Annotated in this window: 46 protein-coding genes, 1 pseudogene and 1 riboswitch (2 of these 48 only partly in view); of the genes and pseudogenes, 19 read left to right on the top strand and 28 right to left on the bottom strand. The window is 74.5% G+C overall.

Features of this window, described 5'->3' with window-relative positions; genetic code table 11:
• Positions 1 to 3266: the 5' portion of a S8 family serine peptidase gene (locus ACIPXB_RS02770; RefSeq protein ID WP_401443621.1), read on the bottom strand. 286 nt of this gene lie to the left of the window's left edge; only the first 3266 of its 3552 coding nucleotides appear in the window; its start codon is at positions 3264 to 3266; the stop codon falls past the left edge of the window.
• Positions 3267 to 3417: 151 nt separating this feature from the next.
• Here ACIPXB_RS02770 and ACIPXB_RS02765 point away from each other — a divergent pair, with 151 nt between their 5' ends.
• On the top strand, positions 3418 to 4902 hold the full coding sequence (locus ACIPXB_RS02765) for an MFS transporter (RefSeq protein WP_401443619.1): 1485 nt from the start codon (positions 3418 to 3420) through the stop codon (positions 4900 to 4902).
• Positions 4903 to 4964: 62 nt separating this feature from the next.
• The gene (locus ACIPXB_RS02760; protein WP_401443617.1) at positions 4965 to 6083 is read left to right on the top strand and encodes an agmatine/peptidylarginine deiminase; all 1119 of its coding nucleotides are present in this window, start codon (positions 4965 to 4967) and stop codon (positions 6081 to 6083) included.
• 6 nt (positions 6084 to 6089) lie between these two features.
• On the opposite strand, the gene ACIPXB_RS02755 is transcribed toward ACIPXB_RS02760, so the two are convergent.
• From ACIPXB_RS02755 to ACIPXB_RS02745, 3 genes are all read right to left on the bottom strand, one after another.
• A complete protein-coding gene (locus tag ACIPXB_RS02755) occupies positions 6090 to 6239 on the bottom strand; it encodes a DUF6126 family protein (protein WP_401443614.1) in 150 nt (49 codons plus the stop codon).
• A 44-nt stretch (positions 6240 to 6283) separates the two neighbouring features.
• Complete coding sequence (locus ACIPXB_RS02750) at positions 6284 to 6919, bottom strand: helix-turn-helix domain-containing protein (RefSeq protein WP_401443611.1); 636 nt, start codon at positions 6917 to 6919, stop codon at positions 6284 to 6286.
• Between the two features lie 78 nt (positions 6920 to 6997).
• A complete protein-coding gene (locus tag ACIPXB_RS02745) occupies positions 6998 to 8584 on the bottom strand; it encodes an ATP-dependent DNA ligase (RefSeq protein ID WP_401443608.1) in 1587 nt (528 codons plus the stop codon).
• A 209-nt stretch (positions 8585 to 8793) separates the two neighbouring features.
• On the opposite strand from ACIPXB_RS02745, the gene ACIPXB_RS02740 reads away from it, so the two are divergent.
• Together ACIPXB_RS02740 and ACIPXB_RS02735 are read left to right on the top strand one after the other, a co-directional pair.
• The gene (locus tag ACIPXB_RS02740) at positions 8794 to 11535 is read left to right on the top strand and encodes an alpha/beta fold hydrolase (protein ID WP_401443605.1); all 2742 of its coding nucleotides are present in this window, start codon (positions 8794 to 8796) and stop codon (positions 11533 to 11535) included.
• Complete coding sequence (locus ACIPXB_RS02735) at positions 11532 to 12392, top strand: ABC transporter permease (RefSeq protein WP_401443603.1); 861 nt, start codon at positions 11532 to 11534, stop codon at positions 12390 to 12392. Before ACIPXB_RS02740 ends, ACIPXB_RS02735 begins: the two co-directional genes overlap by 4 nt.
• Before the next feature lie 67 nt (positions 12393 to 12459).
• On the opposite strand, the gene ACIPXB_RS02730 is transcribed toward ACIPXB_RS02735, so the two are convergent.
• The 3 genes and pseudogenes from ACIPXB_RS02730 to ACIPXB_RS02720 all read right to left on the bottom strand — a co-directional run.
• Positions 12460 to 13425: a D-2-hydroxyacid dehydrogenase family protein gene (locus ACIPXB_RS02730; RefSeq protein WP_401444405.1), complete on the bottom strand. Its 966-nt coding sequence runs from the start codon at positions 13423 to 13425 to the stop codon at positions 12460 to 12462.
• Positions 13422 to 14393, bottom strand: coding sequence for an aldo/keto reductase (locus ACIPXB_RS02725; protein WP_401443600.1), 972 nt, complete (start codon positions 14391 to 14393; stop codon positions 13422 to 13424). Before ACIPXB_RS02725 ends, ACIPXB_RS02730 begins: the two co-directional genes overlap by 4 nt.
• A 406-nt stretch (positions 14394 to 14799) precedes the next feature.
• A pseudogene (locus ACIPXB_RS02720) lies at positions 14800 to 15348 on the bottom strand (galactokinase); the annotation flags it as partial.
• A gap of 249 nt (positions 15349 to 15597) precedes the next feature.
• On the opposite strand from ACIPXB_RS02720, the gene ACIPXB_RS02715 reads away from it, so the two are divergent.
• The gene (locus tag ACIPXB_RS02715) at positions 15598 to 15981 is read left to right on the top strand and encodes a VOC family protein (RefSeq protein ID WP_401443598.1); all 384 of its coding nucleotides are present in this window, start codon (positions 15598 to 15600) and stop codon (positions 15979 to 15981) included.
• A 17-nt stretch (positions 15982 to 15998) separates the two neighbouring features.
• Here the strand turns inward: ACIPXB_RS02715 and ACIPXB_RS02710 are convergent, their stop codons facing one another.
• The 5 genes from ACIPXB_RS02710 to ACIPXB_RS02690 all read right to left on the bottom strand — a co-directional run bounded on the left by ACIPXB_RS02710 (position 15999) and on the right by ACIPXB_RS02690 (position 21743).
• On the bottom strand, positions 15999 to 18359 hold the full coding sequence (locus ACIPXB_RS02710; protein WP_401443595.1) for a protein phosphatase 2C domain-containing protein: 2361 nt from the start codon (positions 18357 to 18359) through the stop codon (positions 15999 to 16001).
• Positions 18356 to 18820, bottom strand: a complete 465-nt coding sequence (locus tag ACIPXB_RS02705; RefSeq protein WP_401443592.1) for a hypothetical protein — start codon at positions 18818 to 18820, stop codon at positions 18356 to 18358. Before ACIPXB_RS02705 ends, ACIPXB_RS02710 begins: the two co-directional genes overlap by 4 nt.
• Positions 18821 to 18928: 108 nt before the next feature.
• Positions 18929 to 19714: an ABC transporter ATP-binding protein gene (locus ACIPXB_RS02700; RefSeq protein WP_401443590.1), complete on the bottom strand. Its 786-nt coding sequence runs from the start codon at positions 19712 to 19714 to the stop codon at positions 18929 to 18931.
• On the bottom strand, positions 19711 to 20736 hold the full coding sequence (locus tag ACIPXB_RS02695) for a FecCD family ABC transporter permease (protein WP_401443587.1): 1026 nt from the start codon (positions 20734 to 20736) through the stop codon (positions 19711 to 19713). Before ACIPXB_RS02695 ends, ACIPXB_RS02700 begins: the two co-directional genes overlap by 4 nt.
• Positions 20733 to 21743 (bottom strand): ABC transporter substrate-binding protein, encoded by a 1011-nt coding sequence (locus tag ACIPXB_RS02690; protein ID WP_401443583.1) that lies wholly within the window; start codon positions 21741 to 21743, stop codon positions 20733 to 20735. Before ACIPXB_RS02690 ends, ACIPXB_RS02695 begins: the two co-directional genes overlap by 4 nt.
• 35 nt (positions 21744 to 21778) lie before the next feature.
• Positions 21779 to 21914, bottom strand: a riboswitch (cobalamin riboswitch).
• 101 nt (positions 21915 to 22015) lie between these two features.
• On the opposite strand from ACIPXB_RS02690, the gene ACIPXB_RS02685 reads away from it, so the two are divergent.
• The gene (locus ACIPXB_RS02685; protein WP_401443581.1) at positions 22016 to 23356 is read left to right on the top strand and encodes a glycoside hydrolase family 18 protein; all 1341 of its coding nucleotides are present in this window, start codon (positions 22016 to 22018) and stop codon (positions 23354 to 23356) included.
• A 412-nt stretch (positions 23357 to 23768) separates the two neighbouring features.
• Here ACIPXB_RS02685 and ACIPXB_RS02680 read toward each other — a convergent pair whose 3' ends face one another.
• Together ACIPXB_RS02680 and ACIPXB_RS02675 are read right to left on the bottom strand one after the other, a co-directional pair.
• Positions 23769 to 24836 (bottom strand): PfkB family carbohydrate kinase, encoded by a 1068-nt coding sequence (locus ACIPXB_RS02680; RefSeq protein ID WP_401443579.1) that lies wholly within the window; start codon positions 24834 to 24836, stop codon positions 23769 to 23771.
• Complete coding sequence (locus ACIPXB_RS02675; protein ID WP_401443576.1) at positions 24833 to 25471, bottom strand: bifunctional 4-hydroxy-2-oxoglutarate aldolase/2-dehydro-3-deoxy-phosphogluconate aldolase; 639 nt, start codon at positions 25469 to 25471, stop codon at positions 24833 to 24835. Before ACIPXB_RS02675 ends, ACIPXB_RS02680 begins: the two co-directional genes overlap by 4 nt.
• A 97-nt stretch (positions 25472 to 25568) precedes the next feature.
• Here ACIPXB_RS02675 and ACIPXB_RS02670 point away from each other — a divergent pair, with 97 nt between their 5' ends.
• The 3 genes from ACIPXB_RS02670 (at position 25569) to ACIPXB_RS02660 (ending at position 30971) form a co-directional block, all read left to right on the top strand.
• Complete coding sequence (locus tag ACIPXB_RS02670) at positions 25569 to 26354, top strand: IclR family transcriptional regulator (RefSeq protein WP_401443574.1); 786 nt, start codon at positions 25569 to 25571, stop codon at positions 26352 to 26354.
• A gap of 118 nt (positions 26355 to 26472) precedes the next feature.
• A complete protein-coding gene (locus ACIPXB_RS02665) occupies positions 26473 to 28230 on the top strand; it encodes a sigma-70 family RNA polymerase sigma factor (RefSeq protein ID WP_401443572.1) in 1758 nt (585 codons plus the stop codon).
• 116 nt (positions 28231 to 28346) lie between these two features.
• Positions 28347 to 30971, top strand: coding sequence for a Helicase associated domain protein (locus tag ACIPXB_RS02660; RefSeq protein ID WP_401443570.1), 2625 nt, complete (start codon positions 28347 to 28349; stop codon positions 30969 to 30971).
• On the opposite strand, the gene ACIPXB_RS02655 is transcribed toward ACIPXB_RS02660, so the two are convergent.
• Positions 30940 to 32331 carry a glutamate decarboxylase gene (locus ACIPXB_RS02655; RefSeq protein ID WP_401443567.1) on the bottom strand — a complete coding sequence of 464 codons (1392 nt, stop codon included), beginning with the start codon at positions 32329 to 32331 and terminating at the stop codon, positions 30940 to 30942. The two genes, ACIPXB_RS02660 and ACIPXB_RS02655, sit on opposite strands and share 32 nt — an antisense overlap.
• A gap of 287 nt (positions 32332 to 32618) precedes the next feature.
• On the opposite strand from ACIPXB_RS02655, the gene ACIPXB_RS02650 reads away from it, so the two are divergent.
• The gene (locus ACIPXB_RS02650; protein ID WP_401443565.1) at positions 32619 to 33026 is read left to right on the top strand and encodes a tyrosinase cofactor; all 408 of its coding nucleotides are present in this window, start codon (positions 32619 to 32621) and stop codon (positions 33024 to 33026) included.
• Positions 33023 to 33868 (top strand): tyrosinase family protein, encoded by an 846-nt coding sequence (locus tag ACIPXB_RS02645; protein ID WP_401443563.1) that lies wholly within the window; start codon positions 33023 to 33025, stop codon positions 33866 to 33868. The genes ACIPXB_RS02650 and ACIPXB_RS02645 overlap by 4 nt, the downstream gene beginning before the upstream one ends.
• Here ACIPXB_RS02645 and ACIPXB_RS02640 read toward each other — a convergent pair.
• Positions 33826 to 34533: a response regulator gene (locus ACIPXB_RS02640; protein WP_401443560.1), complete on the bottom strand. Its 708-nt coding sequence runs from the start codon at positions 34531 to 34533 to the stop codon at positions 33826 to 33828. The genes ACIPXB_RS02645 and ACIPXB_RS02640 overlap by 43 nt on opposite strands.
• Entirely contained in the window at positions 34530 to 36122 is a 1593-nt protein-coding gene (locus tag ACIPXB_RS02635) for an ATP-binding protein (protein WP_401443558.1), read from the bottom strand. Before ACIPXB_RS02635 ends, ACIPXB_RS02640 begins: the two co-directional genes overlap by 4 nt.
• A 106-nt stretch (positions 36123 to 36228) precedes the next feature.
• Between ACIPXB_RS02635 and ACIPXB_RS02630 the strand changes: the two genes are divergently transcribed.
• A complete protein-coding gene (locus ACIPXB_RS02630; RefSeq protein ID WP_401443555.1) occupies positions 36229 to 37635 on the top strand; it encodes a cation:dicarboxylate symporter family transporter in 1407 nt (468 codons plus the stop codon).
• Between the two features lie 517 nt (positions 37636 to 38152).
• Complete coding sequence (locus ACIPXB_RS02625; protein ID WP_401443553.1) at positions 38153 to 39913, top strand: S8 family peptidase; 1761 nt, start codon at positions 38153 to 38155, stop codon at positions 39911 to 39913.
• Positions 39914 to 39977: 64 nt separating this feature from the next.
• On the opposite strand, the gene ACIPXB_RS02620 is transcribed toward ACIPXB_RS02625, so the two are convergent.
• Both ACIPXB_RS02620 and ACIPXB_RS02615 read right to left on the bottom strand, forming a co-directional pair.
• Positions 39978 to 40676, bottom strand: a complete 699-nt coding sequence (locus ACIPXB_RS02620) for a (2Fe-2S)-binding protein (RefSeq protein WP_401443550.1) — start codon at positions 40674 to 40676, stop codon at positions 39978 to 39980.
• 1 nt (position 40677) lies between these two features.
• Entirely contained in the window at positions 40678 to 40818 is a 141-nt protein-coding gene (locus ACIPXB_RS02615) for a hypothetical protein (protein WP_401443548.1), read from the bottom strand.
• 50 nt (positions 40819 to 40868) lie between these two features.
• Between ACIPXB_RS02615 and ACIPXB_RS02610 the strand changes: the two genes are divergently transcribed.
• Complete coding sequence (locus tag ACIPXB_RS02610) at positions 40869 to 41267, top strand: hypothetical protein (protein WP_401443546.1); 399 nt, start codon at positions 40869 to 40871, stop codon at positions 41265 to 41267.
• An 80-nt stretch (positions 41268 to 41347) separates the two neighbouring features.
• On the opposite strand, the gene ACIPXB_RS02605 is transcribed toward ACIPXB_RS02610, so the two are convergent.
• Positions 41348 to 42598, bottom strand: a complete 1251-nt coding sequence (locus ACIPXB_RS02605) for an MFS transporter (protein WP_401443544.1) — start codon at positions 42596 to 42598, stop codon at positions 41348 to 41350.
• Between the two features lie 661 nt (positions 42599 to 43259).
• Between ACIPXB_RS02605 and ACIPXB_RS02600 the strand changes: the two genes are divergently transcribed.
• Positions 43260 to 43946, top strand: coding sequence for a GNAT family N-acetyltransferase (locus ACIPXB_RS02600; protein ID WP_401443542.1), 687 nt, complete (start codon positions 43260 to 43262; stop codon positions 43944 to 43946).
• An 86-nt stretch (positions 43947 to 44032) separates the two neighbouring features.
• Here the strand turns inward: ACIPXB_RS02600 and ACIPXB_RS02595 are convergent, their stop codons facing one another.
• Entirely contained in the window at positions 44033 to 45070 is a 1038-nt protein-coding gene (locus ACIPXB_RS02595) for a TolB family protein (RefSeq protein ID WP_401443539.1), read from the bottom strand.
• A gap of 263 nt (positions 45071 to 45333) precedes the next feature.
• Here ACIPXB_RS02595 and ACIPXB_RS02590 point away from each other — a divergent pair, with 263 nt between their 5' ends.
• A complete protein-coding gene (locus ACIPXB_RS02590; protein ID WP_401443537.1) occupies positions 45334 to 46509 on the top strand; it encodes an alpha/beta hydrolase in 1176 nt (391 codons plus the stop codon).
• Here ACIPXB_RS02590 and ACIPXB_RS02585 read toward each other — a convergent pair.
• The gene (locus ACIPXB_RS02585) at positions 46484 to 47962 is read right to left on the bottom strand and encodes a carboxylesterase/lipase family protein (RefSeq protein ID WP_401443535.1); all 1479 of its coding nucleotides are present in this window, start codon (positions 47960 to 47962) and stop codon (positions 46484 to 46486) included. The two genes, ACIPXB_RS02590 and ACIPXB_RS02585, sit on opposite strands and share 26 nt — an antisense overlap.
• Before the next feature lie 189 nt (positions 47963 to 48151).
• Here ACIPXB_RS02585 and ACIPXB_RS02580 point away from each other — a divergent pair, with 189 nt between their 5' ends.
• Together ACIPXB_RS02580 and ACIPXB_RS02575 are read left to right on the top strand one after the other, a co-directional pair.
• Positions 48152 to 48472: a hypothetical protein gene (locus tag ACIPXB_RS02580; protein WP_401443532.1), complete on the top strand. Its 321-nt coding sequence runs from the start codon at positions 48152 to 48154 to the stop codon at positions 48470 to 48472.
• A 114-nt stretch (positions 48473 to 48586) separates the two neighbouring features.
• Positions 48587 to 48868 (top strand): chaplin, encoded by a 282-nt coding sequence (locus tag ACIPXB_RS02575; RefSeq protein WP_401443529.1) that lies wholly within the window; start codon positions 48587 to 48589, stop codon positions 48866 to 48868.
• Between the two features lie 130 nt (positions 48869 to 48998).
• Here the strand turns inward: ACIPXB_RS02575 and ACIPXB_RS02570 are convergent, their stop codons facing one another.
• From ACIPXB_RS02570 to ACIPXB_RS02545, 6 genes are all read right to left on the bottom strand, one after another.
• Entirely contained in the window at positions 48999 to 49862 is an 864-nt protein-coding gene (locus ACIPXB_RS02570; RefSeq protein WP_401443527.1) for a tyrosinase family protein, read from the bottom strand.
• Positions 49863 to 49892: 30 nt separating this feature from the next.
• Positions 49893 to 50258: a tyrosinase family oxidase copper chaperone gene (locus ACIPXB_RS02565; RefSeq protein WP_401443524.1), complete on the bottom strand. Its 366-nt coding sequence runs from the start codon at positions 50256 to 50258 to the stop codon at positions 49893 to 49895.
• Positions 50259 to 50296: 38 nt separating this feature from the next.
• Positions 50297 to 50839 (bottom strand): GNAT family N-acetyltransferase, encoded by a 543-nt coding sequence (locus ACIPXB_RS02560; protein WP_401443522.1) that lies wholly within the window; start codon positions 50837 to 50839, stop codon positions 50297 to 50299.
• 157 nt (positions 50840 to 50996) lie between these two features.
• Positions 50997 to 52097 (bottom strand): acyl-CoA dehydrogenase family protein, encoded by a 1101-nt coding sequence (locus tag ACIPXB_RS02555; protein WP_401443520.1) that lies wholly within the window; start codon positions 52095 to 52097, stop codon positions 50997 to 50999.
• Positions 52094 to 53311 (bottom strand): acyl-CoA dehydrogenase family protein, encoded by a 1218-nt coding sequence (locus tag ACIPXB_RS02550; protein WP_401443517.1) that lies wholly within the window; start codon positions 53309 to 53311, stop codon positions 52094 to 52096. Before ACIPXB_RS02550 ends, ACIPXB_RS02555 begins: the two co-directional genes overlap by 4 nt.
• Positions 53308 to 54276 (bottom strand): NADPH:quinone oxidoreductase family protein, encoded by a 969-nt coding sequence (locus ACIPXB_RS02545; RefSeq protein WP_401443514.1) that lies wholly within the window; start codon positions 54274 to 54276, stop codon positions 53308 to 53310. The genes ACIPXB_RS02550 and ACIPXB_RS02545 overlap by 4 nt, the downstream gene beginning before the upstream one ends.
• Before the next feature lie 715 nt (positions 54277 to 54991).
• Between ACIPXB_RS02545 and ACIPXB_RS02540 the strand changes: the two genes are divergently transcribed.
• Positions 54992 to 55630 carry the 5' portion of an SDR family oxidoreductase gene (locus tag ACIPXB_RS02540; RefSeq protein WP_401443511.1) on the top strand. It continues 264 nt past the right edge of the window, so the window shows 639 of its 903 coding nt (coding positions 1-639); its start codon is at positions 54992 to 54994; its stop codon lies off the right edge, out of view.

Below are 55630 nucleotides of genomic sequence, written 5' to 3'. Positions count from 1 at the left end.
TACTCGTACATGCCCTCACGGGCGTTGCGGAACAGGCGCTGGTCGTCCGTGCCGGCGATGGCGCGCCCGGTGGACTTCACCGACGAGTTGCCCTGGTAGCCATAGGACCCGGCGGTGTACTTGCGGTCCGGGGACCAGCCGTCGCCCAGGGAGTCGGTGCTCGGGTGGTCGCCGCCCGCGTCGAGGGCCACCTGGTAGCGCGGCACGACGACCTTGACGGGGACGGAGCGGACCGGGGTACGGCCACTGGCCGAGCTGACCTTGAGGTCGGCGGTGAGCACCGTGCCCGGCTGCAGGCCCGCCGTGTCCACCTTCAGGGTCAGCGCCGCCCTGCCACCGGTCGGCAGTTCACCGGAGGCCGGGGTGACGGTCAGCCAGGGCGCGTCCTCGGCCACCGTGAACGCGGTGCCCAGGCCCGGGTTGGTGAGGTCCAGGGTGCGGGTGCGCAGCTGGTTCGGCGGCAGCACGACCTCCACGGCGGCGCTGGACGGGGTCACCTTGCCCGTGCGCAGGGACTGGCTGACGGCGGTGACGTCGGCCGCCTTCACCTCCACGGTGGTCTGCGCGGACTCGTACGCCGGGGCGCTCAGCGCGACCGGCAGCGAGCCCGAGGGGCTCTGGACGACGTAGCCGCCGTCCGCCGCGGTGGTGGTGGTGACCGCGCTCGCGCCGGTGCCGACCGTCACCGTGGCGCCGGCGACGCCGTTGCCGTCGTTGGCGTCGAGGACCTTGCCGGCGACCACACCGCTCTTGGTGGTGCGGAAGGAGATGGCGAGGCCGTCGGTGATGACGGGGGTGTTGAAGGAGTACTTGAAGGCGTCGGTGCCGGTGGCGTTCTCCACGCCGACGGTGGCGGTGGAGCCGCCCCGGATGCCGGTGCCTCCGGTGCCCTTGTAGTGGTAGGTGACCTTGCCGTCCTCACCGATGGCGGCGGAGAAGGAGAACTTCTCGCTCTGCGCCGACCAGTGGGCGACCTCGCGCCACTCGATCACGTAGGCCCGGTGCGGGGCGGTGCCGGTGACGGAGGTGAAGACGCCCGAGCCGCTGCCGGCCGCGCCGACGATCAGGTCGTCCCAGAACGGGTAGAGCGCGGCGTTCGGGGTGGCCGCCGACGGCAGGTCGCCGTTGATGTCACCGGTGTGGGCGCCGCCGAAGCTGACGGTGCCGTTGGTGCCGATCCAGGCCTGCCCGTACGTCTTGCCGTACAGCGGCAGCGGGAAGGGCAGGTCGACGCGCTCGGTGGTGTTGTCGCCGGTCAGCGCGAGCTGCCGGTCCCCGGCGGGGTACGGGCGGTCGCCGGCGGTGGCGCAGGCGTAGCCGTAGCCGTCGGTGCGCTCGGGCAGGACGACGGAGACGGTGGTGTCGCCGGCGACGGTCACGCTCGCGCTGCCGCCGGTGACACAGCGGGAGCTGTGTCCGGCCTGGACGGTGTACGTGCCGTGGGGCAGCGTGACCTCGAAGCGGCCGGCGGCGTCGGCGGTCGCCGTGACAGGGGTGTCGGCGATCGTGACGGTGGCGCCCGCGGCGGGCCCGGCGGCCGAGGTGACGGTGCCGGTGAGCTTGCCGGACGCGGCCTGGGTGAGGGTGAAGTCGGCGGTGGCGGTGGCCCCTTCGGCCACGGTGGCGGCACCGGCCTGCTGGCCGTAGCCGAACTTGGCGGCGGTCAGGGCGTAGTCGCCGACCGAGAGCGAGGGGAAGCGGTAGCTGCCGTCGGCCGCGGTGGTCGTCGTACGGTCGATGGGGCCGTCGGCGGTGACCTTGGCGCCCGCGACGGGCTGGTCGCCGGAGCGGACCGTGCCGGCGAGGGAGCCGATCGCGCCGCGCGGGGCGGCCTGGACGGCGGCGAGCGCGTCGAGCCGGCCCTCGCCGAAGACGTTGTTGTCGGCGGCGCTGCCGCCGCACTGGCCGTTGTCGGTGTCCTGGGCGGTGCCGTCGAGCAGCTGCTCGGTCTGGGCGATGTCGCCCTCGAGCGCGGGAGCGGCGGACCACATCAGGGCGACGGTCGCGGCGGTGTGCGGCGAGGCCATGGAGGTGCCGGAGAAGGACCCGTAGCCGCCGTTGCGCACGGAGGAGCGCACGTTGACCCCGGGTGCGGCGATGTTGGGCTTGACGATGCCGCCGGGGCCCGCGCCGCGCGAGGAGAACGAGGCGATCGTGTTGTTGATGTCGAAGGCGCCGGAGCTGTAGGAGCCGGCGTAGTCGCCGGGCGAGCCGCTGGTGGCGCAGCCGGGGCCGGAGTTGCCGTTGGAGAACGCCGGGAAGATGCCGGCGGCGCGCCAGGCGTCGACGATCTGCTGGTACCAGTCGTCGTGGACCGCGCTGCCCCAGGAGTTGTTGACGATGTGCGGGGCGAGGTCGGGCCGCGGGTTCTGGCCGGCGAGGTCGGTCGGGGCGACGATCCACTGGCCGGAGGCGAGCAGCGAGGCCTCGGAGCAGGAGCTGGTCTCGCAGCCCTTGGCGGCGATCCACGTGGCGCCGGGCGCGACACCGATCTTGTTGGCGCCGCCGTCGTCACCGACCATCGTGCCCATGGTGTGGGTGCCGTGGTCGTTGTTGTCGCAGGGCGCGGCGCCCGAGCAGACACCGCCCGGGTCGAACCAGTTGTAGTTGTGGTCGTACGAGCCGTCGGCGCTCTTGCCCCGGTACTGGTTGTTGACGGCCGGGTGCAGGTGGTCGACGCCGCTGTCGATGTTGGCGACGACGATGCCCTCGCCGCGCACCCCGAGCTGCTCCCACACCTGGGGCGCCTTGACGCGGTCGATGTTCCACTCGACGGCGTCGGTGGCGGCCTCCCGCCTGCCCTCGGCGGGCTTGGGCAGGCTCACCTTGTCGTCGGCGTCGATGCGGGCGACCTCGGAGCGCTGCGCGAGGCTGGTCGCGAGCTTGCTGCCGCCGACGACGCGCACCGCGTTGACGATCCAGTACGAGGTGTACTCGGCCTTGGCCCCGTCGAGGGCCTTGAGCAGCTCGGCCTGGGTGCGGGTGGCGTGGTCCCGCTTGGCCCGGTAGACCGCTTCCGCCTTGCCCGCCCGGCTCTGCTGCCGGCCCGCGGCGGTGAGGTCGGCGGCGCTGTCGAGGTAGACCCAGAAGGCCGCCTTGTCCTTGCCGTCGTCGAGCTGGGCGCGGAGCTTGGGTTCGATCTTCCGTTCGGCCGGGGTGGGACCGGGGTCCGGTGCCGCGGCGGCGACGCCGGCCCCCAGGGGGAGCAGCAGGAGCGAGGTGAGGGCGGCGAGCGCCGCGCGTAACGGTCTGTTCGGTTGGGCCACGTGGGGTCTCCTCGTACGACGTGTGCAGGTTGTGCGGGAATGACGAGCGTGACGTGCGCGCGTCATGTTCATTCGGTCGCCATGTCCGCGACAAGAGTGCATTCCACGCCGCCGGGTGGCTCTTTTCGGCCGGGACGGCCAGCCTGGGGGCATGGAGACGCCCGAGGTCCGGCTCGCGACCGCGCGCGGCCGGTGGATCCTGTTCGCCACCGTGCTCGGCTCGACCATGGCGATGCTGGACTCGACCGTCGTCAACGTCGCGCTGCCGCAGATCGGCCTGGACCTGGACGCCGACCTGGCGGTCCTGCAATGGACCGTCAACGCCTATCTGCTGACGCTGGCCGGACTGATCCTGGTCGGCGGGGCCCTCAGCGACCGCTACGGGCGCCGGCGGATCTTCGTCGTGGGCGTGGTGTGGTTCGCCGTCGGGTCGCTGCTGTGCGGGCTCGCGCCGAACGCCGGGGTGCTGATCGCGGCACGCGCGCTGCAGGGCGTCGGCGGAGCACTGCTCACCCCCGGGTCGCTGGCCATCATCCAGGGGTCGATCCACCCCGACGACCGGGGGCGGGCGGTGGGACTGTGGTCGGGGCTGGGCGGCGTGGGCGCGGCGGTGGGCCCCTTCCTCGGGGGCTGGCTGGTGGACGGGCCGGGCTGGCGCTGGGTGTTCCTGCTGAACGTGCCGCTGGCGGCGGTGTGCGCGCCCGTGGCGTTGCGCCATGTGCCGGAGTCCCGGGATCCGCAGGCGGCGGGCCGGTTCGACGTGGCGGGCGCGGTGCTGGGGGCCACCTCGCTGGGCCTGGTGACGTACGCGCTGATCGAGGCCCGGTCGGGGTCGCCGTGGGTGATCACGGCGGGGGTGCTGGGGCTGGTGCTGGCGGCGGTGTTCGTGGTGGTCGAGCGGCGCCGGGCCGAGCCGATGGTCCCGCCCGACATCTTCGCCTCGCGGCAGTTCACGGCCGTCAACCTGGTCACGCTGTGCGTGTACGCGGCCTTCGGCGGCTTCTTCTTCCTGGTGGTGCTCCAGCTCCAGGTGGTCTGCGGCTACTCGGCACTGGCGGCCGGGGCCGCGCTGCTGCCGACCACCCTGCTGATGCTGACGCTCTCCGCCCGCTCGGGCGAGCTCGGCGAGCGGATCGGTCCGCGCATCCCGCTGACCGTCGGCCCCCTGCTGTGCGCCGCCGGGATGCTGCTGATGCTCCGGGTCGGGCCGCAGGCCTCGTACGGGAGGGACGTCCTGCCGGCGCTGGTGGTGCTGGGGCTGGGCATGGTGGCCCTGGTGGCGCCCCTGACCTCGACCGTCCTGGCCTCGGTGGACCCGGGACGGGCGGGACTGGCCAGCGGGATCAACAACGCGGCGGCCCGCGCGGCCGGACTGCTGGCGGTGGCGGCGCTGCCGCTGCTGGCGGGGATGGGGCCGGAGGCCTACCGCTCGGCCACCCAGTTCGACGCCGCGTTCGGGCGGGCCATGCCGTGGTGTGCCGGGGTGCTGGTGCTGGGCGCGGCGCTCGCCTGGGCGACCATCCGCACCCCCGCGCCGGACGAGCCGCACCCGCACGCGCAGTGCCGGACCCAGTGCGGCGTGACCGGCCCGGCGCTGGAGCCCGGGGAACCCTGGGGACCAGAACGCCTTGACTGAAATTTCAGTCAGTGTCAGGGTGGTGGCACCCCCTCGCCCGCCTCCCTCCCCAGGAGATCCCCATGAACACCAGCCGCCGCACCGTGCTGCGCACCGCGAGCGCCGGGGCCGCCGGCCTGGCCCTGGGCGGCTTCGCGTACTCCGCCGAGGCCCGTCCGGCGCAGGGCTCCGCCCGCCCCACCGTGCCCGCCGACGAGGTGCCGCACCTGCGCACCTGGATGGCCTGGCCGTCCTCCCGCGGCATCTGGGGATCCGACCTCGCCGGGATCCAGCAGGACATCGCACTGATCGCGCGTACGGTGGCCCGCTACGAGCCGGTGGTGATGTGCGCGGCCGACGAGAGCGCCGCCGCCACCGCCCGGGCCCGCTGCGGGCCGGGCGTCACCGTGCTGTCGACCATCCCCGTGGACGACCTCTGGATGCGCGACACCGCACCGGTCTTCCGCCGCGACGGCGCGGGCGGCATCGACGCGCTCGGCCTGGACTTCAACGGCTGGGGCCGCAAGCAGACCCACCGCAAGGACGCCGACGTGGCCCGGCGGCTGGCCGCCCGGGAGCAGCTGCGCTTCACCACCGCCGACCTGGTCGGCGAGGGCGGCGCCGTCGAGACCGACGGCGACGGCACCCTGATGGCCACCGAGTCCAGCCTGGTCGACAAGAACCGCAACCCCGGCATGAGCCGGTCCCGGATCGAGGAGCGGCTGCTGGCGGCCTACGGCGCCGACAAGATGATCTGGGCGCCCGGCATCAGGGGCCAGGACATCACCGACGACCACATCGACGTGACCTCCCGGTTCGTCCGGCCCGGCGTGGTCATGGTGCAGGTGCCGCCCGCCGACCGGACCGACGTCTGGGCCCGCGACGCCCGCCGGCAGCTGGCGATCCTGTCCGCCGCCACCGACGCCCGGGGGCGGCGCCTGACGGTGCTGCGCGTGGACGGCCCCGACACCGTCCGCTCCGACAACCCCGACTTCGTGGACTCCTACCTCAACTTCCACCTGGTCAACGGCGCGGTGATCACCGCCCAGTTCGGCGACCGCGCCAAGGACGCGGGCGCGAAGCAGGCGCTGGCCGCCGCGTTCCCCGGCCGCGAGGTGGTCCAGCTGGACGTGGACCGGCTGATGGCCGGCGGCGGGGGCGTCCACTGCTCGACGATGCAGCAGCCGGCCGCCACGCCCTGACCGGCGTCACTGCCTGCTGGCGCCGAGGACGAAGAGCAGGTAGACGAAGAAGGCGAAGAGGTGGCCCACGAACAGGTAGGCGATCAGCCGGATGACCAGGCCGCGCGGGAACTTCGACTCGATGCGCCGGCGCACGGAAGGGGCTTCCTCGGACATGTTCTCTCCCTCGGTGGTGGTGGCCCGGTGATGGGCGTGCGGGCTCACGGACGGATGCCGGCGCCACCGCCGGCGCCGCCCAGGCACAGCCCGGCGAGACTGCTCTGCAGCAGGGTGTGGACGAACAGGAGGTCGGCCCCGCCGGCGGTGGCCGCCCCGATGCGGTGCGGCGTGGCCGAGTCGAAGTGCGCGCTGTCGCCCGGCTCCAGGAGGTACTCGGCCTCCCCCAGGTGCAGCCGCAGCCGGCCCTTGAGGACGTACAGCCACTCCTCGCCCGGGTGGACGCGGACCAGCTCCGCCGGACCGGGCGTGTACGGCACGTGCACGCGCAGGGCCTGCATGCCGCGCCCCGAACCGCCGGCCTGCCAGTACGTCCAGCCGTCGGCCTCGCGGGCCCCCGGGCCCCCGGCCCGTACGATGGGATCGGCGACCGCCGGGGTCTCCCCCAGCAGTTCGGAGACCGTCGTACCGTAGGTGCGGGCGAGGCCCAGGAGCAGGGGCAGCGATGGCTGGCGCTGCCCGGTCTCCAGGCGGGAGAGATGGGCGGGCGAGAGCCGGGCCCGCGCGGCGGCGGCCTCCAGGGTCAGTCCGGCGCGACGGCGCAGGTCGCGCAGTTGCGGGGCCACCGCGGGCAGGTCGTCGGCCGCGTCGTCGGGGCCGGGGGCAGGACCGGTGTTCATGCTCCGATTGAGCCAGAGTCTTGCCTGACTGGCAATCTTCCTTGCCTCTGAGGCAAAACCCGGGGGGTCACTCACTCCTCAAGCGCCACGGGCCCCTGCGGCCCCTCGAGCCCCTCCGGCCCCTCGGGCTTCTCCGGTCCCCGCGGTGCCCAGCACCGTCTCCACCGTGTCCGCCTCCGCCGCCGTCTTGTCCGGGCGGTGCCGCAGCACCCGCGCGAACCGCAGCGCGACCCCGGCCGGGTAGCGCGGGGAACGCTGCAGGCCGTCGAACGCGATCTCCACCACCAGCTCCGGCCGCACCCGTACGGTGAAGCCGTCGTCGTCGGTCGCCAGCCCGCCCAGCCGCACGGTCTGCCAGCGCAGCATCTCGTCGGTGAGCCCCTTGAAGGTCTTGCCGAGCATCGCGTACGTGCCGTCGGCGGCCCGTGCCCCCAGGTGCAGGTTGGACAGCAGCCCGGTGCGCCGCCCGTGGCCCCACTCGGCGGCCAGTACGACGAGGTCCAGGGTGCGCACCGGCTTGACCTTGAGCCAGTGCTTGCCGCGCCGGCCCGCCGCGTACACCGAGTCCAGCCCCTTGACCATGACCCCTTCGTGGCCGCGCCGCAGGGTCTCGGCCCAGAACCGCTCGGCCTCCTCCCGCTGCGCCCGCGGGTCCTCGACCACGAGCCGGCGCACCCGGGCCTCCTCGGGCACCAGGCGGGCCAGCGCCGCGTACCGCAGGCGGACCGGCAGGTCGAGCAGGACCTCGCCGTCGGCGGCCAGGACGTCGAAGAAGTACGGCGTGGCGGCCAGCGTCCGGCGGGCCGCCGCCACGTCGGTCCGCGAGCCGACCCGGCTCGCGACCGCCTGGAAGGGGACGGGACGCCCGTCAGGACCCACGCCGACGACCTCGCCGTCGAGGATGAACCGGTCGCCCGGCAGTGCCCGGGCCAGCTCGGTGACCTCGGGCAGCCGGTCGGTGATCTCGTCCAGGGACCGCGTGTGGACCCGTACCTCGTCGCCGTCGCGGTGCACCTGGATCCGGATGCCGTCCAGCTTCTCCTCCACGGCGCACGGCCCGAGCGCCGCCAGCGCCTCGGCCACCGACTTCGCCGTGCCGGCCAGCATGGGCTGCACCGGCCGCCCCACCTGCAGGGTGAAGCCGCCCAGCGCCGGGCCGCCCCCGGCCAGGACGGCCGGTGCCACGCGGGCCAGCGAGCCGTCGAGCATCACCGCCCGGCGCAGCGCGGCGGCCGGCACCCCGGCGGCCGCGGCCACGCCCTCCAGGGCCACCGCGTCCAGCGCCCCCTGGCGGACCTCGCCGGAGAGCAGGGAGCGCAGGAAGCGCTGCTCGTCCGCCGTCGCCGCGCCGAGCAGCCCGGCCACGATCCGGCGCCGCTCCCCCTGCGCTCCGGTGCCGGAGACCGACGCGAGCGCGGTGACCGCCTCGTCCACGGCCGGTACGGTCAGCGCCGGCCGCGGCGCCGGCGGGACCTCGTCGGCCAGGGTCCGCCAGCCGATGCCGGGCCGGCCCTGGGGCAGCCGCCCGGCCAGGTAGGAGATGACCAGGCCGGCCTCGTCGGGCGGCGCGGCCGCGAACAGCTCCGCGAGCAGGGCGACCTTGCGCGACCGGGCGGAGGTGCCGGCGACCTCCCGGGACACGCGTGCGACCTCGGCCAGCAGCATGCGGCCATCCTCGCTCCCGGCGCCCCGGGGCGCAGGTCGGGCGAGGCGCCCCGCACGGTGTCCCGCGCACTGTGGGCGGTGATCCCGCATGCCCGGGGCGGTGTACCGCACGTGCGGTACGTCCGGGCGGCGGCGTAGTCCTTGAGAAGGTGCGGAGTTCCGCCTGGAGGCTATCGGGCCGGGGCGGCCGGTCCGATTAGGGTCGTCGTATGAAGCTCCGACTGCCCAGGCGCCGGCGCGGCCGCCTCCTCGCCGGCGCGGCCGTGCTCGCCGTCGTCGCGGGGGCCGGCACCTGGACCGCCGCCGCGTCCGGCGAACCGCCGCCCGTACACCGCAAGGACACCGTGCTGGAGATGCCCGGCGCGGCCATCGACACCTCGTACTTCACCGCGCCGGGCGCGGGGGAACGGCCCGCCGTGCTCCTCGCCCACGGCTTCGGCGGCAGCAAGGAGGACCTGCGCGAGTACGCCGAAGACCTCGCGCGCGACGGGTACGCCGTGCTGACCTGGTCCGCGCGCGGGTTCGGCCGCTCGGGCGGCCGGATCGGGCTGAACGATCCCGAGGCCGAGGTCAAGGACGTCTCGCGGCTCATCGACTGGCTGGCGAAGCAGCCCGGCGTACGGCTCGACGCGGACGGCGATCCCCGGGTGGGCATGGCCGGCGGCTCCTACGGCGGGGCGATCTCGCTGCTGGCCGCCGGGTACGACCGGCGGGTGGACGCGATCGCTCCGCAGATCACGTACTGGAACCTCGCGGACGCGCTGTTCCCGAACGGCGTGTTCAAGAAGCTGTGGGCCGGGGTGTTCTTCACCAGCGGATCGGCCGGTGGGCTCGGGCTCACCGGTCCGGGCGCGGCCGCTGCCGGATCCGGTGCTGCTGCGGCGGACGCCGGCCCCGCGGCGGCGCCCGGCTGCGGACGGTTCCAGCCCGAGCTGTGCGCCATGTACGAGCGGGTGGCCGTGGCCGGCGCACCGGACCCGCAGGCCCGGGAACTGCTGGAACGGCGCAGCCCCTCGGCGGTCGGTGACCGCATCAAGGTGCCGACGCTGATCGTCCAGGGCCAGAGCGACTCCCTCTTCCCGCTGGACCAGTCCGACGCCATGGCCAAGGCCATCGCCGCGAACGGGGCGCCGGTCGCGGTGGACTGGACGGCGGGCGGCCACGACGGCGGCATCACCGAGACCGGTCGGCTCCAGGACCGGACCACCGCCTGGTTCGACCGCTACCTCAAGGGCGACGAGAGCGTGGACACCGGTCCGGCCTTCCGGGTCGCGCGCACCGGTGGCATCGATTCCACCGACGGCGAGATCACACTGCGCGGCGCGAGCTCCGACCGCTATCCGGGGCTGTCCGCCGGGCCGCGGGAGATCGCGCTGAGCGGCCGCGAGCAGAGCTTCGCCAATCCGCCGGGCGGCGCGCCGCCCGCGCTGTCCGCGCTGCCGGGGATCGGCGGCCGGCTCTCGGCGCTGGGCGCCGGGTTCGCGCTGGACTTCCCCGGCCAGTTCGCCCGCTTCGACTCGGCCCCCCTCGACAGCACCCTGCGCGTCACGGGCGCCCCGACCGTCACCCTGAAGGTGAGGTCGACGGCTGCCGACGGCTCGGCGGTGCTGTTCGGCAAGGTGTACGACGTGGGGCCCGACGGGGGCCAGCAGGTGCTCCCCCGTCAGCTGGTCGCACCGGTCCGCGTGGAGAACGCGGGCGCGGGCACCACCGTGAAGCTCACCCTGCCCGCCATCGACCACGAGGTGCAGGCCGGCCACCGGCTGCGGCTGGTGGTCTCGGCCACCGACCTCGGCTACGCCACCCCGGCGGCCCCCGCGACGTACACGGTCGACGTCACGAGCACGCTCGTGGTGCCGGTCGCCGACGACGTGACGACGGCCTCGGCCGGGCTGCCCGCCTGGACGTGGGGGCTGCCGCTGGGCGCCGCGGCCCTGGCGGCCGGGCTGCTGCTCGTCCGCAGGCGCGGCGGCGCGGCCGGGGCCGGGTCCGGGGCCGGCGAGCGCGCCCCGGAGCCGGACGGCGCGCGGGACGACGTACCGCTGGAGATCAGTGGACTGACCAAGCGGTACGCGAAGGCGCAGGACCGGTACGCGGTACGGGACCTGTCGTTCCGGGTGGAGAAGGGGCAGGTGCTGGGCCTGCTCGGACCCAACGGCGCCGGCAAGACCACCACCCTGCGGATGCTGATGGGCCTGATCACGCCGGACGCCGGCGAGATCCGGGTGTTCGGGCACCCGGTGCGGCCCGGAGCGCCGGTGCTGTCGCGGGTCGGGGCCTTCGTGGAGGGTGCCGGCTTCCTGCCGCACCTGTCGGGGCGCGCCAACCTGGAGCTGTACTGGCAGGCGACCGGCCGGCCGGCGCAGGACTCGCACATGGCCGAGGCGCTGGAGATCGCCGGGCTCGGCGACGCGCTGGAACGGGCGGTGCGCACGTACTCGCAGGGCATGCGGCAGCGGCTCGCGATCGCGCAGGCGATGCTCGGGATGCCGGACCTGCTGATCCTGGACGAGCCGACGAACGGTCTGGACCCGCCGCAGATCCGCGAGATGCGGGACGTGATGATCCGGTACGCGGCCGGCGGCCGGACGGTGATCGTCTCCAGCCACCTGCTGTCGGAGGTCGAGCAGTCCTGCACGCACCTGGTGGTCATGGACCGCGGGCGGAAGGTGGCCGCGGGCCCGGTCGCGGAGATCACCGGGGGTGGCGACACGCTGCTGGTCACCCTGGCCGGGGGCGCGGTCGGCGAGGTGGCGCTGGAGAAGATCGCGGCGCTGGAGGGCGTCGGGTCGGTGGTGGCGGCCGACGACGGACTGCTGGTCCGGCTGGAGGGCGCCTCGGCCACCGAACTGATCGCGGAACTCGTACGGCTGGAGGTGCCGGTGACCGGTGTGGGACCGCACCGCCGGCTGGAGGACGCGTTCCTCACCCTGATCGGAGGCTCGGCATGACGGCGCTGGACACGGCTCCCGGATACAGCCCGGGGCGGACGCTGCCGCTGCGCGTGGAGGCGCTGCGGCAGTGGCGCCGGCGGCGGACGCTGGTGATGGGCGGGATCCTGGCGGCCCTGCCGTTCGTCCTGATCGTCGCGTTCGCGGTGGGTGGCGGCCCCGACGGCGGCCCGGACGGCGGCAACCGGATCACGCTGATCGACACGGCGACGGCGTCGGGCGCGAACTTCGCGGCGACCTGTCTGTTCGTCTCGGCGGGCTTCCTGCTGGTGATCCCGGTGGCGCTGTTCTGCGGTGACACGGTGGCGTCCGAGGCGAGCTGGTCCTCGCTGCGCTACCTGCTGGCCTCGCCGGTGCCGCGCGCGCGGCTGCTGTGGAGCAAGCTGGTGGTGGCGCTCGGGTTCAGCCTGGCGGCGATGGTGCTGCTGCCGGTGGTCGCGCTGGCGGCCGGCACCGTCGCGTACGGCTGGGGGCCGCTGAAGCTGCCGACGGGCGGCGAACTGGCGGCCGGGGACACCGTGGGACGGCTCGCGCTGGTGGTGGCGTACATCTTCGTGTCGCAGCTGGTGACGGCCGGGCTGGCGTTCTGGCTGTCGACGCGGACGGACGCGCCGCTGGGCGCCGTCGGTGGCGCGGTGGGGCTGACGATCGTCGGCAACGTGCTGGACGCGGTGACCGCGCTCGGCGACTGGCGCGATTTCCTGCCCGCGCACTGGCAGTTCGCCTGGGCCGACGCGCTCCAGCCACAGCTGGAGTGGGGCGGCATGATCAAGGGCACGGCGGTGTCGGTCAGTTACGCGCTGGTGCTGTTCGCGCTCGCCTTCCGGGGGTTCTCCCGCAAGGACATCGTGTCCTGACGGGAGAACCCCGGGCGGTGCCCGGGACGGCGGGCCCGGGAGACGGCGGCGGCCGTCCCCCGGGCGCTCAGCCCAGGACGCGGACGGGGGAGCCGTCGAGGAACGCCACGATGTCCTCGACGGCTTCGCCGTAGTACGTCGCGTAGTTGCCGCGGGTGACGTAGCCGAGGTGCGGGGTGGCCAGCAGGCGGGGCGCGCTGCGCATCGGATGGTCACCGGGCAGCGGCTCGGCGTCGAAGACGTCGATGCCGGCGCCCGCGATCGTGCCCGCGTGCAGGGCTTCGAGCAGCGCCCGCTGGTCGACGATGGCCGCGCGCGAGGTGTTGACCAGGTAGCCGGTCGGCTTCATACGGGCCAGTTCGCGGCGGCCGATCAGGCCGCGGGTGCGGTCGCCGAGGGCGAGGTGCACCGAGACGAAGTCGCTGGACTCCAGCAGTTCGCCCTTCGAGCCGGCCAGGCCCACGCCGACCTCGTCGGCCCGCTCCTTCGTGAGGTTCCGGCTCCAGGCGACGACGTCCATCCCGAACGCCAGGCCGACCCGGGCGACCCGGCTGCCGATCTTGCCCAGGCCCAGCAGGCCCAGGCGGCTGCCGTGCAGGTCGGCGCCGAGCGTGCTCTGCCAGGGGCCGTAGGAGCGCACGGCGGCGTTCTCCGGGACGATGCCGCGGGCGAGGCCCAGCAGCAGGGCCCAGGTGAGTTCGACGGGCGGGGTGGACGAACTCGCCGTACCGCACACGACGACGCCGCACCGGCGGGCGGCCGCGTAGTCGATGACCGAGTTGCGCATGCCGCTGGCGACCAGCAGCTTCAGCCGGGGCAGCCGGTCGAACAGGGTGGCGGGGAAGGGCACCCGTTCGCGGAGGGTGACGACGATGTCGAAGTCGGCCAGGCGGGCGGCCAGCCACTCCTCGTGCGCGAGGTGGTCGGAGAAGACCACCGTCTCCACCCGGCCCTCGAGCGGGGACCAGTCGGCGAGGGTGGTCGCGGCCTCCTGGTAGTCGTCGAGGATCGCGCAGCGCAGCGGTCCCTTCATCGGCCGGCCCGCTCGCGCCGCGCCCCGGCGGTCTGTGCCAGCTGCGCGATGTCGGCCAGCAGGTCGGCGTCGAGCGGGCGGTCCGCGACGGCCGCGTTGGCCCGTACCTGCTCGGCGGAGGTGGCGCCGGCGATCACCGACGCGCAGCCGGGATGGGCGCCGAGCCAGCCGATGGCCAGCTCCAGCAGGCTGCGGCCGTGCTCGTCGGCGAGCGCGGCCAGCGCCTCGACGGTGTCCAGGCGCTCCTCGGTCAGGTAGGAGTCGCGCCCTTCGAGCCGGGAACCGGCCGGGACCGGAGCGCCGCGCCGGATCTTGCCGGTCAGCAGGCCGTTGGCGAGCGGGAAGTAGGGCAGCACCCCGACTCCGTAGTGCACGGCGGCCGGGACCAGCTCCTGCTCCACGCCGCGCTCCAGCAGCGACCACTGGTTCTGCGCCGAGACGAAGGGGGTGGCGCCCGTCTCGCGGGCGACGTGGGCCGCTTCGGCGAGCTGCCAGCCGCTGAAGTTGGAGTGGCCGATGTAACGGACCTTGCCCTCGGCGACCAGCTCGGTCAGCGCGGCCAGGGTCTCCACGATCGGGGTGCCGGGGTCGGGGCTGTGCAGCTGGTAGAGGTCGATGTGATCGGTGCCCAGGCGGCGCAGCGACGCCTCGACGGCACGCCGGACGTAGGCGCGCCCGCCGCGGGATCCGGCGGCGGGTCCGTACTCCATGTCCGTGCCCGCGTAACCGAACTTGGTGGCGAGGACCACCTGGTCGCGGCGGCCCTTGAGGGCCTGCCCGAGGTGTTCCTCGGAGCCGCCGCGGTTGCCGTAGATGTCGGCGGTGTCGAAGAAGGTGATGCCCGCGTCGAGGGCGGCGTCGACGACGGTACGGGTGGCCCGGGCGTCGAGGCGGCCGCCGAAGTTGTTGCAGCCGAGGCCGACGGCGGACACGCGCAGACCTGAACTGCCGAGGGGGAGATGGCGCACGGGGTTCGTTCCTCCAGTGGCGACGTGTGGGGTGTACATGATCGCTGCCGGGGCCAGGCCCTGTCGTCGGAATTTGGCCCCGGCGCCAGGACGTCCGCCCGCGCACGGCTCGGGCGGGCGCCCGGGTCACGCGCCGGCGCAGCTCCGGGTCGGTGAGCCGGGCCAGCGCCGCGTCGAGCCCGCCGATGAGCACGTCGCGCAGGGCCCCGACCCCGAGGAGGGCGGCCGCCTCGTGGCAGGAGGCACGGCGGCGGGCGTACGCCCCGTCCGCCAGGTCGTGGTGCACGCGGGTGTCGATGACCAGCAGCCGCAGACCCGCCGCCGCGCAGTCGAACGGGATGGGCCGGACCTCGTGCGTGCGGGTGTCCAGGTGCAGGGCGTGCCCGTCGATGGCGCAGGCCGAAGCCATCTGGTCCATGATCCCGCAGGGCACGCCGACGTAGCCGTTCTCGGCCCGGCGGGCCAGGCGCGCCAGTTCGGTGCGGTCGAGGGCCGGCCCGTACAGGTCGTCGACGGCGAGCGCGGTGGCGACCTCCAGGGCGGCGGAGGAGGACAGTCCGGCGCCCACCGGTACCTCGGAGCGCACGTGCAGGTCCAGGCCGCCGGCGGCCAGGCCCGCTTCCCGCAGCGCCCACACCACGCCGGCCGGGTACGCGGCCCAGCTGTCGGCGCCCCGGGGCGGGCGCGCCGGGTCGAGACCGGCGGCGCCCAGGGTGACCACGCCCGAGGGACGGTCGGCGGAGTGCAGCCGCAGCAGGCCGTCGGTGCGCCGGGAGACGGCGGCGTACGTGCACTGCGGGAGGGCGAAGGGGAGGGCGAAGCCGTCGTTGTCGTCGGTGTGTTCGCCGATGAGGTTGACCCGCCCGGGGGCGGCCCACACGCCCTCGGGAGGGCTCCCGTACAGCGCCCGGAACTCCTCGGCGGTCCGCGCCGCCGGATCCGTCAGCCCGGTCATCGGGTCGCCACCTCCCGCAGCCGCGCGGCCGCGTCCTCGGGCCGGACGCCGTTGCTCGTTCGCTTCACTTCGTTCCCACTCTCCGGTCGCCGGTGGCGGTCTCGACCCCGGCTCCGGCGACAGTGCGCCGCGGGGCTCGACGCGAACGGGGCCGGGCCCATATGATCAAGATCAGCGGCATCGCGTGTCGGTCACCGGCCGGGTGAGGCATGGAGGTGACCGCGAGATGCCCTTCGGAGGCATTGACTCATGGCAGTCGAGCTCAACCACACCATCATTCACTCCCGTGACAACCGGGAATCCGCCGCCTTCCTGGCGCACATCCTCGCTCTCGAGGTCGGGCCCGCGTGGGGCCCGTTCGTCCCCGTCGACACCAGCAACGGCGTCACCCTGGACTTCGCGACCGTTCCGGCGGAGTCCATCGTGATGCAGCACTACGCGTTCCTGGTCTCCGACGAGGAGTTCGACGCGGCGTTCGCGCGTCTGAAGGCGCGCGGGGTCACGTACTACGCCGATCCGCACCTGAAGCAGCCGAACGAGATCAACCACCACCACGGCGGCCGGGGCGTGTACTTCCTGGACCCGTCCGGCCACGGCATGGAGATCATCACCCGCCCTTACACGTTCGAGTAGCCGGGCGCCGGTACGGGTCAGCGGCCCTGATCGCCTTCCGCGACGGCGCCCACCACCATCGGGATGTCGGCGGCCGACCGGCCGCCGGCACCGATGTCCGCGACGATGCAGGTGATGTTGTCGGGTCCGCCGGCGCGCAGGGCGAGCTGGATCAGGGCCCCCACGGTCTCGTAGGGCCCGAGGTGGGCGGCGAGGGTATCGGTCATGGTCTGGTGGGAGACCACGCCGGACAGTCCGTCGGAGCAGACCAGGTAGCGGTCGCCGACGCGGACCTCGCGGACGGTGAGGTCGGGCTCGGCCTGCTCGACGCTGCCGAGCGCGCGCATGAGCAGGGAGCGCTCCGGGTGGGTGGTGGCCTCCTCCTCGGTGATCCGGCCCTCGTCGACGAGGCGCTGCACCCAGGTGTGGTCCTGGGTGATCTGCGTCAGGACGCCGTCGCGCAGCAGGTACGCGCGGGAGTCGCCGACGTGCGCCAGGCCCAGGCGCAGGCCGGTCCACAACAGGGCGGTGAGCGTGGTGGTCATGCCGTCGAGCCGCGGGTCCTCCTCGATCAGGGCGCGCAGCTGGTCGTTGGCCCGCTGCACGGCGTGGGCGAGCGAGGTGAGCAGGTCGGAGCCGGGGACGTCGTCGTCGAGCTGGACGACGGAGACGATGGCCTCGGCGCTGGCGACCGCGCCTGCCTCCGCCGCACCCGCGCCGTCGGCGACGGCCAGCAGCCGGGGGCCGGCGTAGCCGGAGTCCTCGTTCCCCTCGCGGAGCAGGCCTTTGTGCGATCCGGCGGCGAACTCCATCGTGAGGGAGCCCGTCGTGGGCGGCACCGTCGGCCGGGGCGGGATGACCTGCCGGGGGTGCGGCGCGAGCGCGGGGGCCGGCCGGACAGTCGCCGGGCTGTGGGCCGGCCGCGGGCTCGGGGGCGCGAGCAGGGCCCATTCCAGCGCGTCGCGCATCGCGGCGGCGCTGCCGAACCGGCCGTACCAGGCGTCATCCAGCACGCCGGCGAGCCCGTCGGGGATCCGGTAGGGGATCCCGGCCGGGACGGCCGGGGGCGGTCCCGCGCGGTCCGGCGGGCGGGCATCGCCGGTGAGCAGCTGGTGGGCGCAGGCGGCCACCTTGCGCAGGTCGTCCGCGCGGGCGGCCGGCGAGGGGAGGCCCGTGCGGCAGTCGACGACCTTCACGTGCCCGGCCACGACCCGGATCCGCCCGGGATCGAGGTACCAGTCGGCCAGCCCGTTGCGATGGGCCTCGTCGAGCGCTCCGAGGATGTCCGAGCAGGCGCGTACCGTCCGTCCGAGGTCGCGCGGGCCGGAGCACCAGCTGTCGAGCGCGACCCCTTCGAGCCCCTGGGTGACGGCGTAGGGGCAGCGCACGCCCCGGACCTCGGTCTCACCGAGGTCCAGTACGACGGCGAGCGAGGGATGCGCCAGCCGGGCCCGGGCACGCTGCATCGCGGCGAAGGCCTCCCGCCGGGCGGGGTCGGCGGCGGTCTCGGGGCGCATGATCCGGATGCCGACCAGCCGGTCGAGCAGGACATCCCGCGCGGCCAGGGTGGTGGCGTCCTCGTCGGCGAACAGAGTCCCGTCGAGCGGGCGGTAGCGGTGGGCGATCAGCTGTTCGGCGGGGCGCGGCGGTACGTGTGCCCGGTTGCGGAACAGGGGCAGCCGGCCCGCGGTGTTGCGGACCCGTGCCTGCGGCTCCGGCCACGAGCGGGCCCGCAGGGCCCCGGCGAGCAGGGTGTAGAGATCGTCGAGGCGGAGCAGCTCGGGACCGTCGGGGATGCCGCGCTCCAGCAGGGAGATCAGCTCTCCGGTGAAGGCCGTGTTGCGGGCTCCGGGCGGGGCGAGGGCCTGGGAGGACTCGCTCGCCGAGGCGATCAGGTACGTGCCCGCGGCTTCCGCTCCGTTGGCCAGTTCCGCGGTGGCGTGGGCGGCGCCCATCGACCCCAGGGCGCGGCCGCCGTAACAGCAGTCGAGGACGACGAGGACCCGTTCGGCGCGGCTGCGCAGCAGCTCGCGGCGGACCCAGTCGTACGGCATGACCGTGTCGACCTCGCCGGGGCGGGTGCCGGGCAGCGCGAGCCACAGGTCACCGCGGTCGGGGTCGACCAGTCCGTGGCCCGCGAAGTACACCACCAGGGTGTCGGTGGCCGCCTCGACGGCGTGCCGCAGCGGCGCGATGGCGGCCGAACCGCCGGCCGGGTCGTGGACGAGGTGGCAGCGCTCGGCGGGCAGCCCCCACACCGCGGGGTCCCGCAACTGGTCGCGGAGGTCGGCCAGGTTGGTCCGTACGGCGGGGAGCCCGGGCAGGTGGTCGTACGCGCTGACGCCGATGAGTACCGCGCTCGACCGCTGGGGGTCGGCGGGCGGGCCGGACACCCTCATGCCCCGGCGTCGCCGTCCGCCGCGGTGGGTGCCGAGGGAGGTGCCGAGGGAGGTGCCGAGGTGGGCGGTGAGGCCGGCGGTGAGGCGGGATCGTCCTGGGCTGCGCGGCGGGCGTCGCCGGTCAGGGCTTCGAGCAGCCGGGCCGCGGTCTCGGGGTCCTGCCCGTCCAGGGTCACCGTCACGCCCTCGTGCTCGAAGGTGACGGCGGGCGGCCGGGGACGCGTGCCGCGCCAGGTGAACCAGGCCAGGGCGAGGCCGGCCAGCTGGACGCCGGACTCCACGGCCAGCAGGACGTACTCCGGCGCCGAGCCCATCGTCCCGGGAGCGGGCGCGGCTGCGCCCCACTCCACGTGTGCGTGGCGCCGTACGCGGTCGTCGTCCCGCAACCACTGGTGCAGCGAACGCAGTTCTCTCTCGGTCTCCAAGGGTGCGGACTGCGATCTGGCGATCGTGATGCGCATACGGCGACTCCCCCGGTTGTCGGACCTGCCCACACCTTGGCACAACAGGCACCGGACCGGGGGCCGTTCGGGCCCTCTCACCTGGTGCCGGGCCGGCTCACCGGCAGCTCACCGGCGGGCCGCCGGCGGGAGGTGGACGATGTACGGCGCGCCCGTCGTAGGGTGCGGGCCGATCCGGGTGCGCACGGCCCACACCTCGGCCAGGAGGTCCTCGGTCAGCACCTCCCAGGGCGTGCCGTGGGCGGCGATCCGGCCCTGGTGCAGCACGTAGAGCCGGTCGCAGAAGGAGGCGGCCAGATTGAGGTCGTGCAGCACCAGCAGGCCGGTGGCGGGCAGGGAGCGGACCAGGGCCAGGATCTCCAGCTGGTAGCGGATGTCCAGGTGGTTCGTCGGCTCGTCCAGGGCCAGCAGGCCCGGGTCCTGGACCAGGGCCCGGGCCACCAGGGCCCGTTGCCGCTCGCCGCCGGAGAGCGCGTCGAAACGCCTCCCGTCCAGGTGGTCGGCGCCGACCGTCCGCAGGGCCTCGGCGACGCGTACGCCGTCGTCCCTGCCGTCCGTCTCCCAGAACCGTTTGTGCGGGCTGCGGCCCATCGCGACGACCTCTCGGACCGTCAGCCCGAGGGTGCCGCCGGCGTCCTGCGGGACGACCGCCACCCGCCGGGCCCGCTCCTTGACGGTGAGCGCGGCGGCGTCCGCTCCGTCCAGCAGCACCCGGCCGGACGTGGGCCGCAGGGCGCCGTAGACACAGCGCAGGAGTGTGGTCTTGCCGCTGCCGTTGGGGCCGACCACGCCGACCGTCTCGCCGGGGCGTGCGGCGAGGTCGGCGCCGTGCAGCAGGGTGTGGCCGTCCGTCTCGTACCGGACGGCGTCCAGGCGCAGTTCCACGGGTTTCATCCGGTGATCCCCTCCACCCGGGTGGACCGCCGCAGCAGCCACAGGAAGAACGGTCCGCCGGCCAGCGCGGTGACCACCCCGACGGGTATCTCCTCGGGGGCGGCGGCGGTACGGGCGACCAGGTCGGCCAGGGTCAGGAACACCGCACCGCCGAGCGCGGCCACCGGCAGCAGCGCCCGGTGCCCGGCGCCGACCAGCATGCGCGCGGCGTGCGGAATCATCAGGCCCACGAAGCCGATCGCCCCGCTGTAGGCCACCAGCACCCCGATGACCAGCGAGGTGAGGACGAACACGGCGGCCCGGAAGCGCCCGGTGTCCAGGCCCAGGGTCCGCGCACCCTCCTCGCCGGCCAGCAGCAGGTCCAGCGGCCGGGCGAGCGCGAGCAGCAGGCCGGTGCCGAAGGCCAGGGCGGCGGCGGGCAGGGCCAGTTCGTCCCAGCGGGCCCCGCCGAGTCCGCCCAGCGTCCAGAACAGCACCGACCGGACCTGGTCGGCCTCGGCGGCGAGCACCAGCACCAGGCTGGTCAGGGCCGACAGGATGTACTGGACGGCGACCCCGGCCAGGATCAGTCGGCCGGTGGTCATGGTGCCGCCGCGCCGGGCCATCGCGTACACGGCGACGAGCGCGCCCATCGCCCCGGCGAACGCGGCGAACGGCAGACTCAGGCTGGTGGCCACGCCCGCGCCGACGCCGAGCACGAGGACCAGGACCGCCCCGGCGGAGGCCCCCGAGGAGGCGCCGAGCAGGAACGGGTCGGCGAGCTGGTTGCGTACGAGGGCCTGCAGTACGGTGCCGGACACCGCGAGCCCGGCGCCGACGACGGCCCCGAGCAGGACGCGTGGCATCCGCACGTCCCACACGATGGAGGCGAAGGCTCCGGTGCGTTCCCCGCCGAGCACGATGTCGAGCACCCGGCCGGGAGCGATCCGGACCGGCCCGAGGGCCAGCCCGGCCACGGCGGAGGCGGCGAGCGCGGCCGTGAGCAGGACGAGCACGAGGGCGAGGGGGGTGCGCGCCCTCACGCGGCGTCGGGGTGCAGGCCGCCGGCCAGGGACTCGACGGCGTCGGCGACGCGGACGCCGAGGACGGCCGAGGACAGCGGCAGTACCACGAACTTCTTGTCACGGATCGCGGGAACCTGCGCGAGGGCCGGGTCGTTCAGCAGGCGCTGCTTCTTGGCCTCGACGCTCGTGCCGCCGTAGTCGTAGATGAGGACGACCTCGGGCTTGCGTGCGATGACCTGCTCCCAGGACACGTCGCCGAAGGTGTCCTTGAGGTCGGCGAACACGTTCGTGCCGCCGGCCAGGGAGACGATCTCGTTGCCGATGCCCTGGCCGCCGGAGGTGGAGGCGGCGCCCTCGCCGGAGTCGTACACGAAGACGGCGGGCCGGGGCTTGTCCTTGACCCGGGCGGTGACGGCGTCGATGCGGCGCTGTTCGTCCTCGATCAGGCGGGCGCCGCGCTCGGGGACGCCGAAGGTGCGGGCGACCTCGGTGATCTCGGTCTTGAGCTGGGCGAGTCCTACGGGTCCGTCGGTGCAGTACTCCACGTTCAGGCGGGTGTTGATCCCGCTCTTCTGCAGGCCCTCGCGGTCGCGGCCCTGTGCCTTGTCGAACGCGCTGCGGTAGCCGCCGTAGACGAAGTCGGGCTCGGCGCCCAGCAGCAGCTCCTTCGAGGGGTACTCCTTCGCGAGCACCTTGATCTTCCCGTAGGCGCCCTGGTAGCGGGGCAGGACCGCGTCGTCGAGGTAGGCGGTGGCGGCGATGCGGTCCTCGAGGCCGAGGGCGAGGAGGAGTTCGGTGGCGTGCTGGTTCATGGTGACGGTACGTCGGGGCGGGGCCGTGAAGGTCGTGCTCACGCCGCAGTTGGTGACGGTGTACGGGAATCCGTCCGCCGGGGCCGCCGGGGCCGCCGAGGCGGGGCCGTCGCCGGCGGGGGCTCCCGCGCACGCGGTCAGGGGTATCAGGAGCGCGAGGGGCGCGAGCGTACGCAGTGCGGCACGGCGGGCGCGGGCGCGGGACAGCGGCATGGCGAAGCCTCTCCGGGGGATCCTCGTCCCCTGGTCGACGTGAGGAGGCGGTGCGTCAGTGTCTGACTCCCGGAACCCGTCGGGATCCGGTCACAGTGGCGGGACCGCACCGGAATCGCACCGGTTTCCTGTCCTGCACCGCCTGGGGTGACGCAGCCCAGTCTGCCAGACGCCTCCGCGGGCCCGGCGGCCCTCTTGACCCAGCTGGTCCAGACCAATAGTTTCCGGGGTGCACAGCGCACGTCCATTGCCCGCATCCGCAAAGGAAGCCCATGCGCCGCAGCATGCTCGGCAGGCTGGCCGTCGCCGCCGCCTGCTCCTTCTCCCTGCTGGCCGCGTTCGCGCCCGCCGCCGGCGCCGCCGCCGACAGCGGCCCCGACCGGGACCGCGACCACGGCCGCTCGTACAAGCGCGTCGGATACTTCACCCAATGGGGCGTCTACGGACGGGACTTCCAGGTCCAGGACCTCGACACCAACGGCACCGCCGGCAAGCTCACCCACATCAACTACGCCTTCGGGAACGTCGGCCCGGACGGCAGGTGCTTCACCGGCAACGTGCCGGGCGAGGCCGACGCCTGGGCCGACTACGTCCGTCCGCTGGCCGCGGCCGACTCCGTCGACGGAGTGGCCGACGACGCCCAGCAGCCGCTCGCCGGGAACTTCAACCAGCTGCGTGAGCTCAAGGCCAAGCACCCTGGTCTGAAGGTGCTCATCTCGCTGGGCGGCTGGAGCTGGTCCACCCACTTCTCGGACGCCGCCCGCACCCCCGCCTCGCGCAAGGCGTTCGTCTCGTCCTGCATCGACCTGTACATCAAGGGCAACCTGCCGCAGGACGGCGCCCGGGGCGGCGCGGGCGCGGCCGCCGGGCTCTTCGACGGCATCGACCTCGACTGGGAGTGGCCGGGGTCGGCCGGGGACACGGACACCACGTACCGGCCGGAGGACAAGCGGAACTTCACCGAGCTGGTACGGGAGTTCCGCACCCAGCTGGATGCGTACGGACGCGCCCAGAAGCGGAGGTACGAGCTGAGCGCCTTCGTGCCGACCGCCCCCGCCAAGATCGACGCGGGCTTCGAGGTCCGCCGGATCATGCGCGACCTGGACTTCGTCACGCTCCAGGGGTACGACTTCCACGTCTCCGGGGAGCCGAGGACCGCCCAGCAGTCCGCCCTGTACGCCCGGGACGACTTCAGCGTGGACGGCACCGTCGAGGCCTGGCAGCGGCGGGGCGCGCCCGCGCACAAGCTGGTGATGGGCATGCCCTTCTACGGGCAGGGCTGGACCGGGGTCAGCGGCGGCGGGGACGGCATGGGGCAGCCCGCGACCGGCCCCGCGCCGGCCACCTGGGCGGCCGGGTACGAGGACTACAAGGCGCTGCGGAAGCTGGCGGACTCGGGCGCGTACACGGTGCACCGGGACCGGCGCGGCGGACACGCCTGGCTGTTCGACGGCACCACCCTGTGGACGTACGACGACCCGCAGGTGCTGCGGGCGAAGTCGGCGTACGTACGGGAACACGGGCTGGGCGGCGCGATGTTCTGGTCGCTGGACGGGGACACCGCGGACGGCGAGCTGATGACGGCCGTGGACCGCGGCCTGCGGGGGCGCTGACCCCCTTCCGATCGGACACCGCCGGGCCGCCGACACTGCTCCGGCCCGGCGGTGTTCCCTTTCCGGGGACGGCTCGCGCGGTGCGTGGCGGGCCCGCGATCCGGGGCCGGTCCGAGCCCCCGATCGCGGTTGTCCGGGGTGGCAGCCCCCGCCGCCTGACCGCCACCGCCCGAGCCGGAGCCGGAGCCGCGGCCAGGGACCAGCCAACGGATTTCGGCCACGGATCTGTTGCTTGGCTGAAACCAGTGCAATGCTGTGACTGCGGTGACTTCTCCGACCCCCGAGGAGAGGTCCGAGGCCGCCGCCCGGGCACCCCCGGCCCGGGCGCGGCCGCCGCGCCCCGCTCCCTCCCGGCTCCCCACGGGAGGGTCCCCCTTGGCAGGCCGCCCGGTCCCTCCGGGCGCCCGGACCGTCACGGCCCGGGCACCGTGGCCGTGCGATGGGCGGTGGCGAGTGCCGAGGTCGCCGTGAAGGCGGGGACGTGGCCCGTGCCGCCGCGGGCACCGACCGAGAGAGACGCGGCCGCCATGCCGTAGGCGACGGCGTCCCCGAGGGAGTCCCCCAGCGCGAGACGGGCCGTCGTCGTGCCCATGAAGCAGTCACCGGCCCCGGTCGCGTCGACCGGAGCGGGGTTCGCCGGGACGGGCAGGGACGTGACCGTCGCACCGTCGTGCAGGAGCAGCGCGTCGGCACCGGTGGTGACGGCGACGGCCCGGGCGCCCAGGCGGCGGCAGCGGTCGGCGGCGGCGCGCGGATCGGCGGTGCCGACCAGGGCGAGGGCGTCCGCCGGGCAGGAGGTCTTCAGCAGACCGGCCAGCGGGGCGATCCGGGCCAGCAGGGCCCGGGCCGCCGCGCGGTCGGTGAGCCGGGGACGGAAGTTGAGGTCGTAGCTGAGGTGTCCCCCGGCGCGGTGCACGGCCTCGGCGGCGGCGACGACCGCATCCCGGCTGCTGGGCGAGAGCGCGCCGGTGATGCCGCTGGTGATGAGTGCCGTGGAGCGGGTGAGGAGGTGGTGCCAGGACGCGATGTGGTCGGGAGAGAGGGTGGAACCGGCGCTGTGGGCGCGCCAGTAGACGAACTCCCGCTCGCCCCGGGTGTCGGCGCACAGCAGGTAGGCCCCGTTGGGACGTGGGGCGCGGTGGACGTGGGTGATGTCGACGCCGAGACCGGCGGCTCGCTCCAGCAACGGGACGCTGAGCTCGTCGTCGCCGACGACGGCGAGGAGCGCGGTCCGCGCCCCGGCGGCGACGGCGGCGGCCGCCGCGTTCAGGGCGTCACCGGAGTAGGCGATCCGGGCGGCGGTCCCGTCGGCGGCGTCCCGCAGGGCGGCGTCGGCATGGATCTCGACCAGCACCTCGCCGAGGACGAGGACGTCGTAGGCGGGAGCGAGGGGGGTGGGAGCGGCGGGGGTGGGGGCGACGGGGGCGGGAGCGACGGGGGCGGCAGCGGGGCGGGGCACGGGGGCCGGGGGCGTGGTCATCGGCGTGGAGCGCATGCGGGGCAGGCACAGGGCAGGGACAGGTCGGTGAAGACGGCGGCCAGTTCGGCCGGGTCGGCGGGGAGGCCGGCGCCGATGCCGACGGCGGCGGCTCCGGCCGCGAGCCATTCGTGGATCTCGGCGGGCCGGATCCCGCCGGTGGGGATGATCAGTGCCTCGGGGAGCACGGCCTTGAGGGAGCGGATGAACCGTGGGCCGCCGACGTGTGCCGGGAAGACCTTGGCGGAGCCGCCGCGGCGCGCGGCGGCGGCGATCTCGCCGGGCGTGAAGCCTCCTTCGACGAACACCGCGCCACGCCGGTCGGCGACCTCCCGGACCTCGGGCGCCGGGTGCGGCGAGACGAGGAAGCCGGCCCCGGCGTCCAGGGCGGCCTCGGCCTGCGCGGCGGCGGTGACCGTGCCGACGCCGATGAGGGCCGGGCGGCCGTGACGGTCGGCCAGCGACACGGTGCGGGCAACGGCGCCGTCCCAGCCGGGGGTCGACGTGGTGAGTTCCACGGCGCGGCAGCCGGCGGCCAGCAGCGCGGTGGTCCTGGTGACGGCGCCGTCCGCGTCGGCGTCACGCAGGACAGGCAGCAGCCGCTGGGCGGCCAGCACCGCGTACGGGTGACAGGACACCAGATCCCCCTCCCTTGTGTTCCACGTAGTGGAACTGGGTATCTTGTACCGGAACTTGCTGTCGCAGACGATACCCACCAAGGGAGATCACGAGTCAATGGACGACGCCTCCCGCACACCCCGGACCGGCGGTCGCGGCCGCACCTCGGCGGCCGGCACGGCGCTGGAGAAGTCGATGCGCGTCCTGGAGGCGGTGGCCGCGCCGGGCGGCCCGCACCGGCTCACCGAGGTGACGGCCGCCGCCGCGGTCCCCAAGTCGAGCACGCACAGGATCCTGGGCGCCCTCGTCGAGCAGGGCTTCGCAACCGTCGAGGGCGGCAGCCGCTATGGCGCCGGCCCGCGGCTGCGCGCCCTCGCGGCGCAGGTGGCGGGGGCCGAACCGGCCGGTGTGGATGCCGTCCTGGAGCGGTTGCAGCGGGCCACCGGTCAGACCGTGCACCTCGCGCTGCACAGCGGCGAGAGCATCACCTACATCCGCAAGCTGGAGGGCGACCAGCCGTTCCGGACCGCGTCGCGCATCGGTATGCGGATGCCGCTGCACTCGACCGCGATCGGCAAGAGCGTCCTGGCGCGGCTGCCCGCCGCGGAGGTGTCGCAGCTGATCGAGGCGGCCGGACTGGCGCCCCGGACCGCGCGGACCCTGACCACCCCCGCGGCGCTGGAGGCGGACCTGGCCCTGGCACGCGAGCGCGGGTTCGCGCTGGACGACGAGGAGAACGAGCCGGCCATCCGCTGCATCGGCGCCGCGGTCGTGGACGCTCGATGCCGCCCGGTCGGCGGCGTGAGCGTCACCACCGTCACCTTCCTCGTCACCCGCGAGCAGATCGAGGCATACGCCCCGGCCCTGCGCGCGGCCGCGGAGGCACTGGCGCCCCTGCTGTGAAGACCGGCGCGGGAAACCAGCGCGGAATCCGTCGCAAGAAAGTGTTATCCCACCCGCCCTCGACGGTCTCCCAGGTATTGGGCATCATCGACCGGCCGGCACGGACAGGGAACATCACATGAGTACACAGCACACGGCGGAGCTCGTCAGCGCGGCTCGCGCGGGTGATCCGCGCGCCCAGGACGAGCTCGTGGCGTCGCACCTGCCGCTCGTCTACAACATCGTGGGGCGGGCCCTGAACGGCTCGGTCGACGTCGACGACGTGGTCCAGGACACGATGCTGCGGGCGCTCGACGGCCTGGGCTCGCTGCGCTCCGACGAGAGCTTCCGCTCCTGGCTGGTGGCGATAGCGATGAACCGCGTCCGCGCGCACTGGCAGGCCCCGCGCCCCTACGCCGAGGGCGGCCTGGACGAGGCCGGGGACGTCGCGGACCCCGGTGCCGACTTCGTGGACCTGACCGTCGTCAAGCTGCAGCTGGCCGGCCAGCGGCGCGAGACGGCCCGCGCCACGCGCTGGCTGGAGCCGGACGACCGGGCGCTGCTGTCGCTGTGGTGGCTGGAGTGCGCCGGGGAGCTCACCCGCGCGGAGGTCGCCCGGGCGCTGGAACTGCCGCAGCAGCACACGGCCGTGCGGGTGCAGCGGATGAAGGCTCAGCTGGAGGCGGCGCGCGTGGTGGAGCGGGCGCTGGAGGCGAACCCGCCGTGCGACATCCTGCGCGGGGTGCTGATGACCTGGGACGGGCGGCCGTCGGCGCTGTGGCGCAAGCGGATCGCCCGGCACGCGCGCGAGTGCGTGCGCTGCTCGGGCCTGTGGAGCGGGCTGATGCCGGCGGAGGGTCTGCTGGCGGGCCTGGCGCTGGTACCGGTCGGGGCGGCGCTGCTGGCGGGCGTACGCGCCGGCGCCGGTCTGGCCCCGGCCGGGGCGGCGTACGCGGCCGGGCCGGCCGCGGGTTCCCACGACGCTCCCGGGTACGGCGCTCCGGGCGCCCCCGGGACTCCCGGCGCCCCCGGCTTCGCGGACGCCGCGACCCAGATCAGCCCGGCCGTGACCGGGGCGACGCCGAGCGGATCGGCGGGCACGGCGGCGGAGGGTGGGCGGGCTGCCGCCCGGGACCGGCACCGCGCCGGTGAGGACGCCGGCGGCCGCGGGGCGCTGCGCAAGCGGCGCCAGAACCGGCGCCGCGTGATCGGCGGCGCGGTGGTCGCCGCCTGTGTCGCGGGCGGCGGGCTCGTCTACCTGGCCACCCGGCCCGGCTCCGGCGCGACCGAGGCCGGCGGGGGCGCCACCACGGCCACCCCGCTCGCGGCGCTGTCCGCGCCCGACACGGCGAGCGCCCCGGCCTCCCCCTCTCCGTCCCCCTCCGCCTCGGCGTCCGCCTCGCCCTCGCCGTCGGCCTCCGCGTCGCCGAGCGCGTCGGCGTCCGCCGCCCCGAGCCCGAGCCGCACCGCGAGCCAGGCCCCGAAGCCGGCCGCGCCCGCCCCGGCTCCCGCCCCGCAGGGCGCGGCCGCCGAGGTGATCGCCCTGGTCAACAAGGAGCGGGCGGCCGCCGGCTGCGGGCCGCTGAAGGACGACGCGCAGCTGCGGGCGGCGGCCCAGGGCCACTCCGACGACATGGCCGCCCGGAACTTCTTCGACCACACCAGCCCCGACGGCGCCGACCCCGGTAAGCGCACCACGGCCGCCGGCTACCGCTGGTCGACGTACGGGGAGAACATCGCGCGCGGGCAGCAGACCGCGCAGCAGGTGATGACGTCCTGGATGAACAGCTCGGGGCACCGCGCGAACATCCTCAACTGCTCGTTCAAGGACATCGGCGTCGGTATCCACAAGGGTGCGGGCGGCCCGTGGTGGACGCAGAACTTCGGCGCCCGGTAACCGGCGCCCGGTGGCGGCGGGACGGCGGTCCCCGCTGCGGCTCCGGATGCTTCAAAATGAGGGCAGGATAGCTGCTGGAGCCGAAAGAGCAGTTCAGAGCGGGTGGAGCGAGGTGCATGACGAAGAAGGACCTCCGTCCGCACCAGCGTGAGGCCGTCGACGCCGTGGTGCGGGCGCTGGAGCTGCCGGCGGGCGGGCGGGTCCCGGAGGCCGGACTGCGCACCCAGGTGATCATGGCGACCGGGTCGGGCAAGTCCCTGGTCGCGGTGCGCGCCGCCGAGGCGCTGCGGGCGGGGAGGGTGCTGGTCCTGGTGCCCTCCCTGGACCTGCTCGTGCAGACCATCGCGGCCTGGCGCGAGGGCGGGCGGGCCGGGCGGGCGGTCGCGGTGTGCTCGCTGCGGGGCGCGGAGGCCGGGATCCCGACCACCACCTCCCCGGCCGAACTGGCCCGCTGGTGCGGGCCGGTGGAGCGGGTGACGGTCTTCGCGACGTACGCCTCGCTGGGCCTGGGGACCATCGAGCGCGGCCATCTGGCCGGGCTGCCGGGCTGGGACCTGATCGTGGTCGACGAGGCGCACCGCACGTCGGGCCGGATCGGCAAACCGTGGGCCGTGGTCCACGACAACGCCCGGATCCCGGCGGTGCGCCGGCTGTACATGACGGCCACGCCCCGGGTGTGGCGCGACCCCGAGGGCGACACGGAGACCGGGACCGGGACCGAGGCCGAGGCCGAGGCCGGAACCGGAGCCGAGGCCGGGACCGGGGCCGGCTCCGAGGGCGGCGGGAGACACGGCAGGGCGCCCGGCGAGCTGGTCGCCTCCATGGAGGACGACCCGGCCGGGCCGTTCGGCGCCCGCTGCTACACCCTGTCGCTGTCGGAGGCCATCGACCGGGGCATCTGCGCGCCCTACCAGGTGGTGTGCGTGGACGTCACCGACCCGGGCTTCCAGGCGGCGGTGCTGCTGGGCCGGGACGGGCGTTCGGACGCGGTCCGCGGCGCCCGGCTCGCCGCGCTCCAGGCGGCCCTGGTGAAGGCCGCCGCCGAGCAGGGCTTCCGGCGGACGCTGGTCTTCCACCATCTGACCAAGGAGGCCGAGGCGTTCGCCGCGGGTCTGCCCGCGGTCGCGGCACGGCTGCGCCTGGCCGGCCGGACCCCGCACCCGGTGTATCCGCGCACCGTGTGGGCGGACTGGCTGTCGGGGCAGCACACGGCTGCCCACCGGCGGCGGGTGCTGGACGCGTTCGCGGCCGACCGGATCGCCGACAAGGCCTTCCTCGGCAGCGTCCGGGTGCTCGGTGAGGGCGTGGACACCAAGGAGTGCGACTCCGTCTACTGGGCGGACGTCCGCGGTTCGATGCCGGATCTGGTGCAGGCGGTGGGGCGGGCGCTGCGGATCCGGCCCGGCGAGGGCAAGATCGCCTCCCTGGTGGTGCCGGTCCTGCTGGGTCCGGGCGAGACGCCGCAGACGATGCTGACCTCACGGGCGTACGGCAGCCTGGCGCGCCTGCTGGAGGCCCTGCGGGCGCACGACACGCGGATCGTGGAGACGCTGGCCCAGCCGCAGGCGCCGGGCACCAAGCCGGGGGCCGGGCCGGCCGCCGCGGGCGTGAGCGCCGGTGCCCAGGGCCTGCTCAGCTTCTCCACCCCGCGCGATCCGGCGCTGCTGGCGGCGTTCATCCGGCTGCGTGTGCTCAACCCGGAGAGCGCGCACTGGCGGCGCGGGGTCGAGGCCGCCCGGATCTACGCCGCCACGGCCGGCGATCTGAAGGTGCCGTTCGGGTTCAAGGTGCCGGCGGGCGGCGTACGCACGAGCGACATGCCCGCGAGCGAGGCACCGGCGGGCGGCGTACGCGCGAGCGCGGTGACCGCGAGCGAGGCACCGGCGGGCGAGGTGCCCGCGGCCGGCGCCGGCTGGCCGGCGGCGCTGGCCCGCTTCCCGCTCGGACAGTGGATCGCCGACGCCCGGCGCGCCCACCGCCAGGGCACCTTGAGCACCGCCCGGGTGGCGCAGCTGGACGCCCTGGGCATGGTGTGGAGCCACTTCGACGTGGCGTTCGAGGAGGGGCTGGCGGCCGCACGCGCCTGGGCGGCCGAGCACGGGCACCTGCTGGCGCCGGTGGACGCGACCTGGAACGGCGCCCCGGTCGGGGTCTGGCTGAAGAACCAGCGGGCCGCCGCCCGTCGGCGGGGTCCCGGGGCGCTGCCGGCCGAGCGCCGCGGGGCCCTGGACGACATCGATCCGGCCTGGTGCCCGGCGTGGGAGATCTCCTGGCAGCGCGCGTTCCACCTCACCCGGGTGCATCTGGACGCGGGGGGCCGGATCCCGGCCGGGCCGGGCGAGGTGGTCGTCCAGGGCGAGGACCTGGGCACGTGGGTCCGTACCCAGCGGCTGACCTGGGAGCGGCTGGCCTGGTCCCAGCGCTGGCTGCTGGAGCACGTGCTCGGGCTGGCCCCGGCAGCCGCCGACGAGCGGCCGCGGCCGCGCCGCAGCCATGCGCGGGCGTGGGCGGAGAACCTGGCCGCGGCCCGCCAGTTCCACGCCCGCGAACACCATCTGCGGGTGCCGCGCGGCCACGTCGAGGTGCTCGGCGGGCAGCCGGTCCGGCTCGGGGCGTGGATTGCCAACCAGCGTGCGCGGGCGGCGGGCCTGGACCCGGAGCGCTACGAGGCCCTGGACGCCCTCGGGATGCGCTGGTCCGCCCCCTCCGTCAGTGGTGGAAGCCGGAGCGGGACCCGGTGACCGGCGACGGCGGCGGGGGTGCGGCCGTGAGGTACTCCACGGCCCGGCGCACGTCGGCGGCGAGCAGTTCGATCTGGTCGCGGGTGACGCCGTGGCGGATCAGGACGCGCTGGATGACGGTCTCCTGGCGGTCGGGCGGCAGCGGGTAGGAGGGGACCTGCCAGCCGCGCATGCGCAGCCGGTCGGAGAGGTCGTAGAGGGTGAACGGCGTGGCGTCGGGGTCGGTCAGGGTGTAGGAGACGGCGGGGAGGGCGCCCTGGCCGTCGTAGAGCAGGGTGAAGGGGCCCATGTCCGCGATCTTCTCGGCGAGGTACCGGGCGGTGTCGGCGCAGGCCTGCTGCACCCGCCGGTAGCCGCCGCGGCCCAGGCGCAGGAAGAGGTAGTACTGGGCGATGACCTCGCCGCCGGGGCGGGAGAAGTTCAGCGCGAACGTCGGCATGTCGCCGCCGAGGTAGTCCACGTGGAAGACCAGCTCCTCGGGCAGGTGCTCGGCGGAGCGCCAGACGATCCAGCCGACCCCGAGCGGGGCCAGACCGTACTTGTGGCCGGAGGAGTTGACGGACACGACCCGGGGCAGCCGGAAGTCCCAGACCACGTCCGTGTGGAGGAAGGGGGCCACGAAGCCGCCGCTGGCCGCGTCGACGTGGACGGGGACGTCCCAGCCGTGTTCGGCCTCGATCGCGTCGAGGGCGGCGGCGATCTCGGCGATGGGCTCGTAGTCGCAGGTGTAGGTGACGCCGAGGATCGCGACGACGCCGATGGTGTTCTCGTCGACGTACTCGGCCAGCTGGTGGGGGCGCATGCCGGTGGCGCCCGGCTCGAGCGGGATCTGGCGGAGCTCGACGTCGAAGTAGCGGGCGAACTTGTCCCAGCAGATCTGTACGGGTCCGCAGACCAGGTTGGGCTTGTCGGTGGGCAGTCCGGCGGCCCGGCGGCGGGCCCGCCAGCGCCATTTGAGGGCGAGGCCGCCGAGCATGGCGGCCTCGCTGGAGCCGGTGGTGGAGCATCCGGTGGCGTCGCCCGCCGGGGCGTGCCAGAGGTCGGCGAGGATGTTGACGCAGCGTGCCTCGATCTCGGCGGTCTGCGGGTACTCGTCCTTGTCGATCATGTTCTTGTCGAGGCACTCGTTCATCAGCTTGTGCACGCCGTCGTCGGACCAGGTGGTGCAGAAGGTGGCGAGGTTCTGGGCGGCGTTGCCGTCGAGGAGCAGTTCGTCGTGGAGCAGCGAGTAGACGACCTCGGTGGGCGCGTGGTCGTCGGGCATCCGGTACTTGGGGAGGACCTGGCCGCTGAGGGCGGAGGTGAACACGTCGGTGTCCGCGTCGAGGGCGCTGCCGCCCTTCGTCTCATGAAGAGGCATATCGGGACTATAGGGGACATAAGCTGCCGAATCCGGCTCCGCCTTCCCGGCGACCCGACCCCGCCCCGGCGCACCTTCCGGCCGAGTCCGGGGTGTGAGCACCCTCATACACCCCCGATGGCGGCGAAGATTCTCCGGTCACGTAGGCTTACGGCGAAAGATCTTCCCGTCCGGGCCACTGGAGCCGGTCCGGACGGGAAGATCAGCAAACTTGTTCTAGGGGAAACATATCCAGAGATGTCCGGATAGCGGTCGCCGGTCGGCACCGCCCTGATACCTCTTCCGCCATGAACAAGATCACTCGCCGACGGGCGCTGGGCGCCGGTGTCGGCGCCGTCACCGCCCTCGGTATCACCGGGACCGTCGTCGCCAGTGCCGCCACCACCCCGGCCCCCATATCCACCGGCCCCGGCACCGGCTCTCTCGACGAGGTCTACCAGGGCCGCCGGATCCAGATCAGCCCCGCCGCCGGCGGCGGTGGCCACCACGGAGGGCAGCACGGCGGTCACCACGGCCCCGGTTCGCCCACCGTCCGCATCGACGGCCGCGAACTGCACGTGATGCGCAACGCCGACGGCAGCTGGATCAGTGTGGTGAACCACTACGAGACCTACCCGGACCTGCCCGCGCTCGCCCGCGCCGCGGTCCGTGAGCTCCAGGGCGCCACGCTGCTCCCGTTCGGCGGTGCGGCATGACCGTACGCAAGAACCAGGCGCAGCTGACCGCCGAGGAGAAGCGCGCCTTCACCGCGGCGCTGCTGGAGCTCAAGCGCACCGGCGTCTACGACCGGTTCGTCACCACGCACAACGGCTTCATCATGGGCGACACCGACTCCGGCGAGCGGGTCGGCCACCGCTCCCCCTCGTTCCTCCCCTGGCACCGGCGTTTCCTGATCGAGTTCGAGCAGGAGCTGCAGAAAGTGGATCAGAAGGTCGCCCTGCCCTACTGGGACTGGACGGCGGACCGCACCCCCCGCTCCTCCCTCTGGGCCGCCGACTTCCTCGGCGGCACCGGGCGCGCCCGCGACGGACAGGTGATGGACGGGCAGTTCGCGTACGCGACGGGCAAGTGGAACGTCGGCGTACGGGTGGACGGACGCGCCTACCTGCGCCGGGCGCTGGGCGCGGGCGTCGCGCAGCTGCCGACGAAGGCCGAGGTGGACGCGGTGCTCGCCATGCCCGTCTACGACATGGCGCCGTGGAACAGCTCCTCGGGCGGTTTCCGCAACCACCTGGAGGGCTGGCGCGGGGCCAACCTGCACAACCGGGTGCACGTGTGGGTCGGCGGGCAGATGGCCACCGGCGTCTCCCCCAACGACCCGGTGTTCTGGATGCACCACGCCTACGTCGACAAGCTGTGGGCCGACTGGCAGGCGCGCCACCCGCAGGCGACGTACCTGCCGGCGGCGGGCACCCCGGACGTGGTGGACCTGCACGACGTGATGCGGCCGTGGAACGACGTGACCCCGGCCGACATGCTGGACCACCGGAAGTACTACACGTTCGACGCCGAACCGGCCGCCGCCAGCCAGCGGTAGTGCAGTTCGGGGCGGCCGACCTGGCCGTACCGGGGGGTCCGGTCCGCGCGGCCGGTGTCCACCAGATGCTCCAGGTAGCGGCGGGCGGTGATCCGCGAGATCCCGGCCGCCTCGGCCGCCCCCGCCGCCGTCAGCCCCTCCGGCGCCGACCGCAGCAGGGCGGCGACCCGGTCGAGGGTGGGGGCGCTGAGCCCCTTGGGGAGTTCGGCGGGGCGGGGCGGGCGCAGGGCGGCCAGCGCCCGGTCCACGTCGTCCTGGCCCACCGCCTCCCCCGCGGTCGCCCGGAAGTCGGCGTACCGCAGCAGCCGTTCGCGCAGGGTGGGGAAGGCGAACGGCTTCAGCACGTACTGCACGACGCCGAGCGAGACGCTCTCGCGGACGACCGCGAGGTCGCGTGCCGAGGTCACCACGATCACGTCGACGGGGTGGCCGGCTGCCCGCAGGCCGCGGGCGAAGCGCAGCCCGTTCCCGTCGGGCAGGCCGAGGTCCAGGAGCAGCAGGTCGACCCGGGTCCGGTCCAGGACGCGGGTGGCCTCGGCGAGGGAGTGGACGGCGGCGACGGCGGTGAAGCCGGGCACCCGGCCGACGTACAGGGCGTGCGCGTCGGCGGCGACGGGGTCGTCCTCGACGACCAGGACGCGCACCTCGGCGCCGTCGGCGCTCATGCGCCCCCCTCGCTCCGCAGCGGCAGCCGTACGGTGAACTCGGCGCCCCCGCCGGGCGCGTCGCCCGCGTGGACGCTGCCCCCGTGCCGGTGGGCGGCCTGGCGCACGAGCGCGAGGCCCAGCCCCCGCCCCTCGCCCTTGCCGGACCAGCCGCGCAGGAACACGTCGGCGCCGGCCGGCAGCCCAGGCCCGTTGTCGGCGACCTTGAGCAGCAGGTCCGGCCCGTCGGGCCGGGCCGTCACCGTGATCCGCGCGCCCCGCACGCCCGTGAGGGCGTCCACGGCGTTGTCGATGAGGTTGCCGAGCACGGTGACCAGGTCCCGCGCCGGCGGGGTGCTGCCGCGGCCGGCGTCGAGACCACGGCTGTCGGGGCTGACCACCAGCTCGACGCCGCGCTCGTGGGCCTGGGCGGCCTTGCCGAGCAGCAGCGCCGCGAGCACCGGCTCGCCCACGGCGGCCACCACCTGGTCGGCCAGGGCCTGGGCGAGCTCCAGTTCGGCGGTGGCGAAGTCCACGGCCTCCTGCGCCCGGCCCAGTTCGATGAGCGAGACCACCGTGTGCAGCCGGTTGGCCGCCTCGTGGGCCTGGGAGCGCAGCGCCTGCGTGAAGCCGCGCTCGTGGTCCAGCTCACCGGTCAGCGCCTGGAGGTCGGTGTGGTCGCGCAGGGTGACCACCGTGCCGCGGCGGCCACCGCCCGCCACGGGTGAGCTGTTGACGACCACGACGCGGTCGGCGGTCAGGTGCACCTCGTCGACCCGGGGCCGGTCGGCGAGCAGGGCGCCGGTCAGCGGGGCCGGCAGACCGAGGTCGGCGACGCCCTTGCCGCGTACCTCGCCGGCCGGCAGGCCGAGCAGCTCGCGGCCGGCGTCGTTGATCAAGGTGATGCGGCGCTGGCCGTCGAGCATCAGGAGCCCCTCGCGCACCGCGTGCAGCGCGGCCTGGTGGTAGTCGTACATCCGGCTGAGCTCGCCGGCGTTCATCCCGTGGGTGTGCCGGCGCAGCCGCGCGTTGACCACGTACGTGCCGATGCCGCCCAGGGCCAGTGCGCCGGCGGCGACCCAGAGCAGCGCGGCCAGCTGCCCGGCCAGCCGGTCGCTGATGGCGCGCACGGTGATCCCGGCGCTGACCAGCCCGACGATGCGGCCGTCGCTCTCGTGCAGCGGGGTCACGACGCGGATGGAGGGGCCGAGCGTGCCGGTGTAGGTCTCGCTGAACGTCTCGCCGCGCAGGGCGCGGGCGGTGTTGCCGAGGTAGCGCTCGCCGATCCGGCGCGGGTCGGGGTGGGTCCAGCGGCGCCCGTCCGGAGCCATGATCGTCACGAAGTCGACGCCGGAGTCCAGACGGACGCGTTCGGCGTACGGCTGGAGCGCCTCGGAGGGGCGCGGGGTACCGGCGGCGTCGCGGACGGACGGGGAGTCGGCGACCGTCCGGGCGACGGCACCCGCCTGGCGCTGGGCCGCCTCCTCGGCCTGGCGGCGGGCGGTCGCGTACGCGAAGACCGCGCATCCGGCGACCACGACCGCGACCAGGACCACCTGCATGGCGAAGAGCTGGCCGGCGAGACTGCGCGGACGAGGGAAGCGGAGCATGGCGCTCAGTGTGCACCGGTGTGTGAACTCAATGAACGCAAGGGTGACCGGGGTCACAGGCGTGGGGGATGGTCTCCCGGAACGTCATCACCACCCAGGAGGCACCGTGGCTGCCAGGCGCGACACAACCCACTATCTGTACATCGCGGTGATCGCCGCGGTGCTGCTCGGCATCGCCATCGGCTTCGCGGCCCCGGAGTTCGCCGTCGAGCTGAAGCCTCTGGGGACCGGCTTCGTCAGCCTCATCAAGATGATGATCTCGCCGGTGATCTTCTGCACGATCGTGCTGGGCGTCGGCTCCGTCCGCAAGGCCGCCAAGGTCGGCGCGGTGGGCGGCCTGGCGCTCGGCTACTTCATGGTCATGTCGACGGTCGCGCTGGCGATCGGCCTGCTGGTCGGCAACCTGCTGGAGCCGGGCAGCGGGCTGCACCTGACGGAGGCGATGCGCAGCGCGGGCGAGGCGCAGGCCAAGACGGGCGGGGCGGAGACGACCACCGAGTTCCTGCTCGGGATCATCCCGACCACGCTGGTGTCGGCCTTCACCGGCGGTGAGGTGCTGCAGACGCTGCTGGTGGCGCTGCTGTGCGGGTTCGCGCTCCAGGCGATGGGGCGGGCCGGCGAGCCGGTGCTGCGGGGCATCGGGCACATGCAGAAGCTGGTCTTCCGGGTGCTCGCGATGATCATGTGGGCGGCGCCGGTGGGCGCGCTCGGGGCGATCGCGGCGGTGGTCGGGGCGACCGGCCTCGACGCGCTCAAGTCGCTCGCGGTCATCATGATCGGCTTCTACGTCACGTGCCTGCTGTTCGTCTTCGTGGTGCTGGGCCTGCTGCTGCGGGTGTGCACGGGGATCAACGTCCTCACGCTGCTGCGCTACCTCGGCCGGGAGTTCCTGCTGATCCTGTCGACCTCGTCGTCGGAGTCGGCGCTGCCGCGGCTGATCGCGAAGATGGAGCACCTGGGTGTCGCCAAGCCGGTGGTCGGCATCACGGTGCCGACCGGGTACTCCTTCAACCTGGACGGCACGGCGATCTACCTGACGATGTCGTCGCTGTTCATCGCGGAGGCGATGGGCAACCCGCTGTCGATCGGCGAGCAGGTCTCGCTGCTGCTCTTCATGATCGTGGCGTCGAAGGGCGCGGCGGGCGTGACGGGCGCCGGTCTGGCCACGCTGGCCGGCGGTCTGCAGTCGCACCGGCCCGAGCTGGTCGACGGGGTCGGCCTGATCGTGGGCATCGACCGGTTCATGAGCGAGGCCCGCGCGCTGACGAACTTCGCGGGCAACGCGGTCGCGACCGTGCTGGTGGGCACCTGGACGAAGGAGTTCGACCGGGACCGCGCCGCCGAGGTCCTGGCCGGGCGCCTGCCGTTCGACGAGACGACCCTGCTCGACGACGGCCACGGCGGCCACGCCGACGACTCCGGCGACGGGCACGGCCCCGCCGGGGCGGACGCCGACGCGCCGGGCGCGGTGCCGGTCCAGCCCGCGGACGGCAAGGACCCGGTCAAGGCCTGACCCCGCCGCTCCCCCGCGCGGCGGGCCGACCCGAACGGCCCGCGCGGGGGCCGGTGCACCATCCCCTTCCCCCTCGGTGCACCGCGAGCCGGCCGGGCAGGGCGCGCCCCCATGGTGCCCCGCCCGGCCGGCGTCGCCGTCCGGGCGCGCCCGTACGTCGTCGCCGCGCCCGGCCCGCCGGCCCATGGGGACGCCGGGACGCCGGGAGCCATGACGCCGGGACGCCGGGACACCGGGACACCGGGACACCGGGACACCGGGACACCGGGACACCCGGACCGGCTGATCGTCCGTCAGGCGCACCCTGCGTATCGAACCACCCGCCGGCAAGGGCGATTTTCAGCCACGCGGCCCGGAAATCAGGTGCGCGATAAGGTACTTCCCTCCCCGGGCCGCTGTCTGACATCTTGCGTCCACCACTTGTTTCGTACGACCCGGTAGGTGCCACCCGCACCTGGCGGGTCCATCGGAGGACGCATTGATACCCCACATATCCGGCCGACCCCGACGTGCCCTGGTGACGGCTGCCACCCTCGGTGCGGCACTCGCCCTCGCGGTTCCCGCCGCGTTCGCGAGCACCGGGCCCCTCTCTCCCGCCCCGTCCGCGATGACCGCCGCTCCGGCGGCCGCCGCCCCCGCTGCCCAGAGTGCGACCTGGGCCGCCGGCACCCGTTCCTACCTCGTGATCACCGCTCCCGGTGACACCTCGGCCGTGCGCTCGGCCGTCACCGCCAACGGCGGCTCGGTCTTCTCGTACTTCGACGCCATCGGCGTCGTCGTGGCCCACTCCACCTCCAGCACCTTCGCCACCACCATGCGCGGCGTCAGCGGCGTGCAGAAGGTCGGCGCCACCCGTACCTCGGATGTGCCGGCCGACGCCTACAACCCGGCGCTGCCGAGCAACCCGGCCCAGTCCGCGGCGCCGGCCACCGAGCCGGTGCGCTCCGACATGAGCCAGATCAAGGCCGACCAGGCCTGGGCCGTCACCACCGGTTCCGCCTCCGTCAAGGTCGGCATCCTGGACACCGGTGTGGACGACCAGCACCAGGACCTCGCGCCGAACTTCAACGCCGCCGACTCGGTCTCCTGCGCCTACGGCAAGCCGGACACCCGGGCCGGGGCCTGGCGCGACGTGGACCAGCACGGCACCCACGTGGCCGGCACGGTCGCGGCCGCGAAGAACGGCAAGGGCGCCATCGGCGTCGCGCCGGGCGTGAAGATCTCCTCGGTGCGCATCGCCGAGCCGGGCACCACGCTGTTCTTCCCGGAGAACACCGTCTGCGCCCTCGTGTGGGCCGGTGACCACGGCTTCAAGGTCACCAACAACAGCTACTACACCGACCCGTGGCAGTTCAACTGCCCCAGCGACCTCGACCAGGCCGCCATCCTCGAGGGTGTCGGCCGCGCCCAGAAGTACGCCGAGGGCAAGGGATCGCTCCAGGTCGCCGCGGCCGGCAACGCCAACTACGACCTGGCGAACAAGACCACCGACACCGCCTCGCCCAATGACTCCACCCCCGTGACGCGGAACATCACCAACGACTGCCTGGACATCCCGGCCGAGCTCCCGGGCGTGGTCACGGTCGCCGCCAACGGCACCAACGGCTCGTCCAAGGCCTCCTTCTCCAACTTCGGCCGGAACGTCATCGAGGTCTCCGCGCCCGGCGAGTCGGTCTACAGCACCGTCCCCGGCGGCAAGTACTCCTCGCTGAGCGGTACGTCGATGGCCGCCCCGCACGTCGCCGGTGTGGCCGCGCTCCTGGCGAGCGTCAACCCCTCGTACACCCCGGCGGACATCCGCGCCAAGCTCGGCGAGCAGGCCACCGACCTGGCCTGCCCCTCGGACGGCCGCTGCACCGGCACCAGCGCCAACAACAGCTTCTTCGGCGAGGGCCGGGTCGACGCCCTGAAGGCGGTCGGCGCCACCCCGCCGCCCGGCAAGTACTTCGAGAACACCACCGACGTCGCCATCAACGACAACGCCACCGTGGAGAGTTCCCTCTCCGTCACCGGCGTGAGCGGAAACGCCCCGGCGGCCCTCAAGGTCGGCGTGGACATCAAGCACACCTACATCGGTGACCTCAAGGTCGACCTCGTGGCCCCCGACGGCACCGTCTACACCGTGCACAACCGGACCGGCAGCGGCACCGACAACATCGTGCAGACCTTCACCGTGAACGCCTCCTCGGAGGTGGCGAACGGCACCTGGAAGCTGCGCGTGAACGACAACGCGAACGCCGACACCGGCAAGATCGACGCCTGGAACCTCACCTTCTGAGGCTGACCGGGTGACGGGCCACCGGGAAGCGGAACCCCCCGCTCCCCGGTGGCTCTTTCGTCTCCTACCGCCGGGCCCGCTGCGGCCGGGTCCGCAGGACGCAGTCGCCGCACAGGCCGCCGCCCGGGTCCACCCGGTAGTAGAGGCAGCAGCTGTGGCGCACGAAGGCCACGCCCAGCCCCTCCTCGTGCACGAACGTTCCGGTGCCGGCCAGCGCACCGCCGCCGCCCAGCAGTTCGGCGACCAGCGGCACCGGCGGGTACGGCGGTCGCGGCAGCCGGTCCAGCAGCACCCGCAGCGCCCCGACGAGGGCGGAGGCGGCGTTGCCCCGCAGGACCTGGGGCGAGAGCGCGAACCTGGCGCGGACCGCCTCGTCCAGCTGGTGCAGGTTGTCGTCGAGCACCGTCCGGGCCAGCGCCCCCGCCGGCAGGGCCCGCGGCCGGGGCAGCCACAGCTGGAGCGATCCGCCCTCCGGCAGCCGCCACCGCACCCGGTCCGGGGCCAGGTCGGGGACCCGCCCGGCGAGCGTCACGCTGCCGAGCGCCGGCGACCAGAGCCGCGAGGCCAGCCCGAGGTGCGCGGTCGAGGCGGCCACCCGGGCGTCGTCGGTGCCGAGCCGCCGGCCCACGTGCGCGACGTACGCGGCGAGCCCGTCGCCGTAGAGCTCGGTCAGCGGGCGGAATCCCGGGCCGGGCGGGTCGGGGGTGGCGGGGAGGTCGAAGAAAGCTCCGACGGCGGCCAGTCGGCGCAGGATCGTCTCCATGTCAGGCCCCGTCGCCGTCGTCCGGCAGGCCGCGGTCCGGTTCGCCCGGTACCGCCACCACGTCGTGCGGGCCCACCCCGGCGGGGAGGACCCCGAGCCGGCCGGTGGCCGCCGGCCGCGCCAGGTCCGTCAGGCAATCCATGAGCGGATGATGTCAGGCGCGCGGCGCGCGTCCGGGCTAGGGTCCGGATCATGACGGTAGAAGGGCCGGAAGACTGGGAGGCCCTGCTCGCCGGTGTACCGGCCGAGGTCGCCGAGGTGGCCCGGCAGGCACGGCGGGTGGTGCGGGCGGCGATCCCGGACGCCGCCGAGGAGGTCGACGCCTCCGCCCGGCTGCTCGGGTTCACGTTCGCCCCCGGCACGTACAAGGGGCTGGTCGCGGGTCTGGCGCTGCACGATCGGTACGTGAACCTGATGTTCAGCCAGGGTGCGGAGCTGGCCGACTCCCTCCACGCGGGGTCGCTGCTGGCCGGCACGGGCAAGAAGGCCCGGCACGTCAAGCTCCAGTCCCCGGCGGACCTCCTCGACCCGCGGCTCGCGGAACTCCTGGCCGCGGCCGCCCAGCGGGGGCGGGACCGGATGTCCGGCTGAACCGGCCGCCCCCCGGTCCCGCACGGTCCCCCGGTCCCGCACGGTCCTCCGGTCCCGCACGGGTCCCCCGGTCACGGCCCTCAGGACACCCGTACGGCCGTCCGCTCGCGGGCGTCGCGGCCGCCGGCCGCGCCCGCGCGGTCGGCCCACCGTACGGCCGGTCCCATCGCCCAGGAGGCGGCCAGCAGCACCCCTGCCAGCAGCAGCCAGCCCGGGATGCCCCACAGCAGGAGCAGCGAGGTCAGCAGCAGCGGGCCCAGGGTCCGGGCGATGGGCACGCCGGTGCCGAAGAACCCCTGGTACTGGCCGATCTTCTCGGCCGGGGCCAGCGAGAAACTGATCTGCCAGGACCCGGCGGACTGCCGCATCTCGGCGACGACCTGGAGCACCGCGCCGACCACCAGCGCAGCGGCCGCGAGCGGGGCGCTGCCCGGCAGCGCCGAGAGCGCGAAGACCACGCAGGAGGCGGCCATGACCAGCCCGGAGCGCCATACGGCCGTCCGGGCGGTGCCGAGGTCGTTCACGGGGCGGGCCATCCGCACCTGGAAGAGCATGACGGCGACGGTGTTCAGGACGAACAGCGCCGAGACCAGCCAGCCCGGGGCGTGCGTGCGCTCCACGATCCACAGCGGGATGGCCAGGCTCAGCAGCGGCATCCGCAGCAGCAGGACCGCGTTGAGCAGCGTGACCACCGCGTACGGCCGGTCCCGCAGGACCGCCAGCCGTGGCTCGCCGGCCCGCCGGACGGCCACCGGCGCCACCGCGGGCAGCCGCAGCAGCACGGCGGCGCACGCCAGGAAACTCACCGCGTCCATGACGAACACCGCGAGGTAGGCCCGCTCGGTGCCGGCGCTCAGCGCGAGCCCGCCGACGGCCGCGCCCAGGGCCAGTCCGGCGTTGAGCATCGACTGCAGGTGGGCCAGGACGCCCGTGCGCTGCCCGGGCGCGACCAGCCCCGCCAGCAGGGCCTGCCGGGCGGCCGCCAGACCGCACTGGGCGGTGGCGTAGAGGCAGGCGGCGAGCAGGAAGGGCCCGAAGGACCGGATGAACAGGAAGGAGGCCACGGAGGCGGCGGTGGCCAGCGCCAGCAGCACCGAGGTGCCCCGGGGGCCGCGCCGGTCGGCGAGGGCGCCCAGCGGGACGCCGGCGACCGAACCGACCGCCCAGGCGAGGGTCAGGCCCAGGCCGATCTGGGCGGGCGAGAGACCGACCACGCGGGTGAAGTAGAGGGCCGAACACACGTAGTAGGCCCCGTCACCGACGGAGTTGCTCAGCTGTGCGGCGGCCAGACGGCGCGGGGCTCCGGGCGGGGGCAGGATACGTAATGTCATCTGCCCATCACACCAAAGCGCTGGCCCGCCCGGCAGGTCCAATCAGCGCCCCGCCACCTGGGCCACTCGGCCCGGCCGACGGCCGCTCCGGGCCGTCTTCCGGGCCGCTGTCCAGGCCCGCGTCCGGGCCGCCTTCCAGGTCGCGCGGACGACGTCCGGGGCCCGGTCCCGGCGTGCCCGCGGGCCCGCCCGAAGACCCGCTCGAAGGCCCGCTCGAAAACGCGTCGAGAGCGCGGCGGCCGTACGGCGTACCCGCCCCGGACGGCGCAGCCGCGCGGGCCCCGTGGAGGGCCCGCCGCGGCCGTGGCCGGGCGCCCTCCGGGAAGATCCGTAGCTTCTCCGTGTTTCCGCAGGTCAGAGGGCAGTTACGGGCGCCGCGGCGGCCTCCGGGGCGGCCGTTTGGACCTCTCAGGGGGTGCGCTCGCAGGGGTGTCCGTGAACCATGGGAACGACCTGCCCGACCCGCGCGCCAAGGTCATCCAAAAACAGTGTCGCGCCGTTGCCCACAAGGGGGTTCATGAGAAGACCGTAAGGAGCTACATTGAGCCACTCGCGCGTTCACCTGACCGCCCGTTGCCTTTCACTCGCGTTTTGCGCGGGGGGTGACGTCAGGAGCGCACACTGTGCCACCACCCCACCATCCAGAAGGACCGAAGGCTCCGTGCCCGTACCCGTACTCCTCGCCGGCCGCTCCGTGCGGCTCGAGCCCCTCGCCCCCCACCACACCGAGGCTCTGGCCCTGGCCGGGGCCGAGGATCGTACGACTTACGCCTTCACCCCGGTACCCCACGGGGTGCAGGCGTCACACGAGTACATCGAACGTGCCCTCGCCGATCAGGCGGCGGGCCGGTCGCTTCCGTTCGCGGTCATCAGAGCCAAGGACGGGCGCGTGGTCGGTTCGACCAGGTTCCTGGAACTCGACTACTGGCAGGGTCCGCTGGTCTGGCCCGCCGTGCCCGGGGTGCCGTACGGGGATCCGCTGACGGCGGTCCCGGACGCGGCGGAGATCGGCAACACCTGGCTGTCCCCCGGCGCCCAGGGCACCGGGATCAACACCGAGGCGAAGCTGCTCATGCTCCGCCACGCCTTCGAGACCTGGGGCGTGCGCCGCATCTCACTGCGCGCGGATGCCCGCAACACCCGCTCCCGGGCCGCGATGGAGCGGCTGGGGTTCACCAGCGAAGGGGTCCGCAGGGCCCACTCGCGCGGGCTCGACGGCGCGGTGCGCAGTACGGCCTTCTACTCGATCCTGGACGAGGAGTGGCCGGCGGTGCGCTCGATCATCGAGCTGCGGCTGTCCGCCCGGGCCTCCTCGCGGCGCCGGCGCAAGACGCTGATCCCGGCGTAACGGTCCTGCTGGGCCGGGGCCGCACCCCGTCCCCGGTCCCGCTGCCCGTCCCGCCCTGCCCCGTCCCGCCCCGCCCCCGGTTCTGCTCAGCGCGTCGCGCCGAGGAGGGCGGGGGCCAGGGCGGAGGCCAGCAGCGGGGCCGGGGCGCCGGTGCCGTCCGCCGGTACGGCGTACAGGTCGGCGCCGAAGTCCCCCGGCAGCGCGTACGCGACCGTCGCGCCGTCGGTCCACACCACCTGGTCGTCCACGCTGCGCCGCTCGGCGAGCGGGGTCTCGGCTCCGGTGGCCAGGTCCAGGGCGTGCAGCCGCCAGGGGCTCTCGGCGGGCTGGTCGGGGACACGTTTCTTGAAGACGATCCGGGTGCCGTCGGGCGAGAGGGAAGGGCACTCCACGTTCTCGCGCAGGGTGGTCACGGTCCGGGCGGCGAGGTCGCCGCGGACGAGGTAGGTCTTGCCGCCGGTGCCGAGGGTGGCGTAGAAGCCGCGCTCGTCGGGGGTGAAGGTGACCCCCCAGAAGTTCACGTCGGCGGCCTTGTACTCCTGGCCGTCCCGGCGGATCGCGAAGTCCTCCAGCGAGGCCTCGAAGGTGCCCGTGCGCAGGTCCAGGACCGAGGTCCGGGTGGAGAAGTCCGTCCCGGCGTACGAGTCCCCGCCGACGAACACCGTCCAGGCCGCGAGGTGGCCGCCCGGCGAGACCCGGGCCCGGGTGGGGATGCCGGCCAGGTCCCGGGCGGAGACCTCCTTCAGGCCCGCGTCGAGCACCACGGCCCGGTAGGCGTCCTGCACGCCGCCCCCGCCCGCCTGGAGGCAGACCCCGGTGCCGGCCGCCGCGTGGAAGCGCAGGCAGCTCACCCCGGAGGCGGTGCGCGGCCCGTCGGGCCGGTCGGCGGGCACGGTGGCGAGCTCGTCGCGGTGCGGGCCCCAGGCCATGTTGCGGAACACGATGCGCCGCCCGCCGTCGCCGGGGGTCAGGCTCACCCGGCCGCGTTCGACCACGGGACCGCCCGCCCGCGCCTGGTCCTTCTCCGCCGCGCGGGAGGAGGCACGGACGACGGCGGCCACGCCCACCCCGGCGAGCAGGACGACGGCGGTGACCAGGATCAGGAGGCGGCGCTGGAAGGTCATGGGTACCTGGGTACCTTTCTCCGCCTGGGATCACCCGCGGTAAGTGGGTGGGGCTGCGGCGTGCGGCACCCTACCGACGGCCCCGCGAGAGGGCCAGACCCCGGCACGGAAACAGCTGCGCGGACGGCCGCCCCTCCCGGTTGTCCCAAGGCCGTGCCAAGAGAAGGAAAAGTGGGGAACTGCGGCGAGCTCCCGTTCATCCTTCGAACGGAAAAGCGTTCATCCGCCCCGACCGGGGCAGCACCAGCCGGAGACCACCGCACATGTCGTACTCACCTGACGGGCAGCGCCCGACCGCGTACCAGCAGGGCTACCAGGAGGGGTACCAGCAGGGCTACCGCGAGGGTCTCCAGCAGCGTGAGCACGAGGCGGGCGCGCCGCGCCGCCCCGCCCGGGCCCGCCGCTGGATCATCGCGGGCGTGAGCGTGCTGGCGCTGGGCGGCATAGCCGCCGGCGTGATGACGTACTTCGAGATACCGCCGTTCACCGACAAGGGGTCCTCGGTCTCCTTCGGCAAGGGGAACGGGGGCGCCGGCCAGGCCGGCGGGAACCAGCAGGCGTCCCATTCCAAGATCTTGATGCCCACCGGGCCGGCCGCGGACTTCAAGAACTCGATGACGCTGCCCGACGGCACCCATGTCGCCGTCACCACGGTGACCGGCAAGAAGTCCGGCTTCACGGGCAAGGTGTGGGTCTGGGCGCCCAAGGAGTACGAGGACCCGAAGTACGCGAAGAGCGGCTTCCCCGTGTTGATCGCCCTGCCGGGCGGCGCCGGCTACCCGAACAACTACTGGATGGGCACCGACCTCGGCCTCCAGACGAGCATCAGCAAGTGGTACCACGAGGGCAAGAGCAAGCCGTTCATCCTGGTCATGCCGGTGCTCAACCCCCAGCCCGACGACAAGGGAATCTACTGGGACGGCTCCGACATCCCCGGACAGCCCAAGATGGGCACGTGGCTGACCGAAGACGTGCCGGACTTCACCAAGGCCAATTTCCGCACGATCAAGTCGCGTGACGGCTGGGCCTTCATGGGCTCCTCCACCGGCGGGTTCGCGGGCCTGAAGGCCGTCCTGCAGCACCCCGACCAGTTCAAGGCCGTCATCGCCTCGGGCCCGGACATCGTCCCGGACTCCCCGCTGTGGAAGGGGCACGACAAGGAGAAGGCCGAGAACAACCCCGAGGTGCTGGCCAAGCAGCTCATCGACAAGAAGGGGCCGGACGTCTACCTGGCCTTCCAGGTCGGCACGAACGAGAGCAACAAGAAGACCCTCCCGGACGTGCAGAAGTTCATCGCGACCTACGGCAAGGGCCCCGTCCACACCAGCCTGCGGGTGATCGAGGGCGGCCAGCACAACGCGAAGACCTACGTGCCGAACATGGGCGAGGGCCCGATCCAGTTCATCAGCAAGGTCATGGAAGGACCCGTGTCGGACTAGTCCGTCCCGCCCCGCCGGGTTCCTCCCTGCCCGGCTCCGCCGGCGCCGGCCCGCCGAACCGTCTCGGCGCCCCCGCGCCGTCGTAGGGGTCCCAGCCCGGGCTGCCGGTGGCCGCGAAGGCCACCCAGGCCGCGTGCATCTCGTCGGCCAGGGCCTGCGGGGCGCCGTCCCCGGCCAGCCAGGCGGACTCCGGGACGGCCAGGGTGTCGAAGACGAAGCCGAGCTCCAGGGCGTGGCAGGCGCCGAGCCCGGGGACCCCGGAGGGCCAGCCGAACTCGTAGAGGTAGGCGGGCGCGGGGCGGCGGGCCGCGGCCAGCCGGTGCAGCGGGTCGCGCAGCAGCGCGTCGGTGAGCAGGTGGCCGGCGAGGTCCCCGGGCCCGGCGGCCGGCCGGTCGGCGCGCAGGGCCCGTACGGCGGCCCGGTCCTTGCCGGCGCGCAGCCGGGCCAGGGTCCCCGCCAGCGGGCCGAGCCGGTCCAGCCACGTCAGGGCTCCCGTGGGGGCGAGCCAGAGCCGGTACTCCTCGGTGGTCCAGCCCAGCAGCAGGGGCACCCCGGCCGACACCCTGCCCCCGACGAGGGCGTCGAGCGGATCGGCGGGAACCGTGTCCGGATCGGCGACCAGGCCGAAGGCCGCCCCGCCGAGCAGCGCCCCGGAGCGCCGCAGCACCGCGCCCTGGGCGGCGAGCAGCGTGGCCGGATCGACGGCGGCGAAGGCGCGGGCGGTCGCCTCGACCTTCAGCAGGGACGCCATCCGGCGGACCATGGCCCGTACCCGGTCGCGGGCCAGCAGCTCGGGGGCGCCGCTCTGCAGGACGGCCCGCGCGAAGAGCCCCGCGGCCCGCGGGGCGGCGAGCAGCGACCCGATGCTGATCGCTCCGGCGGACTCGCCGAAGACGGTGACGCGGGCCGGGTCGCCGCCGAAGGCGGTGATGTTGTCGCGCACCCACTCCAGGGCGGCGATCTGGTCCAGGAGGCCCCGGTTGGCGGGGGCGTCGGGGAAGAGCCCGTAGCCGAGGACGCCGAGCCGGTAGTTGACCGAGACCAGGACCACGCCGTCGCGGGCGAAGGCCGCTCCGTCGTAGACGGGGCAGGCGGAGGAGCCCCGGGTCAGGGCGCCGCCGTGGATCCACACCATCACCGGCAGCCCGGCCCCGGGCGCCGGTCGCGGGGTCCAGACGTTCAGGTTCAGGCAGCCGTCACCGGGCACGTCGGGGTCGGGCAGCAGCCCGGCGAAGGGCTCGGGGTAGGGGTTCTTGGGCGCGGTGGGCCCGAAGTCGCCCGCGTCCCGTACGCCGTCCCAGGCCTCGGGGGGCGCGGGCGCGGCGAACCGGAGGGCGCCGACGGGCGGGGCGGCGTACGGGATGCCGCGGAAGACCGCGATGCCGTCCTCGGTCCGGCCCTCGACCACACCGTGCCCGGTGCTCACCCGGGGACGGCCGTCCGCTGCACCCATCGTGTTCTCCTGTCTGCCGCGCGTCTGCCACTCCATCTATACGGGGCTGCGCGCACGGTCGCACAGCCACCCACGGGTGACAAGGCGTGACCTGGGCGGGGGCGGATGCGGTTGTACTCCGGACAGCCGCACCCTCCTGCACGCATACACCCCTGTCACCCCTGCACCCCTACACCGCGCGAGGCATCCATGCGTATCCCCCGTCCCCTGCTCGCCGCCGTCGCTCCCGCCCTGCTCCTGACCGCGGTCGCGGGCACAGCCCGGGCCGCCGGGGCGGATTTCCAGTACATGGGCCAGGACGACCGGGTCCACGCGATCCCGGAGCGGCCGGGCTGCGCGAACACGGTGGAGATGGGTGGCGGGGGGTCGCGGGCGGTGGTCAACCACACCCGGAAGGCGGTACGGCTGTACCGCGACCGGGGGTGCGCGGGCTCGCCGGTGGCGGAGGTGGCGCCGGGCGCCAGCGCGCCGGTGGCACAGCTGTTCCGTTCCGTCGAGTTCCCGGCGTGATGGTTCTCATCACCGAGTGGGCGCAACGCCCGTGACCCCTGGGCCGCCGCCGCGTTGTACGCCATGTCAAACGCCGCAGCCAGTGCGGCGCCCCCTTCACACGAGGAGATCTTGATGTCGCGTATCGCGAAGGCCGTCGCCGTCACCGCAGCCGCCGGCAGTGTCCTGGCCGCCGGTGCCGGGATGGCCGCCGCCGACGCCGGAGCGCACGGTGCGGCGGTCGGCTCCCCCGGTGTCGCCTCGGGCAACCTCATCCAGGTCCCCGTCCACATCCCGGTGAACCTCTGCGGCAACACCGTCAACGTGATCGCCGCGCTGAACCCGGCGTTCGGCAACGCCTGCGTGAACGCGTCGGGTGACAACGACCACCACACCCAGGGCGGCTACGGCCACTGAGTGCCGCACCGCTGATCGTCTGAGATCGGCCGAGGGCCCCCGCCGGACGGCGGGGGCCCTTCGCTGTCCGTGCCGCCGCCCGCCCCGCCCGCACGCCACCGTACGGGGTGTGGGTGGCGCCGGGCGGCGGTCAGGGTTCGTATCGGTAGACGCCCTGGTGGCCGAGGAGTTCGCGGGGGGTCACGTTCCACGGCGGCATCGGCTCGTCCAGGGCCAGCACCCGGCCGCGCTGGAGGTCACCGAGGGGCAGCGGGCGCACGGGCAGGTAGCCGGCCCCGGGGTGCTTGGCCTGCCAGCGGTCCCAGAGCAGGTCCACGAAGGCGTGGTGCAGCCAGAACGCCGGGTCGTTGGGGGCCGTACCGCCGGTCATGTGCCCGCCGATCCACTGGTGGACCTTGTTGTGGTTGCGCCAGCGCTCGGTGCGCGGCGCGGCCCAGCCCTCCAGCCGGTTGCGGAAGCCGTCGGGGGCGGTGGAGTCCCAGGGATCGGCGTCGTAGACCGTGGCGTCGAGGGCCCACTGGAGCTCGGCCGCGGTCGGCAGCTTGATCGGGTTGTTCGGGCGGCCGAGGTTGCGGGTGAGGTACGGCGCCTCGGAAACCCCCACGCGTACAGTCCAGTTGCCGGTGTCGTGGGCGAACGGGCCGGTCATCACCTTGCGGTCGGTCGCGCGGCCGGTGCCGCCGAGGAAGTCCTCGGCCCACAGGGACGAGACGGGGCTGGAGTCGGTGGTCCAGTCCCAGTAGGGGATGGAGACGCCGGGATCCAGGGCCCGCAGCTTGTTCTCGAACTCCATGAGGTAGCGCCGGTGCCAGGGGAAGAAGGACGGCGACATGTGACCGACGCGCAGCTTGCTGTCGCGGTCGGGCACGAACCAGCGGTCGTGGGTGCGCACGAACGTGTCGTAGGTGCCGTCGCGCTTGAGCTCCAGGACGGCCGCCACGAACCGCTTCTTCTGGGCGGAGGTCAGGTTCTTCTGGTTCTGCCGGGTGTACACGCGGGGATCTCCTTGCTGCCTCGGACCGCCTCAGCCGCGGTGGGACGCGGCCGCGTGCGCGGCGAGTTGGGCGGTTCCGAGTTCGTCGACGGCGGCGCGGGCCAGCTCCAGCGGCGTGGCGAAGGACTCGAAGTGGTTGATGCCGCTGAGGTAGCTGCCGTCGGCGCGGCGCATGACGTGCAGGACCCGCCCGTCGATCCGCACGTCGTCGCGGCCGACGAGGATGTGGCGTCCGCGGTACGTCTCCTCGGCCAGCGGGGCGGGGGCGGTGACCGGACGGGGGCGGCGGGCGCGGAGCACGGGGGCGAGGACGGCGGCCGTACCGGCGAGGACGGCCGCCGTGAAGGCCGTGCGCAGCACCGTGCGGCGGGTGGGCGGTGCGATGCCTGCGTACATGCGGACTCCCTCGCTCGGTGGGCCGGCGGCTACGGGGTCTAACGCGGTGCGGCGGGCGAGGTCACCTGCTTGTAGAACAAAGTGGTGGGGTGCAGGACGCCGTGGGGGTCGGCGGCGTAGTCGGGGATGACACCGGCCTCGGTCCAGCCGGCGGCCCGGTAGACGCCCTCGGCGCCGCTGCCGGTCTCGGTGTCCAGGAACAGCAGCAGCACCCCGGCGCGCGCGGCCGCCGCCTCCGCCTCGGCGAGCAGCGCCCGGGCGGTCCCGCGGCCGCGGGCGGCGGGGTGGACCATGAGCTTGCGCAGTTCGGCCCGGTGGCGGCCGTTGGGCTTGGTCTCGCGGCTCCAGCTGACGGTGCCGTCGATGCGGCCGTCGGTGTGCGAGACCCACAGGGCGAGGGTGCCGTCCTCGAGGGCGGGCAGCAGCCCGTCCCACCAGGCGGCGGCGCCGGCGTGGTCGAGGCGCGCGAGGAAGCCGAGGGAGGCGCCGTCGGCGACGATGTCCAGCAGCAGGACCGCGAGTTCGTCACGGCGCGTGCGCAGTCCGGCCGCGGTGAGCCGTTCGATGGTGGTGGTCGTCATGGGGCCAGGGTAGGGACCTGAGCGCTCCGCGGTGCGGGCGGGGGACATGGAAGAGGACGTGAAGGGGGAGGCGGAAAGGGGGAGGTCACCGGCTGCGGCCGCCCGGCCGTGGCCGTCCCGGGTGGGCGGTCACGGCCGGGCGGTCACGGCCCGGGGGTTACGACCGCGGGCCGGGGAGTTCGGCCAGGTCGGCGACGAGGGTGCGGTGGTGGCCCGTCGTGCCCAGGGCCAGCGAGTCGGCCTTGGCGCGCTTGAGGGCGAGGTGGGCCGGGTGTTCCCAGGTCATGCCGATGCCGCCGTGCAGCTGGACGCACTCCTCGGCGGCGCGGACGGCCACGGTGGAGCAGTAGGCCTGGGCCACGGCGACGGTCAGGGGTGCGTCGGGGGCGCCGGTGGCGAGGGCGTCGGCGGCGGCGCGGGCCGCCGCGCGGGCGGAGGCCACGTCCAGCCAGAGCTGGGCCAGGCGGTGCTTGAGGGCCTGGAAGGAGCCGAGGGGACGGTTGAACTGGCGGCGCTCCTTCAGGTGTTCGACGGTGTCCGTGAGGCACCGGTCGGCGAGCCCCACCTGTTCGGAGGCGAGCAGGCCGGCGCCGGTCAGCAGGGCGCCGGACAGCGCCGCCCGGGCGGCCTGCGGGGGTGCCACCAGGTCGCCGCGGGCCGCGGTCAGCCGTACCTCGGCCAGGGGGCGGGTGAGGTCCAGCGGGACCTGGGGGGTGACGGCGGCGTCGGCGGCCGGGACGGCGTACAGGCCGGTGTCGGCGAGGACCAGGAAGGTGTCCGCGCCGATGGCGTCGGCGACGAAGGAGACCGCGCCGGTGAGGACGCCGCCGCCCTCGTCGTGGACGGCCGGGGTGAGCGGGCCCGCCAGCGCCGTGGTCAGCGGCAGGGCGGTCACGCAGACCGACCCGGCGCACAGCGCGGCCAGCAGGGCGGGCACCGACGGCCCCTCGCACGCCATCAGGACGTCCGTGGAGATGACCGCGCTGGTCAGGTACGGGAGCCCGGCGACCGACCGGCCCAGCTCCTCCATCACCACCGCCGCCTCGCGGTGGGTCGCGCCCTGGCCGCCGAGCTTCTCGGGGACCAGGAGGCCGGCCGTGCCGATGTCCACGGCCAGGGTGTGCCACAGCGCGGAGTCGTGCGGCTCGCCGGCCTCGGCGCGGGCGAGGGTGGTGGAGTGGCCGGCACGGGCGGCGAGGAGGGACCGTACCGCCGCGCGGAGTTCGTCCTCCGTGTCGGAGTAGAGCAGGTCGGTCATCGGGCCAGGTCCTTCCAGGGCAGGTCCTTGTCGTCGCGCGGCTCGGAGGGCAGCCCGAGCACGCGTTCGGCGACGATGTTGAGGAGGACTTCGCTCGTGCCGCCCTCGATCGAGTTGCCCTTGGCGCGCAGGTAGCGGTAGCCGGCGTCGCGGCCGGTGAAGTCGACCAGTTCGGGGCGGCGCATGGTCCAGTCCTCGTACAACAGGCCCTCGGGGCCGAGGAGTTCCACTTCCAGGGCGCTGATCTGCTGGTTGAGGCGGGCGAAGGTGAGCTTCATGCCCGAGCCCTCGGGTCCGGGCTGGCCGGCCGCGAGCTGCTGGCGCAGCCGTTCGGCGGTGAGGCGCGCGACTTCGGCCTCCACCCACAGGGTCAGCAGCCGGTCGTGGAGGTGGTGGGTGCGCAGCTCGGGGCGGCCGCGCCAGGTGGCGGCGACGGAGCCGATCATGCCGCCCTCGCGGGGCTGCCGCATGCCGCCGATGGAGACGCGTTCGTTCATGAGCGTGGTGCGGGCGACCTCCCAGCCCTGCCCGACGGCGCCCAGGCGGTGGCTGTCGGGGATGCGGACGCCGGTGAGGAAGACCTCGTTGAACTCGGCCTCGCCGGTGATCTGGCGCAGCGGCCGGACGTCGACGCCGGGGTCGGTCATGTCGCACAGGAAGTAGGTGATGCCGCGGTGCTTGGGCAGGCCGGGGTCGGTGCGGGCGATGAGGATGCCCCAGCGGGCGGTGTGCGCGCTGGAGGTCCACACCTTCTGGCCGTCGACCACCCAGGTGTCACCGTCGCGGACGGCCCGGGTGCCGAGGGCCGCGAGGTCGGAGCCGGCGCCGGGTTCGCTGAAGAGCTGGCACCACACCTCCTCCCCCGCCCACAGGGGCGGCAGGAAGCGCCGCTTCTGCTCGTCGGTGCCGTACGCGAGGATCGTCGGCGCCGCCATGCCCAGGCCGATGCCGATGCGGCGCGGGTCGTTGTCGGGGGCGCCCGCGGCCTGGAGTTCGGCGTCGACGACGGCCTGGAGGGAGCGGGGCGCGCCGAGGCCGCCGAGGCCCTGGGGGTAGTGCACCCAGGCCAGCCCCGCGTCGAAACGGGCCCGCAGGAAGGCGGCGCGGTCGGTGCCGGCGGGCGGGTGGGCGGCGAGGAACCGCCGGGTGCGCGCGCGGAGTTCGTCGGCGGTGGGCTCCGGGCCGGGGGTGGTCGTCGGGCCGGCGGCGGTCATCGGGCGGCTCCGGTCGGTACGACGACCAGCCGGCCGGTGGTGGTGCCGTCGGCGACGCGCTGGACGGCGTCGGCGGCCGCGGCGAGCGGGACGCGTTCGCTGACGAGGGGGGCGATCGCACCCTCGGCGGCGAGGCGGGTGAGTTCGGCGTGGCAGGCGAGGACGGCGGCCGGTTCCCTGGCGGCGTACAGCCCCCAGTGCAGGCCCACGATGGCGTAGTTCTTCACCAGGGCGTGGTTGAGGGCGGGGGTGGGGACGGTGCCGCTCGCGAAACCGACGACGAGGATCCGGCCCTCGAAGGCGACGCACTTGGCGGAGGCGGTGAAGGCGTCGCCGCCGACCGGGTCGTAGACGACGTCGGCGCCACGGCCGCCGGTGAACTCCTTGACCCGGGCGACCAGGTCCTCGGTGGTGCGGTCGACGACGAGATCGCAGCCGAGTTCCTCGGCGGTACGGGCCTTGGCCTTGCCGCCGACGACGCCGATGACGGTGGCTCCGGCGGCCTTGCCGAGCTGGACGGCGGCGCTGCCGACGCCGCCGGCGGCCGCGTGGATGAGGAGGGTCTCGCCGGGCTGGATCCGGGCCCGGCGGTGCAGGCCGAACCAGCCGGTCTGGTAGCCGATGTGGAGAGCGGCCGCGGCCGCGTCGTCGAGGGAGTCGGGGGCCGGGAGGAGGGCGGCCGCGGGGGCGGTGACGTACTCGGCGAAACCGCCGTGCGGCAGGCTCGGGTTGGCGATCACCCGGCGGCCGTCGGCGGTCTCGCCGCAGATCTCCACGCCGGGGGTGAAGGGCAGCGGGGGGCGGATCTGGTACTGGCCGCGGCACAGCAGGGCGTCGGGGAAGTTGACGTTGGCCGCGAGTACCCTGAGCTTCACCTCGCCCTCGCCGGGCTCGGGTTCGGGAACCTCGTCGAGGCGCATGGCCTCCAGGGGCTCGCCGTGGGTATGTACTCGCCATGCCTGCATCCGGGGCCTCCAGCCGCCGTCGAGGAACCACGCTCGCCGGCATACTAAGCGGTCGCTTGCCCATCTGTGAACCGCCGGCGCCTCCACACCCCGCTCCGGATCCACACGCGGCGGGCCGGGGCACGCCCGGCAGGTCCGGGGCGCACACCGGCCGTGCGCCCGGCGGGTCCGGCGGCGCCCGGCGGGCTCGCGCCGCACACCGGCCACGCACGGCGGGTCCTACGCCGCACACCGGCCCCGCGCCCGGCGGATCCTGGGCGCACGCCGGCCGCACGCGGTGGGTCCTGGGCACGCCCGACGGGTCCCGGGTGCTCGGCGGGCCCAGGCCGCACACCGGCCCCGCGCCCGGTCACTTCGGACGGCTCCGGACGGCGTCCCCGCGCCCACCTGTGCCTCGCGGACCGCGTTTGCGCCCCGGCCGGCTTCCGCGCCGGGTCCGGGTGGATCCGGGCCTGCTCCGGGCCGGAGCCGGGCGATTCCGGGTGGCTGCGGCCCGTCTCTACCCGGTGGAGGCCGGGTCTACCCGGGTCCGGGCGGGCCGGGCGGCTCCGGGCTGGGCCCGGGGTGGGTGCCGGTCGGGGCCGCGGGGCGCGGGGGCGGGCCCCGCGGACCGTCCCTGCCCAGGTACCGGGGGGGCCGTACACAATCCGGGCCCGTGCGGGGTGTGTCGTGCGCGGGGATGGTGATCTGCGGCCGCGCGCGCTATCGATGGCGCATGTCGATCGAGAACGCACCGCGCGGCCTGCCCGCGCCGCCGCCGCTCGGGGCCGCCGCCCTGCCGCCCGGTACGTACGCGGGGCAGACGGTGCTGGTCACGGGCGGCGGCACCGGGCTGGGCCGGGCCATCGCGGCCGAGTTCGCCCGGCTCGGAGCCGATCTGGTGATCGCGGGCCGCCGGGCCGAGCGGCTGGTGGCGGCGCGCGAGGAGCTGGCGGCCGTACCCGGCGCCGGCCGCGTCACGACCGCCGTCTGCGACATCCGGGACCCCGAGCGGGTGGCGGAGGTCTTCGACGCGGCGCAGGAGACATACGGGCTGCCGGACGTCCTCGTCAACAACGCGGCCGCCAACTTCCCCAGCCCCGCCGAGGACCTCTCCCCGGGCGCCTGGCGGGCGGTCGTCGACATCACGCTGACCGGGACCTGGTTCATGACCCGCGAATTCGGCCGCCGTCACCTGGCGGCCGGCACCCCGGGGTCGATCGTCAACGTCGGCGCCTCCTACGCCTGGACGGGCGGCCCCGGCTTCGCGCACAGCGCGGCGGCCAAGGCCGGGGTGAAGAACCTGGTGGAGACGCTGGCCGTGGAGTGGGGTCCGTACGGCATCCAGGTCAACGGGCTGGTACCGGGGCTGGTA

The sequence above is a fragment of the Streptomyces sp. NPDC090022 genome (assembly GCF_044748145.1).
Lineage (GTDB): Bacteria > Actinomycetota > Actinomycetes > Streptomycetales > Streptomycetaceae > Streptomyces.
This window is presented reverse-complemented; position numbering and strand designations above follow the sequence as displayed.

Excerpts from the sequence above, each read along its gene's own strand:
- ACIPXB_RS02765 (WP_401443619.1), top strand. The coding sequence starts at position 3,418 with ATGGAGACGCCCGAGGTCCGGCTCGCGACCGCGCGCGGCCGGTGGATC.
- ACIPXB_RS02760 (WP_401443617.1), top strand. The coding sequence starts at position 4,965 with ATGAACACCAGCCGCCGCACCGTGCTGCGCACCGCGAGCGCCGGGGCC.
- ACIPXB_RS02755 (WP_401443614.1), bottom strand. The coding sequence starts at position 6,239 with ATGTCCGAGGAAGCCCCTTCCGTGCGCCGGCGCATCGAGTCGAAGTTC.
- ACIPXB_RS02750 (WP_401443611.1), bottom strand. The coding sequence starts at position 6,919 with ATGAACACCGGTCCTGCCCCCGGCCCCGACGACGCGGCCGACGACCTG.
- ACIPXB_RS02745 (WP_401443608.1), bottom strand. The coding sequence starts at position 8,584 with ATGCTGCTGGCCGAGGTCGCACGCGTGTCCCGGGAGGTCGCCGGCACC.
- ACIPXB_RS02740 (WP_401443605.1), top strand. The coding sequence starts at position 8,794 with ATGAAGCTCCGACTGCCCAGGCGCCGGCGCGGCCGCCTCCTCGCCGGC.
- ACIPXB_RS02735 (WP_401443603.1), top strand. The coding sequence starts at position 11,532 with ATGACGGCGCTGGACACGGCTCCCGGATACAGCCCGGGGCGGACGCTG.
- ACIPXB_RS02730 (WP_401444405.1), bottom strand. The coding sequence starts at position 13,425 with ATGAAGGGACCGCTGCGCTGCGCGATCCTCGACGACTACCAGGAGGCC.
- ACIPXB_RS02715 (WP_401443598.1), top strand. The coding sequence starts at position 15,598 with ATGGCAGTCGAGCTCAACCACACCATCATTCACTCCCGTGACAACCGG.
- ACIPXB_RS02710 (WP_401443595.1), bottom strand. The coding sequence starts at position 18,359 with ATGAGGGTGTCCGGCCCGCCCGCCGACCCCCAGCGGTCGAGCGCGGTA.
- ACIPXB_RS02705 (WP_401443592.1), bottom strand. The coding sequence starts at position 18,820 with ATGCGCATCACGATCGCCAGATCGCAGTCCGCACCCTTGGAGACCGAG.
- ACIPXB_RS02700 (WP_401443590.1), bottom strand. The coding sequence starts at position 19,714 with ATGAAACCCGTGGAACTGCGCCTGGACGCCGTCCGGTACGAGACGGAC.
- ACIPXB_RS02690 (WP_401443583.1), bottom strand. The coding sequence starts at position 21,743 with ATGCCGCTGTCCCGCGCCCGCGCCCGCCGTGCCGCACTGCGTACGCTC.
- ACIPXB_RS02685 (WP_401443581.1), top strand. The coding sequence starts at position 22,016 with ATGCGCCGCAGCATGCTCGGCAGGCTGGCCGTCGCCGCCGCCTGCTCC.
- ACIPXB_RS02680 (WP_401443579.1), bottom strand. The coding sequence starts at position 24,836 with ATGACCACGCCCCCGGCCCCCGTGCCCCGCCCCGCTGCCGCCCCCGTC.
- ACIPXB_RS02670 (WP_401443574.1), top strand. The coding sequence starts at position 25,569 with ATGGACGACGCCTCCCGCACACCCCGGACCGGCGGTCGCGGCCGCACC.
- ACIPXB_RS02665 (WP_401443572.1), top strand. The coding sequence starts at position 26,473 with ATGAGTACACAGCACACGGCGGAGCTCGTCAGCGCGGCTCGCGCGGGT.
- ACIPXB_RS02660 (WP_401443570.1), top strand. The coding sequence starts at position 28,347 with ATGACGAAGAAGGACCTCCGTCCGCACCAGCGTGAGGCCGTCGACGCC.
- ACIPXB_RS02655 (WP_401443567.1), bottom strand. The coding sequence starts at position 32,331 with ATGCCTCTTCATGAGACGAAGGGCGGCAGCGCCCTCGACGCGGACACC.
- ACIPXB_RS02650 (WP_401443565.1), top strand. The coding sequence starts at position 32,619 with ATGAACAAGATCACTCGCCGACGGGCGCTGGGCGCCGGTGTCGGCGCC.
- ACIPXB_RS02645 (WP_401443563.1), top strand. The coding sequence starts at position 33,023 with ATGACCGTACGCAAGAACCAGGCGCAGCTGACCGCCGAGGAGAAGCGC.
- ACIPXB_RS02640 (WP_401443560.1), bottom strand. The coding sequence starts at position 34,533 with ATGAGCGCCGACGGCGCCGAGGTGCGCGTCCTGGTCGTCGAGGACGAC.
- ACIPXB_RS02635 (WP_401443558.1), bottom strand. The coding sequence starts at position 36,122 with ATGCTCCGCTTCCCTCGTCCGCGCAGTCTCGCCGGCCAGCTCTTCGCC.
- ACIPXB_RS02620 (WP_401443550.1), bottom strand. The coding sequence starts at position 40,676 with ATGGAGACGATCCTGCGCCGACTGGCCGCCGTCGGAGCTTTCTTCGAC.
- ACIPXB_RS02615 (WP_401443548.1), bottom strand. The coding sequence starts at position 40,818 with ATGGATTGCCTGACGGACCTGGCGCGGCCGGCGGCCACCGGCCGGCTC.
- ACIPXB_RS02610 (WP_401443546.1), top strand. The coding sequence starts at position 40,869 with ATGACGGTAGAAGGGCCGGAAGACTGGGAGGCCCTGCTCGCCGGTGTA.
- ACIPXB_RS02605 (WP_401443544.1), bottom strand. The coding sequence starts at position 42,598 with ATGACATTACGTATCCTGCCCCCGCCCGGAGCCCCGCGCCGTCTGGCC.
- ACIPXB_RS02595 (WP_401443539.1), bottom strand. The coding sequence starts at position 45,070 with ATGACCTTCCAGCGCCGCCTCCTGATCCTGGTCACCGCCGTCGTCCTG.
- ACIPXB_RS02590 (WP_401443537.1), top strand. The coding sequence starts at position 45,334 with ATGTCGTACTCACCTGACGGGCAGCGCCCGACCGCGTACCAGCAGGGC.
- ACIPXB_RS02585 (WP_401443535.1), bottom strand. The coding sequence starts at position 47,962 with ATGGGTGCAGCGGACGGCCGTCCCCGGGTGAGCACCGGGCACGGTGTG.
- ACIPXB_RS02580 (WP_401443532.1), top strand. The coding sequence starts at position 48,152 with ATGCGTATCCCCCGTCCCCTGCTCGCCGCCGTCGCTCCCGCCCTGCTC.
- ACIPXB_RS02575 (WP_401443529.1), top strand. The coding sequence starts at position 48,587 with ATGTCGCGTATCGCGAAGGCCGTCGCCGTCACCGCAGCCGCCGGCAGT.
- ACIPXB_RS02565 (WP_401443524.1), bottom strand. The coding sequence starts at position 50,258 with ATGTACGCAGGCATCGCACCGCCCACCCGCCGCACGGTGCTGCGCACG.
- ACIPXB_RS02560 (WP_401443522.1), bottom strand. The coding sequence starts at position 50,839 with ATGACGACCACCACCATCGAACGGCTCACCGCGGCCGGACTGCGCACG.
- ACIPXB_RS02555 (WP_401443520.1), bottom strand. The coding sequence starts at position 52,097 with ATGACCGACCTGCTCTACTCCGACACGGAGGACGAACTCCGCGCGGCG.
- ACIPXB_RS02550 (WP_401443517.1), bottom strand. The coding sequence starts at position 53,311 with ATGACCGCCGCCGGCCCGACGACCACCCCCGGCCCGGAGCCCACCGCC.
- ACIPXB_RS02545 (WP_401443514.1), bottom strand. The coding sequence starts at position 54,276 with ATGCAGGCATGGCGAGTACATACCCACGGCGAGCCCCTGGAGGCCATG.